This window comes from Stenotrophomonas sp. 115C5, from assembly GCF_056861055.1.
The window spans coordinates 60,191-116,383 of record NZ_JBSPUQ010000002.1 but is presented as its reverse complement, the minus strand read 5'-3'; the positions used below and the strand labels follow the sequence as shown (position 1 = coordinate 116,383).

The 56,193-nt window shown below is 67.8% G+C and carries 53 protein-coding genes and 2 pseudogenes (1 of these 55 running past the window's edge); 14 read left to right on the top strand and 41 right to left on the bottom strand.

The features are described 5' to 3' along the window. On the bottom strand, nt 1-656 hold the start of the coding sequence (gene mgtE / locus AC13FN_RS03955) for a magnesium transporter (protein WP_049435974.1). It extends 715 nt beyond the left edge of the window; only the first 656 of its 1,371 coding nucleotides appear in the window; its start codon is at nt 654-656; its stop codon lies off the left edge, out of view. Nucleotides 657-1,001: 345 nt separating this feature from the next. Here mgtE and AC13FN_RS03950 point away from each other — a divergent pair, with 345 nt between their 5' ends. Continuing rightward, nucleotides 1,002-2,780, top strand: coding sequence for a monovalent cation:proton antiporter-2 (CPA2) family protein (locus tag AC13FN_RS03950; RefSeq protein ID WP_054172802.1), 1,779 nt, complete (start codon nt 1,002-1,004; stop codon nt 2,778-2,780). 124 nt (nt 2,781-2,904) lie between these two features. On the opposite strand, the gene AC13FN_RS03945 is transcribed toward AC13FN_RS03950, so the two are convergent. The 27 genes and pseudogenes from AC13FN_RS03945 to AC13FN_RS03815 form a co-directional block, all read right to left on the bottom strand. After that, entirely contained in the window at nt 2,905-6,243 is a 3,339-nt protein-coding gene (locus tag AC13FN_RS03945; protein ID WP_482984546.1) for an ankyrin repeat domain-containing protein, read from the bottom strand. Then, on the bottom strand, nt 6,236-6,496 hold the full coding sequence (locus AC13FN_RS03940) for a YcgL domain-containing protein (protein ID WP_010482302.1): 261 nt from the start codon (nt 6,494-6,496) through the stop codon (nt 6,236-6,238). The genes AC13FN_RS03945 and AC13FN_RS03940 overlap by 8 nt, the downstream gene beginning before the upstream one ends. A 160-nt stretch (nt 6,497-6,656) precedes the next feature. Further along, entirely contained in the window at nt 6,657-7,097 is a 441-nt protein-coding gene (locus AC13FN_RS03935; protein WP_010482305.1) for a hypothetical protein, read from the bottom strand. Nucleotides 7,098-7,159: 62 nt separating this feature from the next. After that, nucleotides 7,160-8,398, bottom strand: coding sequence for a beta-ketoacyl-ACP synthase (locus AC13FN_RS03930; RefSeq protein WP_049435978.1), 1,239 nt, complete (start codon nt 8,396-8,398; stop codon nt 7,160-7,162). Further along, nucleotides 8,398-9,129 carry a 3-ketoacyl-ACP reductase FabG2 gene (locus tag AC13FN_RS03925; RefSeq protein WP_006401885.1) on the bottom strand — a complete coding sequence of 244 codons (732 nt, stop codon included), beginning with the start codon at nt 9,127-9,129 and terminating at the stop codon, nt 8,398-8,400. The genes AC13FN_RS03930 and AC13FN_RS03925 overlap by 1 nt, the downstream gene beginning before the upstream one ends. Continuing rightward, the gene (locus tag AC13FN_RS03920; protein WP_054172804.1) at nt 9,126-9,581 is read right to left on the bottom strand and encodes a hotdog family protein; all 456 of its coding nucleotides are present in this window, start codon (nt 9,579-9,581) and stop codon (nt 9,126-9,128) included. Before AC13FN_RS03920 ends, AC13FN_RS03925 begins: the two co-directional genes overlap by 4 nt. Further along, a complete protein-coding gene (locus AC13FN_RS03915) occupies nt 9,578-10,762 on the bottom strand; it encodes a beta-ketoacyl-ACP synthase (protein ID WP_482984545.1) in 1,185 nt (394 codons plus the stop codon). The genes AC13FN_RS03920 and AC13FN_RS03915 overlap by 4 nt, the downstream gene beginning before the upstream one ends. After that, nucleotides 10,759-11,316, bottom strand: coding sequence for a DUF3261 domain-containing protein (locus AC13FN_RS03910; RefSeq protein ID WP_197645411.1), 558 nt, complete (start codon nt 11,314-11,316; stop codon nt 10,759-10,761). The genes AC13FN_RS03915 and AC13FN_RS03910 overlap by 4 nt, the downstream gene beginning before the upstream one ends. Beyond that, entirely contained in the window at nt 11,304-12,554 is a 1,251-nt protein-coding gene (locus AC13FN_RS03905) for an NAD(P)/FAD-dependent oxidoreductase (protein ID WP_106549972.1), read from the bottom strand. Before AC13FN_RS03905 ends, AC13FN_RS03910 begins: the two co-directional genes overlap by 13 nt. A gap of 53 nt (nt 12,555-12,607) precedes the next feature. Beyond that, on the bottom strand, nt 12,608-14,977 hold the full coding sequence (locus AC13FN_RS03900; protein WP_238794414.1) for an MMPL family transporter: 2,370 nt from the start codon (nt 14,975-14,977) through the stop codon (nt 12,608-12,610). Beyond that, on the bottom strand, nt 14,955-15,578 hold the full coding sequence (locus AC13FN_RS03895) for an outer membrane lipoprotein carrier protein LolA (RefSeq protein WP_482984603.1): 624 nt from the start codon (nt 15,576-15,578) through the stop codon (nt 14,955-14,957). The genes AC13FN_RS03900 and AC13FN_RS03895 overlap by 23 nt, the downstream gene beginning before the upstream one ends. A gap of 2 nt (nt 15,579-15,580) precedes the next feature. Further along, complete coding sequence (locus tag AC13FN_RS03890) at nt 15,581-16,012, bottom strand: acyl-CoA thioesterase (protein ID WP_005411603.1); 432 nt, start codon at nt 16,010-16,012, stop codon at nt 15,581-15,583. Beyond that, nucleotides 15,999-17,549, bottom strand: coding sequence for an HAL/PAL/TAL family ammonia-lyase (locus tag AC13FN_RS03885; RefSeq protein WP_482984544.1), 1,551 nt, complete (start codon nt 17,547-17,549; stop codon nt 15,999-16,001). The genes AC13FN_RS03890 and AC13FN_RS03885 overlap by 14 nt, the downstream gene beginning before the upstream one ends. After that, a complete protein-coding gene (locus AC13FN_RS03880) occupies nt 17,539-18,480 on the bottom strand; it encodes an LpxL/LpxP family acyltransferase (protein ID WP_197645412.1) in 942 nt (313 codons plus the stop codon). Before AC13FN_RS03880 ends, AC13FN_RS03885 begins: the two co-directional genes overlap by 11 nt. 1 nt (nt 18,481) lies before the next feature. Next, nucleotides 18,482-19,252, bottom strand: a complete 771-nt coding sequence (locus AC13FN_RS03875; RefSeq protein WP_197645413.1) for a glycosyltransferase family 2 protein — start codon at nt 19,250-19,252, stop codon at nt 18,482-18,484. Next, a complete protein-coding gene (locus AC13FN_RS03870; RefSeq protein ID WP_197638490.1) occupies nt 19,242-20,927 on the bottom strand; it encodes an ApeI family dehydratase in 1,686 nt (561 codons plus the stop codon). Before AC13FN_RS03870 ends, AC13FN_RS03875 begins: the two co-directional genes overlap by 11 nt. Then, the gene (locus AC13FN_RS03865) at nt 20,920-21,471 is read right to left on the bottom strand and encodes a COG4648 family protein (protein WP_010482325.1); all 552 of its coding nucleotides are present in this window, start codon (nt 21,469-21,471) and stop codon (nt 20,920-20,922) included. Before AC13FN_RS03865 ends, AC13FN_RS03870 begins: the two co-directional genes overlap by 8 nt. 22 nt (nt 21,472-21,493) lie before the next feature. After that, nucleotides 21,494-21,751 carry an acyl carrier protein gene (locus AC13FN_RS03860; protein WP_006402206.1) on the bottom strand — a complete coding sequence of 86 codons (258 nt, stop codon included), beginning with the start codon at nt 21,749-21,751 and terminating at the stop codon, nt 21,494-21,496. Between the two features lie 17 nt (nt 21,752-21,768). Continuing rightward, entirely contained in the window at nt 21,769-22,026 is a 258-nt protein-coding gene (locus AC13FN_RS03855) for a phosphopantetheine-binding protein (protein ID WP_005411610.1), read from the bottom strand. Next, entirely contained in the window at nt 22,013-22,810 is a 798-nt protein-coding gene (locus AC13FN_RS03850; RefSeq protein ID WP_049435993.1) for a lysophospholipid acyltransferase family protein, read from the bottom strand. The genes AC13FN_RS03855 and AC13FN_RS03850 overlap by 14 nt, the downstream gene beginning before the upstream one ends. Continuing rightward, on the bottom strand, nt 22,803-23,546 hold the full coding sequence (locus AC13FN_RS03845; RefSeq protein ID WP_049435994.1) for a beta-ketoacyl synthase chain length factor: 744 nt from the start codon (nt 23,544-23,546) through the stop codon (nt 22,803-22,805). Before AC13FN_RS03845 ends, AC13FN_RS03850 begins: the two co-directional genes overlap by 8 nt. 217 nt (nt 23,547-23,763) lie before the next feature. Beyond that, on the bottom strand, nt 23,764-24,777 hold the full coding sequence (gene cydB, locus AC13FN_RS03840) for a cytochrome d ubiquinol oxidase subunit II (protein ID WP_010482330.1): 1,014 nt from the start codon (nt 24,775-24,777) through the stop codon (nt 23,764-23,766). A gap of 1 nt (nt 24,778) precedes the next feature. Continuing rightward, nucleotides 24,779-26,176 (bottom strand): cytochrome ubiquinol oxidase subunit I, encoded by a 1,398-nt coding sequence (locus AC13FN_RS03835; RefSeq protein WP_482984543.1) that lies wholly within the window; start codon nt 26,174-26,176, stop codon nt 24,779-24,781. A gap of 129 nt (nt 26,177-26,305) precedes the next feature. After that, entirely contained in the window at nt 26,306-27,505 is a 1,200-nt protein-coding gene (locus tag AC13FN_RS03830; protein ID WP_401740565.1) for an ABC transporter permease, read from the bottom strand. Nucleotide 27,506: 1 nt separating this feature from the next. Beyond that, nucleotides 27,507-28,805, bottom strand: coding sequence for an FtsX-like permease family protein (locus AC13FN_RS03825; RefSeq protein WP_401740562.1), 1,299 nt, complete (start codon nt 28,803-28,805; stop codon nt 27,507-27,509). A gap of 559 nt (nt 28,806-29,364) precedes the next feature. Continuing rightward, nucleotides 29,365-29,795: pseudogene (locus AC13FN_RS03820) on the bottom strand (RNA polymerase sigma factor); the annotation flags it as partial. A 37-nt stretch (nt 29,796-29,832) separates the two neighbouring features. Further along, nucleotides 29,833-30,162 (bottom strand): hypothetical protein, encoded by a 330-nt coding sequence (locus AC13FN_RS03815; protein ID WP_197645421.1) that lies wholly within the window; start codon nt 30,160-30,162, stop codon nt 29,833-29,835. Nucleotides 30,163-30,329: 167 nt separating this feature from the next. Between AC13FN_RS03815 and AC13FN_RS03810 the strand changes: the two genes are divergently transcribed. The 7 genes from AC13FN_RS03810 to AC13FN_RS03780 all read left to right on the top strand — a co-directional run bounded on the left by AC13FN_RS03810 (nt 30,330) and on the right by AC13FN_RS03780 (nt 39,184). Continuing rightward, nucleotides 30,330-32,699, top strand: coding sequence for a S9 family peptidase (locus AC13FN_RS03810; RefSeq protein ID WP_049436001.1), 2,370 nt, complete (start codon nt 30,330-30,332; stop codon nt 32,697-32,699). Then, nucleotides 32,696-33,115 carry an NUDIX hydrolase gene (locus AC13FN_RS03805; RefSeq protein WP_049480320.1) on the top strand — a complete coding sequence of 140 codons (420 nt, stop codon included), beginning with the start codon at nt 32,696-32,698 and terminating at the stop codon, nt 33,113-33,115. The genes AC13FN_RS03810 and AC13FN_RS03805 overlap by 4 nt, the downstream gene beginning before the upstream one ends. 30 nt (nt 33,116-33,145) lie before the next feature. Beyond that, nucleotides 33,146-33,706 (top strand): hypothetical protein, encoded by a 561-nt coding sequence (locus AC13FN_RS03800; protein WP_019661728.1) that lies wholly within the window; start codon nt 33,146-33,148, stop codon nt 33,704-33,706. 32 nt (nt 33,707-33,738) lie between these two features. Next, the gene (locus AC13FN_RS03795) at nt 33,739-34,881 is read left to right on the top strand and encodes a hypothetical protein (protein ID WP_482984542.1); all 1,143 of its coding nucleotides are present in this window, start codon (nt 33,739-33,741) and stop codon (nt 34,879-34,881) included. Nucleotides 34,882-34,918: 37 nt separating this feature from the next. Next, a complete protein-coding gene (locus AC13FN_RS03790; protein WP_482995100.1) occupies nt 34,919-36,631 on the top strand; it encodes a hypothetical protein in 1,713 nt (570 codons plus the stop codon). A gap of 40 nt (nt 36,632-36,671) precedes the next feature. Next, nucleotides 36,672-37,568: an oxygen-dependent coproporphyrinogen oxidase gene (gene hemF, locus AC13FN_RS03785; protein ID WP_401740547.1), complete on the top strand. Its 897-nt coding sequence runs from the start codon at nt 36,672-36,674 to the stop codon at nt 37,566-37,568. 95 nt (nt 37,569-37,663) lie between these two features. Continuing rightward, nucleotides 37,664-39,184, top strand: a complete 1,521-nt coding sequence (locus tag AC13FN_RS03780; RefSeq protein WP_482984540.1) for a hypothetical protein — start codon at nt 37,664-37,666, stop codon at nt 39,182-39,184. A 78-nt stretch (nt 39,185-39,262) separates the two neighbouring features. Here the strand turns inward: AC13FN_RS03780 and AC13FN_RS03775 are convergent, their stop codons facing one another. Both AC13FN_RS03775 and polA read right to left on the bottom strand, forming a co-directional pair. Further along, nucleotides 39,263-39,742: a DUF421 domain-containing protein gene (locus AC13FN_RS03775; RefSeq protein ID WP_032129193.1), complete on the bottom strand. Its 480-nt coding sequence runs from the start codon at nt 39,740-39,742 to the stop codon at nt 39,263-39,265. A 328-nt stretch (nt 39,743-40,070) separates the two neighbouring features. Then, nucleotides 40,071-42,845, bottom strand: coding sequence for a DNA polymerase I (gene polA, locus AC13FN_RS03770; RefSeq protein ID WP_482984539.1), 2,775 nt, complete (start codon nt 42,843-42,845; stop codon nt 40,071-40,073). 98 nt (nt 42,846-42,943) lie between these two features. On the opposite strand from polA, the gene AC13FN_RS03765 reads away from it, so the two are divergent. Beyond that, entirely contained in the window at nt 42,944-43,228 is a 285-nt protein-coding gene (locus AC13FN_RS03765) for a DUF2782 domain-containing protein (RefSeq protein WP_005411628.1), read from the top strand. A 131-nt stretch (nt 43,229-43,359) separates the two neighbouring features. Here AC13FN_RS03765 and AC13FN_RS03760 read toward each other — a convergent pair whose 3' ends face one another. Beyond that, a complete protein-coding gene (locus AC13FN_RS03760) occupies nt 43,360-43,806 on the bottom strand; it encodes a universal stress protein (RefSeq protein ID WP_005411629.1) in 447 nt (148 codons plus the stop codon). A 184-nt stretch (nt 43,807-43,990) separates the two neighbouring features. Between AC13FN_RS03760 and AC13FN_RS03755 the strand changes: the two genes are divergently transcribed. Beyond that, complete coding sequence (locus AC13FN_RS03755) at nt 43,991-44,137, top strand: hypothetical protein (RefSeq protein WP_187296445.1); 147 nt, start codon at nt 43,991-43,993, stop codon at nt 44,135-44,137. An 81-nt stretch (nt 44,138-44,218) separates the two neighbouring features. Here the strand turns inward: AC13FN_RS03755 and AC13FN_RS03750 are convergent, their stop codons facing one another. The 10 genes from AC13FN_RS03750 to AC13FN_RS03705 form a co-directional block, all read right to left on the bottom strand. Continuing rightward, a complete protein-coding gene (locus tag AC13FN_RS03750) occupies nt 44,219-44,773 on the bottom strand; it encodes a hypothetical protein (protein WP_053443736.1) in 555 nt (184 codons plus the stop codon). A 177-nt stretch (nt 44,774-44,950) separates the two neighbouring features. Continuing rightward, nucleotides 44,951-45,277 carry a low molecular weight protein tyrosine phosphatase family protein gene (locus AC13FN_RS03745; protein WP_012481619.1) on the bottom strand — a complete coding sequence of 109 codons (327 nt, stop codon included), beginning with the start codon at nt 45,275-45,277 and terminating at the stop codon, nt 44,951-44,953. A gap of 104 nt (nt 45,278-45,381) precedes the next feature. Beyond that, nucleotides 45,382-47,574 (bottom strand): DNA helicase II, encoded by a 2,193-nt coding sequence (gene uvrD / locus AC13FN_RS03740; RefSeq protein WP_049436010.1) that lies wholly within the window; start codon nt 47,572-47,574, stop codon nt 45,382-45,384. A 9-nt stretch (nt 47,575-47,583) separates the two neighbouring features. Further along, nucleotides 47,584-49,005 (bottom strand): FAD/NAD(P)-binding protein, encoded by a 1,422-nt coding sequence (locus AC13FN_RS03735; protein ID WP_482984538.1) that lies wholly within the window; start codon nt 49,003-49,005, stop codon nt 47,584-47,586. 54 nt (nt 49,006-49,059) lie between these two features. Continuing rightward, complete coding sequence (locus tag AC13FN_RS03730) at nt 49,060-49,713, bottom strand: hypothetical protein (RefSeq protein WP_478413085.1); 654 nt, start codon at nt 49,711-49,713, stop codon at nt 49,060-49,062. 36 nt (nt 49,714-49,749) lie between these two features. Beyond that, nucleotides 49,750-51,168, bottom strand: coding sequence for a cardiolipin synthase (gene cls / locus AC13FN_RS03725; RefSeq protein ID WP_482984602.1), 1,419 nt, complete (start codon nt 51,166-51,168; stop codon nt 49,750-49,752). A gap of 192 nt (nt 51,169-51,360) precedes the next feature. Continuing rightward, the gene (rpmG, locus tag AC13FN_RS03720; RefSeq protein ID WP_170272460.1) at nt 51,361-51,528 is read right to left on the bottom strand and encodes a 50S ribosomal protein L33; all 168 of its coding nucleotides are present in this window, start codon (nt 51,526-51,528) and stop codon (nt 51,361-51,363) included. A gap of 10 nt (nt 51,529-51,538) precedes the next feature. After that, nucleotides 51,539-51,775 (bottom strand): 50S ribosomal protein L28, encoded by a 237-nt coding sequence (rpmB, locus tag AC13FN_RS03715; protein WP_005411638.1) that lies wholly within the window; start codon nt 51,773-51,775, stop codon nt 51,539-51,541. A 244-nt stretch (nt 51,776-52,019) separates the two neighbouring features. Then, on the bottom strand, nt 52,020-52,529 hold the full coding sequence (gene dnaQ, locus AC13FN_RS03710) for a DNA polymerase III subunit epsilon (protein ID WP_482984537.1): 510 nt from the start codon (nt 52,527-52,529) through the stop codon (nt 52,020-52,022). Nucleotides 52,530-52,584: 55 nt separating this feature from the next. Then, nucleotides 52,585-53,478 (bottom strand): LysR substrate-binding domain-containing protein, encoded by an 894-nt coding sequence (locus tag AC13FN_RS03705; protein WP_482984536.1) that lies wholly within the window; start codon nt 53,476-53,478, stop codon nt 52,585-52,587. 108 nt (nt 53,479-53,586) lie between these two features. Between AC13FN_RS03705 and AC13FN_RS03700 the strand changes: the two genes are divergently transcribed. The 4 genes and pseudogenes from AC13FN_RS03700 to AC13FN_RS03685 all read left to right on the top strand — a co-directional run. Beyond that, on the top strand, nt 53,587-53,976 hold the full coding sequence (locus AC13FN_RS03700) for a RidA family protein (RefSeq protein WP_010482367.1): 390 nt from the start codon (nt 53,587-53,589) through the stop codon (nt 53,974-53,976). A 241-nt stretch (nt 53,977-54,217) separates the two neighbouring features. Next, complete coding sequence (locus AC13FN_RS03695) at nt 54,218-54,550, top strand: hypothetical protein (protein WP_019337929.1); 333 nt, start codon at nt 54,218-54,220, stop codon at nt 54,548-54,550. A 56-nt stretch (nt 54,551-54,606) separates the two neighbouring features. Further along, nucleotides 54,607-55,860 (top strand): TolC family protein, encoded by a 1,254-nt coding sequence (locus tag AC13FN_RS03690; RefSeq protein ID WP_482984535.1) that lies wholly within the window; start codon nt 54,607-54,609, stop codon nt 55,858-55,860. Beyond that, nucleotides 55,857-56,193 (top strand): annotated as a pseudogene (locus AC13FN_RS03685) (efflux RND transporter periplasmic adaptor subunit); the annotation flags it as partial. The gene AC13FN_RS03690 and the pseudogene AC13FN_RS03685, both read left to right, overlap by 4 nt.

Below are 56,193 nucleotides of genomic sequence, written 5' to 3'. Positions count from 1 at the left end.
TGGCGGCGGATCAGCCGCGCCACTTCTTCCTGGTCCATCAGCGCATCCACCGTCACCGGCGGATTGACCTGGGCCACGTCCAGGATCGATTCCTCGGGCAGGCCGGTGATCAGCCGGCGCATGGTCACCACCTGCTGCAGCTGCTGGCTGGCCGGGTCCAGCACGTAGATCGCGTATACCGTCTCGCGGGTGCGCTCGACCTGGCGGATGTGCTGCAGGGTCTGCGCCACGGTCCAGCTGGCGGGTACCGCCACGTACTCGGTGGTCATCAGCGCGCCAGCGGTGTTCGGCGGGTAGCTGAGCAGCTTCTGGATGGCCTGGCGGGCGTCGGTGCCCAGCAGCGGGATCAGCCGCGCGCGTTCTTCCTCGTCCAGCTCGTGGACGATGTCGGTGGCACGGTCATCGGCCATCAGACCCAGCAGGGCGGCGGCGCGTGCCGGCGGCAGCGCGGCCACCAGTTCGCCGCTGCGGTGCAGTTCCGGTGCCTCCAGCATCTTCACCGCACGCGGCAACGGCAGCGCGGCCAGCGTTTCCGCAGCGCGGGTCAGTTCCAGCGTGTTGAGGAATTCCACCGCATCGGCGGTGTTGTAGTTCGCCAATGGCGCGGCCAGTGCGGCGGCATCGGCCACCGGGCGCAGCAATTGCTTCTGGTTCATCGGGTTTGCCTTGTGGGGGTGCGACCTCGCGCAACGCCAACGCAGGCAAACCGTCCCGATGTCAGGCGGTGGCCATCGCTGGCGTCGAACGAGGTCGACTTCTACTGTCGCTGGACATGGGTTGGGGACTCCGGGATGCGTGTGCGGGCGGACGCGCCGCCAGCGGCGGGCAGTCTGGACCCGTGGGCCATGCAGGTCAACCCGGTCCCGCCGCGGCAGCACCCTGCCCCGCAGGTTGTTCTCGTGCGTACACAGACCGGCGCGCATAATGGCGCGGTGGTGTTCGCCACGCTTTCTCCACCCGAACGGACGCACAGCGGGCTCCCCCGATGACCAGGTATTCCCATGCATAGCGGTGGTCTGGAACTGGCCCTGGTGCTGCTGCTGGCGGCGGTCATCGCCGTGCCGGTGTTCAAGAAGTTCGGCTTCGGCGCGGTGCTGGGCTACCTGGCGGCCGGTGTGGTGCTGGGCCCGGACGGGCTGGGCTTCGTGCAGGACGCCGACCGCATCCTCGGTGCCGCCGAGATCGGCGTGGTGATGCTGCTGTTCGTGATCGGCCTGGAGCTGTCGCCGGCACGCCTGAAGGTGATGCGGCGCTCGGTGTTCGGCGCCGGCGCCGCACAGGTGGCGCTGTCCGGGCTGGTGCTGGGCGGCCTGCTGCTGCTTGACCATTTCCAATGGAAAAGCGCGCTGGTGGTGGGCGTGGCGCTGGCGTTGTCATCCACCGCGGTGGGCCTGCAGCTGCTGTCCGAGCACAAGGCGATCAACAGCGACCATGGCCGGCTCGGGTTCGCCATCCTGCTGTTCCAGGACCTGATCGCGATTCCGCTGCTGGCGGCCATCCCGCTGCTGGGCGGGGTGAAGAACGAGACCCTGCGCTGGGAAGACGCCGCCGTGGCCCTCGGTGCGCTGGCCGTGGTGATCCTGTGCGGGCGACCGGTGCTGCGCAAGGTGTTCAGCATCATCGCGCGCACCCGCAGCCCGGAAGTATTCACCGCCACCGCACTGCTGGTGGTGCTGGGCACCGCCTGGTTCATGCAGGAAGCCGGCCTCAGCCCCAGCCTGGGCGCGTTCCTGGCCGGCGTACTGCTGTCCGATTCGGAGTTCCGGCACGAACTGGAAGCGCAGATCGAGCCGTTCAAGGGGCTGTTGCTGGGCCTGTTCTTCATCGCGGTGGGGATGGGCATCGATCTGGACCGCATCGCCGCCGAGCCGTGGCTGATCGCTGCCGGCGTGGCGATCCTGCTGGTGGTCAAGTTCAGCCTGCTCTACGTGATCGGGCGTATCGCCAAACTCAGTCCGCGACAGTCGCTGCTGCTGGGCAGCGTACTGTGGCTGGGCGGCGAGTTCGCCTTCGTGGTGTTCAATGAAGCACAGCGCGCGCACCTGCTGGGCAACGCCAACCACGACCGGCTGGTGGCGATCGTCGGCCTGTCGATGGCGATCACGCCGCTGCTGATGATCGCGCTGCTCAAGCTGCTCGGTCAGGAGAAGGCCGCACCGCGCCAGGCCGCCGAGGCCGACAAGGTGGCGCCGGACAATCGGCCGAAGGTGCTGATCGCCGGCATGGGCCGTTTCGGCCAGGTGATCGCGCGCCTGCTGACCGCGCAGAAGGTGCCGTTCGTGGCGCTGGAAGCGAACCCGGACACCGTGGCCGACCTGCGCCGCTTCGGCAACCAGCTGTACTACGGCGACCCGACCCGGCCGGAGATGCTGCGCGCGGCGGGCGGCGAGCACATCGATGTGTTCGTGATCACCGTGGACGACCCGGAGACCAACCTGCGCGCGGTGCGCATGGTGCGCCGGCTGTACCCGGACGCGAAGGTGCTGGCGCGTGCACGCAACCGCCAGCATGCGTGGCGCCTGATGGACATGTCGGCCGAGCCGTTCCGCGAAGTGTTCGGCACCAGCCTGGAGATGAGCGGCCGCGTGCTGACCGCGCTGGGCGTGGCACCGGACGTTGCCGAACGCCATGTGCAGCGCTTCCGCGAGCACGACGAACAGCTGCTGCGCGACCAGTATCTGGTGTACGACGACGAGGCGGCGGTGATCCAGACCTCGCGCGACGCACGCAACGACCTGATGCATCTGTTCGAGGCCGACGCGGAAAGCGACGGCAAGTAGGGGGCCGACCAACGGTCGGCACCCACCACAGATTGCATAGTGCCGGCCGCTGGCCGGCAGCCTCGGGATCCCGGAGGTTTCGTAGGGTTGCCGGCCAGCGGCCGGCACTACCCTTTTCCAGGAATCAGCCGTTGTCGCGCAGGAACCGCGCCATCGACGAAACGCCCGGCACGCGCGGTTCGAACTCACCGGCCACGTCGATGAAGCCGCGCATCACCGCGATCTCGCGCGGGCTGCGGTTGAGGCTGTCGCGTACTTCCGGATCGGCACCTGCGCGCAGCAGGCGCTGCACCAGCAACGGCAGGCCATGCAGCGCAGCCAGGTGCAACGGACCGAAGCCGCGCGGGTCGCGCACGTCCAGGCTGACGTCTTCGTCCAGCAGGCGTTCCACCGCCGCCATCACCACCTGCTCGTCGCAGGCGGTACCCGGCTCGGCACGCGCACCCAGCAGCAGCAGCAGCGGCGTGACCGAACCGGCGGCGGCCTGGTCCGGTTCGGCACCGGCCAGCAGCAGGGTGTCGAGCAGGGCCAGCAGGCGCGAGCGGTCGCGAGCACTGAAACCGTACAGCGCGGCACAGTGCAGCGGGCCCAGCTGTTGCGCATCACCGGCATGCACGTCGGCACCGGCGGTGAGCAGGCGCGCGACGATGTCCGGCAGGCCCAGCGCCGAGGCCAGCATCAGCACGGTCACGCCGCCCGGCAGGCGGTGTTCCAGCTTGGCGCCGGCGTCGAGCAGGGCCGAGACGATATCCACCTGGCGCATGCTGACCGCCGCCGACAGCGGCGTAGCACCACTGGCCGCCGCGTGCTGCGGATCGGCACCGCGCGCCAGCAGCAGGTCGGTCACCGCCAGATGGCCACCACCGGCGGCGCGCAGCAGCGCGGTGCAGCCCTGCGCATCGACCGCATCGACGGCGAAGCCCAGATCGATCAGGCGGCGCACTGCATCGACATCACCGGCCATCGCAGCAGCCGGCAGATCGGCCTCGCGCAGGGTGCGGCGCGGCAACGGCCACACCCGCCAGTCCAGCCAGTCGGCCAGATCGCGGCGACCAATCGACAGCGCCACGCCCAGCGGCGTCTGGCCGTCGGCGGCACGGGCTTCCGGCGAGGCACCGTGCTGCACCAGCAGCTTCAGCGCGCCTTCGCGGGCCAATGCGGTGGCCAGATGCAATGCGGTCATGCCATGGCTGTCGCGCGCTTCGCGATCGACACCGGCCTTGAGAAGGGCCTGCTGCAGGCGCAGCCAGCCCAGGCGCACCGCCAGCGACAGCGGCGGATCACCGGCCGGCGAGGCGGCGAACGGATCGGCGCCACGTTCCAGCAGTTCCAGTGCCAGCTGTTCCAGGCCACGGGCGGCCTGGTCGTGCTGCGCACACGCGGCGAGGAAGCGCGCCAGCCCGCCCCGGCCAGCCGGCGACAGGCCACGCTGCAGCATGACCTGCAGCGCCGGCACCGCGTCGATGCCGCGCGACAACAGCGCGAACATCGGCGTGTCGGAACAGGCGTCACGCACGTAGGGATCGGCACCGTGGGCCAGCAGCCAATCGACCGCACGCGGCTCCAGCGCCAGTTCCGGATCGAGCAGCAGGCCACCCAGTTCTTCCGGCTGGCACAGCTTGGCCAGGGCGCCCATGCCTTCGGTGTTGCCGAAGCCCAGCGCTTCGCGCAGCAGGGTCAACGGCGGACGGTCCGGCAGCAGGCCACTGGCGCTGGCGGCTTCGCCGCGCTCGGCCAGGCCATCACTGACGGCGGCCGGCAACGGATAGGACGGGTCCAGCAGGGCCACGATCGCCCAGCGGCCGGCTTCGGCAGCGTAGTCCACCGCACGGCGACCGACCGGATCGGCGGCATCGGCGGCGATGCCCAGCTCGACCAGGCGCTTGATCAGCAGCGGTGAGACATCCTCTGCCATCGCCGCCAGCTGCACCGCGTTGCGGCCTTCGCCGTCCACCGCGACCAGGTCCGGCTTGTGCGGCAGCAGATGCTCGACCACGGCGGCACGACCGGCACGGGCCGCTTCCAGCCATGGCGTACGGCCCAGCGCATCGCGCGCTTCCAGATTGGCACCGGCGCCGAGCAGCACGCCGATGATCTCCACGTGGCCGGCCAGCGCCGCCTCATGCAATGCACTGCGGCGCTGGCGATCGCGGGCGTCGGCGCGCGCCTTGTGCTTGAGCAGCAGCTGCACCCCGGCCGGATCGTCATCTTCGGTGGCAGCGGCGGCCAGCAGCACCGGCGTGCCCTCGGCCGGTTCGCTGCGCGCACCGCGTTCGAGCAGGAAGCGGGCCAGGCGCCAGTTGCCGACCTGGCAGGCCACCGCCAGCGGCGACCAGCCCTCGTTGTTCAACGCATCGACTTCGGCGGCGGCATCGCGCAGCAGCGCGGCCACGCCCGGGTCTGAACTGCGCGCGGCATGGTGCAGCGGGGTATTGCCATCGCTGTCGATGGCACGCGAGTCGGCGCCGTTGGCGAGCAGGGTCATCACCGCTTCGGGGCGGCCGTGCCAGCTGTCGCGGGTGGCGGCCAGCAGCGGGGTCATGCCCCGGTGCGGCGCATTCACATCGACGCCGCGGGCGATCAGTTCGCGCAGCAGGCGCAGGTCCGGCAGCACTGCCGCCAGCACCGCCAGGCTGCGCTGGTCGCGCCAGTTCGGGTCCGGCAGCGCATACGGATCGGCACCGGCCTGCAGCAGCTGCAGGCCCCGGTCGATGCGGCCATGGCGGGCGGCTTCATACAGTGCCGGGGTCAGTTCCTGCGGTGCCATCGCCTCCAGCGGCGCGGTTTCGGCCGCGGCGGCGAACATCGGTTCGTGCTCGTTGCTGGCGGTGGCCAACGGGCTCGCGCGCAGCGACACCAGCGGTGCCGGCGCGACCCGCTGCAGCAGCAGGTGCAGCACTGGAGACAGCAGCATCACCGCCAGTGCGGCGGGCCAGCGTGCGCTTTCCGGCAGCAGGCCCGGCCAGGCCGGCAGCACCACCAGCGCGGCCAGCGCGATCACCAGCGCGGCCACGCCGAGGCCACGCCAGGCGGTCAGGTCGCGCCCGGCCAGCGCCTGCCAGTGCTGGGCCAGGCTGCCATCGAGGCGTTCGACATCGTTCCACAGCGGCCAGGTGCGCCAGGCCGCCAGCAGGCCGGCACTGACCAGCACGCTCAGGCCCAGCACCGCCGCAAGGCTGCCGCTGTCACGCAGTGCGGCCAGCGGCCAGGCCAGCAGCAGCGCCAGCAACAACGGCGCTGCCGTCCACAACGCCAGCAGCGCCGGCAGGTCCTGGCGCGCGACCACGTTCAGCGGCAGCAGCGCGCGGCTGCGCCGCCACCACGACACCGCCAGCGCGAACGCCGGCTGCGCCAGTGCAGCAAGGATGGCACCTGGAACGCCGCCCACGGCGGCGCCCAGCGCCAGCACGGCGCCCACGGCGAAGGCGATCGACAGGGCGCGCGGACGGGACGTGTCAGTCATAGTGGCGCGGCATCAGGCTGGCCACCGACGGCGGCACCTGCAGGTAGAACCCGCGCTCGCTCATTTCGCTGCGGACCTTTTCCGGATCGGCCTGGGCCAGGCGGCGCTGGGCATCCAGGGCCACGTCCAGGACGAAGGCGAGCGTCCCCAGCGAGGTGAGCAGCGGCGCAGGCAGCGCGCTGAAATCATCGCGACGGGGAACGTAGACGTAGGTGTCCGGCTTGAGTTGGCTTTTATAGACGTAGGCGTGCATGTCCGCGGGACGATAACCCGGGAAGAGCCATGATTGTGTCGGAAAGCCGACACCGGGGAAAGCCGTCAGCCGACGATGACGGCGTGATCGACGGCGTTTCCCCGGCGGGGTTCAGCAATGTGGCGGCGGCGTTCAGCCACGGCCGCCACCACGCAGGCGCTTACTTGACCTTGGCGTAGGTACCCTTCAGCGCGACGCCGGCGAGGATCGCACCGGCGTAGCATTCGTAGTTAGTGCTGCTCTTGAACTCGTTCTTCTTGTAGTAGCTGACGATGTCGACCACGGCGTTGGCGCCGCGCGACTTGGCGCCGTCCTGCAGCGCGCGCAGCGCCGACAGTGCGACCCAGCGGCAGGCCTCGGCATCGCTCTTGTTGGCGGCGTTGGTCTTCTTGTTGGTCACGTCTTCGCCCAGGCGCTGCTGCACGCTCACCGGCTGGCCGGCCAGGTAGAAGCGGACGCTGCCGTCGATGCCGGCGTCCTTGGCAGCCTGCGAACTGACCAGTTCCTGCAGGGACTGCTCCACGCGGGTATCGCGGGCAGAAGCGGTGGAGGCCAGGGCCAGCAGTGCGGTGGCCGTGGCGATCATCAGGGTGCGGCGCATCGGAACATCTCCTTGTCGAGGGTGCGGGTAGGTTGCGGGAACAGCGGCGGTGGGGCGGTGGATCACTCGCGCCAGCGACGGAACACCAGCGAGGTGTTGATGCCGCCGAAGGCGAAGTTGTTGCTCATCACGTACTCGGCCTGCAGTTCGCGGCCTTGGCCGGTGATGAAGTCGAGCTGGCCACAGCGCGGGTCGACCTCGGCCAGGTTCAGGGTGGGCGCGAACCAGCCAGCGCGCATCATCTCGATGCTCATCCAGGCCTCGAACGCACCACAGGCGCCGAGCATGTGGCCGACATAGCTCTTCAGCGAGCTGATCGGCATGCGGCTGCCGAACACCTGCGCGGTGGCCTGGGTCTCGGCGATGTCGCCGTGATCGGTGGCGGTGCCGTGGGCGTTGACGTAGTCGATCTGCGCCGGCTCCAGGCCTGCATCCTCCAGCGCCAGGCGCATGGCCTGGGCCATGGTGTCGGCACTGGGCTGGGTGACGTGCTGGCCGTCGCTGTTGGTGCCGTAGCCGACCACCTCGGCAAGAATGGTGGCACCGCGCGCCTGCGCGTGCTCCAGGTCTTCCAGGATCAGCGTACAGGCGCCCTCACCCAGCACCAGGCCATCGCGGCCGGCATCGAACGGGCGCGGCGTGGTCTGCGGCGCATCGTTGCGCACGCTGGTGGCGAACAGGGTGTCGAATACCGCCGCAGCGGTGGCATCGAGCTGCTCGGCACCGCCGGCCACCATCACCGTCTGCTTGCCGCTGCGGATCGCTTCATAGGCCGCGCCCACGCCCTGGCTGCCCGAGGTGCAGGCGCTGGAGGTGGTGTAGACGCGCCCGGACAATCCAAAGAACACACCGATGTTGACCGGCGCGGTGTGGCTCATCATCTTCAGGTAGGTGGTGGCACTGATGCCTTCGGTGGTGAATTCGTTGAGCATGCGGCCGAATTCGCCGGTGGCCTCGTGGCTACCGGACGAGGAGCCGTAGGCCACGCCAGTACGGCCGCTGCGCAGTACTGGATGCTCGTGCAGGCCGGCTTCGCGCAGCGCCACCTCGGTGGCGCGCACCGACATGATCGCGACCTTGCCCATCGAGCGGGTGGTCTTGCGGTTGTAGTTCGGCGGCAGCTCGAAGTCCTGCGCCGGCGCGGCCAGCTTGGTGTTCAGGCCGGCATAGACATCCCATTCGGGCATCGTGCGCACGGCATTGCGGCAGCTGCGCAGGTGCGCTTCGATGGTGGGCCAGTCGTGGCCAAGCGGACTGATGGCGGCAGCACCGGTAACCACCACGCGACGATCGGCGGCCATCAGAGCATGCCCCCGTTCACCGAGATCACCTGGCGGGTGATGTAGCCGGCCGGCTCGGACAGCAGGAACGCCACCGTGGCCGCCACTTCGTCGGGGCGGCCGACGCGGCCGGCGGGAATCAGCTTGAGCGCGTGCTCGATCACTTCATCGTTGAGCATTTCGGTCTCGATCAGGCCCGGGGCCACGCAGTTGACGGTGATCTGGCGGCTGGCCAGTTCGAGCGCCAGGGCCTTGGTGGCACCGATGATGCCGGCCTTGGCGGCACTGTAGTTGACCTGGCCGCGGTTGCCGGCCAGCCCGGACACCGACGACAGGGTGACGATGCGGCCCGGCTTGCGCCGACGCACCATCGGCATGATCAGCGGATGCAGCACGTTGTAGAAGCCATCCAGATTGGTGTGGATGACCTGGTCCCAATCCTCCGCCGACAGTGCCGGGAAAGCACCATCACGGGCGATGCCGGCGTTGCAGACCACGCCGTAGTACGCGCCATGCGCCTCGACATCGGCCTCCAGCGCGGCGCGTGCGGCCTCGCGGTCAGCCACGTCGAACGCCAGCACGCGGGCCTGCTGGCCCAGTGCATGGATCTCGGCCACCACGGCCTGTGCCTCTTCCAGGCGGCTGCGGCAATGCACCACCACGTCGAAGCCATCACGCGCGATGCGCAGCGCGATGGCCCGGCCGATGCCCCGGCTGGCGCCGGTCACCAGCACGCTTCGATTCCCTGTCATGCCTGTCCACTCTCCAGATAGGCCATCGCGTCGGCCGGTTCGAACACCGACACGTTGGCTGTCGCCCATTCGTCCTCACCTGCCAGGATGCGGCAGGCGAACATCCCCAATCCATTGTCACCCAACAGCTCGCAGCGCGCCTGTACGCGCAGCCGCGAACCGGCGGGGAAGCTGCTGCGCGCGCTGCTGTAGCGGCGGCTGCCGAGCAGGAAGCCCAGCTGCGGCGGCTTGCCGGCCGCACGTGCGCGGCAGCCGGCCCAGGCCGCGATGGCCTGCGCCATGTATTCGATGCCGACCCACGCCGGCACTTCGCCGTTCTCCACGAACAGGCCGGCCTCGGGCACCACCAGTTCGGCCTCGAGGGTGTCCTGGTCCCACCGGATGATGCGCTCCAGCAGGCACATGTCCTGGCGGTGCGGCACCACGTCTTCGATCGCGTACAGCGTGTTCATCGGCGCTCCAGTGCCAGCACGGCGTTGCTGCCGCCGAAAGCGAACGAATTACTCAGCACCCGTCGCGGCGGCTGCGCCAGGCGGGTGGCCGGTGCGACCAGCGGCAACACCGGCAGCGCGGGGTCGGCCACGCCGTCCCACCAGTGCGGCGGCAGCTGCTGCTGCGGGTTCTCGGCCAGCAGGATCCAGCACAGCGCGGCCTCGATCGCGCCCGAGGCACCCAGCGTGTGGCCGGTCAGCGGCTTGGTCGAACTGGCTGGCACGCTGTTGCCCAGCACCTGCGAGACCGCCAGGCTTTCCATCGCATCGTTGTGCCCGGTGGCGGTGCCATGCAGGTTCACGTAATCCACTTCGTCGGCGCCCCACCCGGCGCGCAGCAGCGCCTGCTGCAGCGCGTCGATGGCGCCCAGGCCCTGCGGGTCCGGGGCGGACATGTGGTGGGCGTCGGCCGACTCGCCCCACCCGGCCAGACACACCGGCCCAGGCTCGCGCGTGAGCAGGAACAGCGCGGCGCCTTCGCCGATGTTGATGCCGGCGCGGTGCTGCGAGAACGGGTTGCAGCGTGCCGCCGACACCGATTCCAGCGCGCTGAAGCCAGCCACGGTGAAGCGGCACAGCGAATCGGCGCCACCGGCGATCACCGCATCGACGATGCCGGCGCGCAGCATGCGCGCGGCTGACATCAGTGCCTTGGCACTGGACGAACACGCCGTGGACAGGGTCCACGCCGGTCCCTCTGCGCCGCTGCGCTGGCGCACGAACTGCGCGGCGGTGCCCATTTCCTGCTGGGCGTAATCGAAGCCCTGCGGCCACTGGCCCTGCTCGGCGTGGCTGCGCAGGGCCTGCTCGGATTCACCGATGCCCGAGGTGCTGGTGCCCAGCACCACCGCCACGCGCTCGGCACCATGGCGGGCAATCGCCGCGGCCACCGCCGGTGCGATCTGCGCCAGCGCCACGTCCAGCAGGGCGTTGTTGCGCCCGCGCAGGGCCACAGGCAGGTCTTCCAGCGCCGGCAGCGGCGTGCGGACCTCTCCCAGCGCCAGGGTGCGCCCCGGCAGCAGGCTGTCGTTGTCGCTGAGCCCGCCCGGCACATCGGCGAACATCGCCGACGCCACCGCGGCGCGGCCCTCGCCGAGCGCGCAGACCACGCCCAGGTCGTTCAGGTAGATCGGTGCACTCATCGGTCCTGCCCGGCCATGTCGATCGATTCGATGCGCAGTGCATAGCCTTCGGCGCGGTTCTCCAGCTGCACGCTGCCATCGTCCAGCCGTTGCAGCTGCAGCCACACCACGCTATCGCGCGACAGGCTGCGCTGCTGGCCGTCATCGCTGACCTGCCAGCCGGCCGGTAGCGCGGCAGCGATGGCGGCGGTCGGCCACAGCGCGAACTGCAGGTCATCCAGCACACGCTCGGCACGCACCTGCGGCGGCAACCACGGCGCGCGCTGCTGGGTCAGCTGCTGGCCGTCCCACTGCAGGCGCACGCCGGTCTGGCCCATCGCCTGCACCGCCAGCTGCACCTGCTGCGCATCGGCTTCCAGCAGCGCATCCAGGTCGCGCTCATGCGTGCCGAACCGGAAATGCAGCTGCTGCTGCAGCGCCAGCGGCGCCGGCAGGCTGGCCGGCGACAGGCGCAGCGGCGGCAGTTCCACCTGTGGCTTGGGCATGCGGCCGGCACAGGCGGCCAGCAGCAGGCACAGCAGCAGGGCCGCAGTACGGAAGATCAGGCGCTGCACAGTTCCTCCAGCACGCGCATGCGGCGGCCGCTTTCGTCGGCCACATACGGGTTGTTGGTGTCCCAGGCGTATCCGGCCAGGATGGAACTGATCATGTTGCGTACTTCCGGCTGCTGCTGCGGGTGGTAGATGATCTTCTGGAAGCCGCCCTGGTACCAGCTTTCCACGAAGCGGCGGAAGGTCTTCACGCCTGCGCGCAGCGGCCTGGAGAACTCCGCCTCCCAGTCCACGGTTTCACCGGCATAGCGGCGCTTGAGGCACTCGCTGGCCAGCTGCGCGGACTTGAAGGCGATGGTGACGCCGGACGAGAACACCGGGTCGAGGAACTCGCCGGCGTTGCCCAGCAGCGCATAGCCCGGGCCCCACAGCGAGCTGACATTGGCCGAGTAGCCGGTGATGCGGCGCACCGGCAGCACCGCCCATTCGGCATTGGCCAGCAGCCCGGTCAGGTTGGGGTCCTCGCCGACGATGGCCTGCAGCTTCTGCAGGTCGTCGCCTTCGTAGCGCTCGAAGAACGACGGCTCGGCGACCACGCCCAGCGAGCAGCAGCCGTTGGAGAACGGAATCGTCCAGTACCAGACGTCGATGTGCTCTGGGTGGGTGGTGATCAGGATCTTGTTGCGGTCGAAGTCCGCTTCGGCCGGGATGTTGTCGCGCACGTGGCAGAAGATCGCACCGCGCACCGGGAAGTTGGACGGCGACTCCAGCTGCAGCAGGCGCGGCAGCAGGCGCGCAAAGCCGGAGGCATCGAGGATGAAGTCGGCTTCGATGCGGTATTCGCTGCCATCCGGGCGGCGCACGTTCACCGCCGGCTGTTCACCGGGTTCGACCGACAGCACTTCATCACCGAAGCGCAGCGTGGTTCCCATGCGCTCGGCGCCGCGTGCCAGCACGTTGTCGAAGTCGGCGCGCTGCACCTGGTAGGTGGTGCCCCAGCCCGGCGAGAACTTCTTCCGGAAATCGAAGGCGGTACGTGCTTCACCGTGCACGAAGGCCGCGCCGTTCTTGTACTGGAAACCGGCCTCGACCACGTCCTGCAGCAGCCCTGCCGCTTCGATGTACTCCATGCTCTGCGGGAGCAGGCTTTCGCCGATGGAGAAGCGCGGGAACTGCTGGCGCTCCAGCATCAGCACCTGGCGGCCCTGCTGGCGCAGCATCGCCGCGGCGACGGAGCCGGCCGGGCCCGCGCCGATGATCAGGATTTCAGTGCGTTCGACAGCGTCCACAGCAGTACTCATCGGGGCGTCCTTGTTGCTCGATCAGAGGGAAAGAAGAAAAGCGGAAGGCGGGCTCAGGCTGGCGGCAGATCGTGCGGCGGCGGCCGGAACAGCGGCGAGATCAGCCAGACCAGGCCGATGCCGAACAGCAGGGTCAGGCCGAACGCGCGCAGCGCCGGGGTCTGCGACAGGCCCAGCAGGCCGAACGACAGCCAGGTGCTGGCCGCACCCACGCACACCGCCAGCCATGCGCTGGCATCGCCACGGTGCTCGATCAGGAAGATGCCGTAATCGATGCCCATGCCCAGCAGCAGCATCAGTGCCAGTACGTTGAACAGCTGCAGCGGCTGGCCGAACAGGCCCAGCAGCCCAAGGGTCAGCGCGCCGGCAATCAGGGTCGGGGCAAACACGCGCCAGGCCTGGCGGCGGTAGCGCAGCCACAGCGCACCGAACACCAGTGCGATGCCGACCAGCAGCAGCCCGCCCATCAGCTTGCGGTAGTGGCCCAGCAGCTTGGAGAAATCAGAGGTGCGGTCCACCCAGCGCACGCCGGGCAGGCCTTCGGCGGCACCTTCCAGCGTGGCCAGGGCATCGGCGCGCGACAGGTCATCAACCATCACCACGCTGATCATCTGCCCACCGACCTCACCCACCCACAGGTGGCGGAACGGCTGCGAGGCCGGCGAGGCCAGGAAGGCTTCGGCGGTAAGCGGCGCATCCGCGAACTGCGGTCGCTGCAGCGGCTCGCCCACGGCCTCGGACACGGCCGACAGCACCCCAGGTTCCACCTTCGCGGTCAGCGCGGCATCGGCCTGCTGGCGTGCCGGTGAGGGCAACCAGTCACTGATGGCGCGGTAGCCACCGATGCGTTTGTCATCGGCCAGTGCACGCAGGCGTTCGGTCAATGCCTCTTCGCGCTGCAGCAGCTGCGCCGCATCGGTGCCCTGCACCAGGTAGAACTGCGCCGGGCTGGGCATGCCCAGCAGCTGGCTCAGGCGGATCTGCTGGGCCATCAGCGCCGGCGGCGACGACTGCAGGCTGCGCAGGTCGTCGTTGCTTTGCAGGCGCGCGATGCCCACCGCGGACAGCGCCAGCGCGGCCACCACGAAGATCGCCACCGGACGGCGGCCGTGCAGGCGCGGGAATCGCTCCAGCGTATTGCCCAGCCACTGCGAGAAACGGGTCTGGCGGATCTCGCCGCCATCCAGCCACGGGAACCAGAAGATCACCGTGAGGAAGGCGGCGGCGAGGCCGACCACCGAGAACAATGCCATCTGGCGCAGGCCTGGGAACGGGGCCAGGCCCAGCGCCAGATAGGCCAACGCGCTGGTCAGCAGGGCCAGCCACAGGCCCGGTAGCAGATGCCGCAGCAGCTTCCAGCGGCGATCGGCCGGTTCAGCCTGGCGCGAGGCGAACCAGTGAATGCCGTAATCCTCAGCCACACCCACCAGCGACGCACCAAATACCAGGGTCAACACGTGTACCTTGCCGAACACCAGCACGGTCACCGCCAGTGCCACGCCGCAGCCGATCAGCAGCGAGGCGGCCACCAGCAGGATCGGGCGCAGCGAACGGAACGCCAGCCACACCAGCAGCAGCACCGCAGCCAGTGAACCCCAACCGATCGTGTTGATTTCCTGGTTGGCCTGCACCGCCGCCGCTTCAGCATGCAGCGGCACACCGGCATGCAGGATCTCCAGCGACGGCGCAGCCGCCTTGGCCGCCTTTCCGGCCCGCTCCAGCAGGCCATCAAGATGGCGCTCGCCATCGAGCTGGAACGCTGAACCCGGCGTATCGAACTGCAACGCCGCCCAATGCTTGCCCTCGGCTTCGAGCAGGCCGTCATCGCCCAGGCGCAGGCCCGACCCCTGCGCCTGCTGCTGCCACCACTGCGGCCACAGCGACAGCGGGTCCTGCCGCCAGTCGGTCAGGCGCGGCGCGCCCATCGGGCCATACAGCGCAGCCAGCGCCTGTTCGGCCAGCGCCCCGGTTTCGCTGTTCTGCAGCTGGTTGCGCTGGACGGGAGTCAGCAGGCGGTCGCGGTACGGCGCATAGAACGCGCGCGCCTCATCGAACCAGCCTTCGATCGAACCACTGGGCACCAGCAACGCGCTGTCGGCATCGGCAGCCATGGCCGCAGCGAACGCGGACTGCGCGCGCTTGGCGGCGGTACCGTCCTGGCTGCCAAGCAGCACCACCACCTGCCGCGAACTGCCATCGGCGATGCGGCGGGTGACATCGCTCAACAGGCGGTCATGCGCATCCTGCGGCAGCAACGCGAGGATGTCGGTGTCGATCCGGGATTGCTGGCTCCACAAATGCCACTGCTGTGCGCCCATCACCAGCAGCACCAGCAACCAGGCGATGCCCAGCCAACGCCACCAGCGCCGCAACCGGTCCGGCGCGTTCAACGCCACGGCGTCACTCAAAGCGGCGTGCCTCATCGGGGTTCAGCGTGGCCGGGGCCTCGCTCAACGCGCTGAACTGGATCTGCGTACGGTCCTTGTTGGCCTCGACGATCTCCACCTGGCGCACATAGCGGTCACCCTGCAAGGTCAGCGATTCGAAGGCCTTGGCCAGCATTGCCGACTTCGGTGTCAGGCGCAGGCGCCAGCCCTGCCCTTCGCGGCTGGCAGCAACATTGAACTGGCTGGACAGCGCCTGCACGTCGCCGCTCATCAGCGCGAACATGATCGCGTTGACCGAGCGCATCGCCGGCTGCTGCCGCGCGTCGAGCTCGACGCGGGTGCTGCCATCGCGCTGGCGGCTGAGGATGCGGTCGGCAGTGACCACCACTTCAGAAGGGAAGGGCTTGAGCGTGGTCCAGATCACGCCGTGCTGGCGCGCGACCACGAACCGGCCCTGCGAGCGCAGTGGGTTCTTGAAGCCGCTGACCTGTTTTTCCTGGCTGAACTGGCCACGCAGCACGTCGGGCCGCGCCACCGCCTGGGTGATCGCATCGACGGCGGGGTCGGCCGCCTGCACCCGCGGTGCGGCCGCCAGCAGCAGCGCGCACAGCAGCACGCTCGAAAGACGGGCAAGCATATTCACGGCGCAGGCACTCCCAGGCGTTCCCACAGCACCGGCGGGCACTGGTACAGCATTTCCTTGCTGGCCGCGTCCACCGCGACCTGGATGGTCATCGCGCGGGTCAGCACCTGGCCACTTTCCGCATCGAGGATTTCGTACTCGATCTTCAGCCGGTTCTCCCATTCCACGATGCGCGCGACCACGCGCAGGGCCTGGTTGAACAGCAGCGGGCGCACATACTTCACCCGTGCATCGACCACCGGCCACAGGTAGCCCGATTCGAGCATCTGCGGGTAGTCGTAGTCGTAGCGCCCGAGCAGCGCGCAGCGCGCGATCTCGAAGTACTTGAAGTAGTTGCCATGCCAGACCACGTTCATCGGGTCGCAGTCATGGAAAGCGGGGGTCAACGCAATCTCGCCAACCCGTTCGATGGCCTCATTCACCGGCATACAGCTCCCAACGTTGCGCGCGGATCTCCACCAGCAGTTCCCGCAGTTCGCGATCCAGCGCGCGGTCTTCTTCGACCAGGGCGATGCGCTGCCCCAGGTCGGCGTACATGTCGGCCAGACTGCCATGCAGCTGCGCGTTCATGCCAACCCGTTCGCGCAACGCCAGCCCCTGGCGAGCGGCGATCAGCATGGCCGCCACCACCTGTTCAGTCAGTTCGATCACGCGCAGGCAGTCGCGCGCGGCGATGGTGCCCATGCTGACCTTGTCCTGGTTGTGGCATTCGGTGGAGCGCGAGAACACCGAGGCCGGCATGGTCTGCTTCAGCGCTTCGGCGGTCCACGCCGAAACGCTGATCTGCAGCGCCTTCAGGCCATGGTTGATGGCCGCGCGCGGGCCGGTGGCCGCCGACAGGTTGGCCGGCAGGCCATGGTTGTAGCGGGCATCGACCACCAGTGCCAGCTGCCGGTCGAGCAGATCGGCAACATTGGCCACGGTGTTCTTCAGGGTGTCCATCGCCAACGCGATGTGGCCGCCGTAGAAGTGGCCGCCATGCAGGATGCGCTCGCCATCGGCATCGATCAGCGGATTGTCGTTGGCGCTGTTCAATTCGGTTTCGATCAGCTGGCGCAGGAACGGCAGGCTGTCCTCCAGCACACCGATCACATGCGGCGCGCAGCGCAGCGAATAGCGGTCCTGCAGGCGCTGTTCATTGCGCGGCGGACGCTCGCTGTGCAGGTCGCTGCGCAGGCGCGAAGCGATGCGGCCCTGGCCCGGGTGCGGCTTGGCCGCGAACAGGGTCTCGTCGAAGTGGTGCGCGTTGCCGTCGCTGGCCAGCACGTTGAACGCGGTCAGGCGCGTGGCCATGCGGGCCAGGTAATCGGCGCGCTGCCAGGCCAGGCAGGCCAGGCCGGTCATCACCGCGGTGCCGTTCATGATCGCCAGGCCTTCCTTCGGCCGCAGCTTCAGCGGGGTCATGCCGATCTTCGCCAGCACCTCGGCCGCCGGCTGCACGCGGCCGTCGAACAGCACCTCGCGTTCGCCGCACAGCACTGCCGCCACGTACGACAGCGGGGTCAGGTCACCACTGGCACCGACCGAGCCTTCGGCCGGAATCATCGGCAGCACGTCGTGCTGCAGCAGCGTGGCCAGGCCTTCCAGCAGCGGCACGCTGACACCGGACATGCCGCGCACCAGCGACGCCAGGCGCGCGGCCAGCACCGCACGGGTCTCGACCGGGTCCAGGTAACGACCCAGGCCGCAGCCATGGTAGGTGTAGAGGTGGTGCGGCAGTTCAGCCACCAGTGCCGGCGGGATGTTCACCGTGCACGAATCGCCATAGCCGGTGGTCACACCGTAGATCACGCCGTCCTCGCGCAGCAGGCGGTCAAGGAAGTCGGCACCGCGCTGGATGTGCGCGCGGAACGCCGGCGCGTCGCTCAGTGCGGCCTCGCACTGGCGCTGGGCCAGGGCAACCACGTCTTCGATGGTCAACGGTGCATCGCCAAAGCGGCACACGGGTACGGCGTCAGTCGTCATGCGGAGCCTGATCCCAGAAGGGGAAGAAATTGAACCAGTCCAACGGGGACTGGATGACCTGGAGTTCCAGCCAGCGCGCGAAGCGCTGTGCCTGTTCGGCCAGTGCCGCATCGCGTGAGCCACGCGGCAGCACGATGCGTTCGGCGAACTGTTCAAACGCCACGCGATAGCCTTCGCCCTGGTGCAGGCAGGCCATGGTGTAGACCGGGCAGCCCAGCGCGGCGGCGAGCACGTAGGCGCCGATCGGGAACGGCGCCCGGTGGCCGAGAAAATCGGCGGTGACGCTGCGACCGCCCTGCACCGGCGTGCGGTCGCCGACGATGGCGACGAAGCCACCGGCCGCCACGCGCTCGGCCAGCATCACCGCCGTGGCCGGGCCCATCTCGGTCACCTGCACCAGTTCCACCGCCGCCAGCGGGTCCAAGCGCTGCAGCAGGCGGTTGAAGCGCTGCGCATGTGCGGTATGCACCAGCACGGTGATGCGGAACCCCGGCACCTGTTCGGCCAGCACCTGGCACAGTTCCAGGCAGCCGATATGCGCGGTCAAGATCAGCCCACCTTCGCGGCGCGCGATCTTCTCCAGCACCAGGTCACGATGCAGGTGGATGCGTTCGGCCGGATAGCGCCCGCCCAGGCCGAGGATCTTGTCCAGCATCGTGTCGGCGAAGGCGAAGAAATGGCGCAGGCTGTCACGCCGCGTTGGCGTGCGGCCGAGCACGCCGCTGTGCGCCTGCAGCCGCTGCAGGTACTGCATCGAGGCCTGGCGCCCTACACGGTTGCCCAGCCAATGGCAGGCCACCACTGGCCACACGCACAGGCGGAACGGCCAGCGCCCGAACCAGCGGTGCACCCAGCACAGGAACAGCACGCCGGCCACCGACGTCGATTCGCCGATGTCGGCCCAGTGCGGGGCACCCTGCGCGGTCGCCATCTCAGTGCTGCCCCCGCAGGCGGCGCCACAGCAGGCGTGGTGCACGCCAGAGCATGCCGAAGAACAGGCGGGTATGCATGCGGCTGATGCGCACGTTGTCGCGCCACACATCGAAGTGCGACACGCCATCGGCGGGATAGGTCACGCGCGTGGCCAGGTGCTCGACCGGCAGCTGCCGCCAGTACAGGCGCACCATCACCTCGGTATCGAAATCCATGCGGCGGCCGATGGTCTCTTCACCGATCAGGCGCAGCACCGCCGGCAGCGGATACACGCGGAAGCCGCACATGGTGTCGCGCAGGTGCAGCGAAAGCGTGTTGATCCAGACCCAGATGTGGGTCGCGTAGCGCCCGTACAGGCGCGCCTTCGGAACACTGGCGTCGTAGGCCGGAATGCCGCAGATCACCGCCTCGGGATGGGCGCGCGCCGCTTCGATGAAGCGTGGCAGGTCAGCGGTGTCGTGCTGGCCATCGGCATCGATCTGCAGCACGTGGCTGTAGCCACGCGCACCGGCTTCGGCGAAACCGGCCAGCATTGCCCCGCCCTTGCCCTGGTTGATGTCCAGGCGCAGCAGGTCGACGCCCTGGCGCTGTGCCAGCGAGCGCAGTGCATTCGCGCACGCCTCATGCGAGCCATCATCGACCAGCAGGCACGGCAGGCCGGCGGCCTGCACGCCGTCGACCACTGCCGCGATGGCGTGCTCGTGGTCGTAGACGGGAATCACCACCAGTGGCGCGAACGCGGCACTGGCAACGGCCGGCTCAGTCCGCATCGGCGAAGACCACCTTGCCGCTGGCATGCACACCGTGGCTGGAGGTGTAGCGGAAGGCCAGCACGTTGCGTGCGGCATCCCAGTCCAGCTGCAGGGTCAGCTCATCGCCCGGGCGGGCCACATGCTGGAACTTCACCGCATCCATGCGCAGGAACGCTGCCGGCATCGCGAACATCTGGCGGCCAAAACGCACTGCCCAGTCCAGCTGCGCCACGCCGGGCAGGATCGCCGCCTGCGGGAAGTGGCCCTGGAACGGCCGCAGCGCCGGGTCGAGGGTCATGCGCAGGGTGGCGCTGGCGGCGTCGCGGCGGTCCCAGACCGGCACTGGCATCAGTGGCTGGAACAGCGCTGCCAGCGCCGCCTGGGTGACCTTGCCCTGTGCGTTGATCGGCAGCGTCGGCACCAGCCGCCAGCGGCGCGGCCGGGTGACCGCGTCATGTGCCTGTGCCAGGCGCGCGCCCAGGCGCTGGCCCAGCGCGCGGCGCGCGGCGTCACCGCCCTCCAGCAGCGCCAGGTCGGCCGGCACCACCACGGCCGCCAGCTGCTCGCGCTGGCCGGGCAGGACCAGCACGCGCACGTCGTCCACTTCGGCGTCTTCGCGCAGCGCGCGTTCGAGCGCATCCAGCGAAACGCGGCGTTCTTCGATCTTGACGATGCGGTCGGCGCGACCCAGCAGGCGGAAACGGCCATCGGCCAACGCTTCGACGCGGTCCTGGGTACGCCACCAATCCGGGGTTTCCAGATGCGCGGAGGCCACCGCCAGGCAGCCGTCCTCGATGCGCCACTGCACGCCCGGCAGCGGCTGCCACGGCGGCAGGTCGGTATCCCAGCAGCGCCAGGCGATACCGCCGGTCTCGCTGCTGCCATAGACCTCGGTCGGCGCCACGCCCAGCCACTGCCGCACCTGCCGCGCCGCGTCTTCCGGCAGCGGGCCACCGGAGGAGAACACCGCACGCAGGCGGCCATGCAGGCTGGCCCAGTCGAGCTGCTCGGGCAGGCGCTTGAGGTGAGCCGGGGTCGCCACCAGCACCGTGTCGGTACCGGCCAGCGCGCCTACCAGGTCTTCATGGAAGAACCGGCGTGGATGGATCAGGCGGCCGGCGGCCAGTGGCCACAGCACGCGGAACAGCAGGCCGTAGATGTGCTGGTGGGACACCGTGCCATGCACCTGCACGCCTTCCAGCTGCGCGCCGAACGCGGCCTGCAGCGCATCCACCTCGCGCGCCAGCTGGTCCATGCGCTTGCTGATCGCGCTCGGCTGGCCGGTACTGCCGGAGGTGAACACGCACAGTTCGCAGGCGCGCTCGTCCAGCGCCTGCAGTTCGTCGTCCAGCGCGGCGTCCAGCGCCGCCAGCGGGCGGTAATCGGCGGACAGGTCGCCTGCGAAACCGCTCACCTGCGGCTGCAGCACCTGCAGCGTGGCCGGCAGGTTGTCGGCGGCCAGGAACACCCGCTTGCCGGCATGCCAGGCGCCGAACAGCGCCGCAGCAAAGGCCACGGCATCGTCGAAATACAGGGCCCAGTCACGGCCTTCGGCGGCCGCAAAGGCCGCGCGCCAGGCCAGCACGCGCTGGCGGAAGCGAGCGTGGTCGATCACCTCGCCATCGCAGACGCCAACATTGCGCTGCGGCCGCGCCTCCAGCAGCAGCCGGTCCAGGGCAATCCACTCAGCCATGCGCGTGCGCCGCCTTCACCCGCCGCCGCACCAGCCACTCACCTGCGAACAACACGCCCATCATCACGTACGCCAACAATCCGTTGTAGAGCATCCAGACCCGGTCCGACGCGTACAGCGCGGTCAGCAGGGCCAGGCTGCCGTTGAGAACGAAGAAGCCACACCACACCTGGGTGACGCGGCGGGTATAGGCCACCGCGAACGCTGGCAGGTCCGGTTCTTGCAGCCGTGCCAGGCGTTCCACCAGCGGCGGGCCGAAACGCAGGCTGGTGCCAAACACCGCCAGCATCACTGCATTGACCAGCGCCGGGTACAGCTTCAGTGGCAGGGCCTGGTTGAGTACCGTGGCCAGCACCGCCAGCAGGCCGGTGCCCGCGGCCGCGGCCCACCACAGCGGCTGGCGCGTACTCAGCGCGCGCAGCAAGGCCAGGGTGAACAGCAGCAGCGACAGCCAGCGTGGCTCGAAACGGCCCATCGCCAGGTACACCAGTACCGGGTAGGCCAGCGAGATCGCAGCCACCACGACCGTGCGTGCGCGTGCCATGGTGGAGCCGCCGGCGCTGCGGTCAGGCGGCTGCCTGGTCCGGCAGCAGCCTGTGCACCACATCAACGATGTCCTGCACGGTACGCACGGCCTTGAACGCTTCCGGCTGCAGGTTGCGGCCGAGCAGCGGCTTGAGCTGCACGATCAGGTCCACCGCATCAATGCTGTCGATGTCCAGGTCGTCGTACAGGCGGGCCTCGGGCGTGATCCGGGCGGTTTCGATCTCGAAGCTGTCGGTCAGGATGCTGACGATGCGTTCGAACAGTTCATTCTTGGTCATGGCAGGTCCTGGCACCGTTACGACTGGCGGGCGGCGACGAACTCGCCGAGCGCGCGCACGCTGGAGAAATGGCGACGGGTTTCTTCCGAATCGGCCGAGAGGCTCACACCGTACTTCTTCTGCAGCGCCAGGCCCAGCTCCAGCGCGTCGATCGAATCCAGGCCAAGGCCCTCGACGAACAGCGGCGCGGTCGGATCGATGTCCTCCGGCGTGATGTCCTCCAGCGAAAGGGAGGAAATGATCAATTCCTTGATCTCGTGCTCAAGTGCTTGCACGGTTCGGATCTCCAGACAGGTCGAAATAACGAGAAAGGTGCTCGGTGACGCGACGGGCTGCCAAGGCATCCCCCCTTGGCGAGTCGTCTTCGGCCAGAAATGGCGCGATCGGGATATCTTCGCCGATCTGCAGCCGAACGTGAAAGCGACGTGAGGGGACACGATACCACTTCTGCCCCTTGGTCAGCGTTGGCGGGCTGCAGGTGATCCGCACCGGGGTGATGTCCAGGCGGCCGCGCACGGCGATGTTGGCCGCGCCCCGCTGCAGCCGCGGCGGCTGGCCCGGCACGCTGCGGGTGCCCTCCGGGAAGATGACCAGGGTGCCGCCGGCATGCACCGCGGCCACGCAGTCATCGACCAGGCCGGCGCCATCGTCATTGGCGATGTAGCCGGCGGCCCGCACCGGACCGCGCATGAACGGGTTGCAGGCCACGGCCCGCTTGACCACGCAGTCGGCGTTGGGAAGCAGCGAGATCAGGCAGACCACGTCGATCAGGGTCGGGTGGTTGGCCAGCACCAGCAGGCCGTCGCGCTGCAGGCGCTCTCCGCCCTCGATCTCGTAGGTCATCACCCCCAGCCCGCGCATCAGCCGCAGGTGGCTGGCGAACGCGACCTGGACCACGCGCCGGGCGCGGCGGCGGCGTGCCACCGGGTCACGCATCAGCAGCAGTACCGGCATCACCAGAACGCCGAGCAGCACCCCGCCCAGGCCAAACGCGACGAAGCTGAGGCCGGTGCCAAACACCCGCCAAGCATGGTCGAGGCGGCGCAGCAGCTCAGCCACGGCGGCTCCAGCACCACCGCTGGCCGTGGGCCACGTGTTCCAGTGCCGGCGCGCCGGACAACAGGAACCGGTGCAGGTCCAGCGCATGCGGCAGCAGGCCGGGCGCAGTGCTGGCCTGGCCGTCGGCCGGCTGCCACTGCAGCGACAGCGTCGGCCGGCCCTCTGCCGGAGCGGTCAAACGCCAGCACCACGCAAAGAACGGATCGGGTTCGTCGGCGAACGTCGCGTATATTTCAGGAAGTGGCGACTCGTAGACCACTACCCGTACCTCGCGGGCGCCATCGGCCAGCAGGCCGACGGCCTCCAGGCAGGCCGTCTCCACCGTGGCCTGGCCCGCCGCCAGCGCCAGGTAGTTGCCGCGGTGACCGCGGGCGATCGAATACAGCGCGGCGATCGCGTTGTGCACGGACAGGCCGAATCCGGTCGGCGACAACGGCTGGTCGCCGACCAGCGCGCCCAGCAGGTCCATCGAACGGGCCACGTCGCCGTGGCGGCTGGCGAACACCAGCGGCACGTCACTGTCGGCGCCCTGCCCGTCCTCGCACCAGCACGCGGCCTGGATCGCCATACGACCCAGCCGCTCGATGCGACGGCGCTGCATCGCCGGCACTTCGGCCAGCGCCGGCGTGTCCCCGCCATGCGGCAGGTACGGCGCATCGGCCCAGCCCAGCCACTGGCTGCGCTCACTCAGGCCGGGCGCCCAGGCGGCCCAGTCGACGATGGAAAATTCGATCATTTGGCGATGGTGCTTCAACGGGAGAACGATAGGCACGAGCCATTACGGCGACGCGCGGCGGCCCCCCGTTCCTGCAGCCGTGCGTCCGTCCAGGACGTCGCCGGCTGCCCCCCTGGCCGCCGGAAAGGAGCGCACGCTAGCACGTCCCGCGCGGGGTGTGCAGGTTTCACATTCCCCAACACGGGGCCCGGCAAGCGCAGGCCCCGTCTTCAATCGATCAGTGGTAACCGGTGTCGGCGTGCACCTTGCCGCGGAATACCCGGTAGGACCACGCCGTATAGCCGAGGATGACCGGCAGCAATATGACCAGCCCGACCAGCGTGAAGCCCAGCGACGACGCCGGCGCGGCGGCCTGCCACAGGGTCATCGACGGTGGCAGCAGATACGGCCACATGCCCAGCACCAGACCGAGGAAGCCGAGTACGAACAGGGCCAGGCTGAGCAGGAACGGCGGCAGGTCACGGCGCGGGTGGGTGGCACTGCGCCACAGCGCGGCGGCTACCGCCAGGGTCAGCAGCGGCACCGGCGACAGCCACCAGAAGTTGCCGTCGCTGAACCAGCGATCCATCAACCGCGAATCGAGGAACGGCAGCCAGCTGCTGACAAGGCCCATTGCCGCGATCACCGCCACCACCAGCGGCCGGGTCATCTGCCGCGCCAGCGCCTGCACGCGCCCTTCGGTCTTCAGGATCAGCCAGGTGCTGCCCAGCAGCGCATAGCCGGCCACCAGTGCGGCACCGGTCAGCATCGCGAACGGGCTGAACCAGGCGAACGGCCCGCCCTGATAGACACCGTCCACCAGCGGGATGCCCTGCACCAGGGTGCCGAGGATCACGCCCTGGGCGAAGGTCGCCAGCAGCGAACCGAGGCCGAACGCCACGCTCCACAGCCGGCGCGAACGATGCGCCTTGAAGCGGAACTCGAACGCCACGCCGCGGAACACCAGCGCCACCACCAGCAGCAGCACCGGCAGGTACAGCGCAGACAGCAGCACCGCATACGCCTTCGGGAACGCCGCCAGCAGGCCGGCGCCACCGAGCACCAGCCAGGTCTCGTTGCCGTCCCAGATCGGCGCGGCGGTGTTCATCATCAGGTCCAGCTGTTCCTCGTCCTCGGCGAACGGGGCGAGGATGCCGATGCCGAGCACGAAGCCGTCCAGCACCACGTACATCAGCACGCCGAAGCCGATCACCGCGAACCATGCCACCGGCAGCCAGGTCATCAGGTCCATGTCAGCGTTCCTCCAGCGGTTCGTCGGCGGCCGACAGCGGGCGTGCCGGGGTATGGCTGCCGTGGTCCAGCGACGGCCCCTCGGCGTACGGCTGCGGCCCATGGCGCAGGATCTTCACCAGGTACCAGATGCCCCAGCCAAACACGAAGGCATAGCCAACAACGTAGACGCCCAGCGACAGCGCGGTCATCCACGCGCTCTGCGGGCCCACTGCATCAGCGGTGCGCAGCACGCCATACACCACCCACGGCTGGCGCCCCATCTCGGTAACGAACCAACCCGACAGCAGCGCGATGAAGCCGCTGGGCAGCATCCAGTTCCAGCCGCGCAGCAGCCACGGCGAATCCAGCAGCTTCTTCCGCCACAACTGGAAGGCCGACACCCAGGCCAGCAACAGCATCAGCGTGCCCAGCCCGACCATGATGCGGAAGGCGAAGAACACCGGCGTCACCGGCGGCCGCTCGCTGGCGGGTACCGAGGTGAGAGGATCGAAAGTGCCATCCAGGCTGTGGGTGAGGATCACGCTGCCCAGCTTCGGGATGGCAACCTCGAAATCGTTGCGCTCTTCCTTCTCGTTCGGCAGCGCGAACACCACCAGCGGCACGCCCTCGCCTTCCTTGGTTTCATGCCAGTGCGCTTCCATCGCCGCGATCTTCATCGGCTGGTGCTTGAGCGTGTTCAGGCCATGCATGTCGCCGACGAAGATCTGCACCGGCACGGTCAGTGCGGCGAACGCCACCGCCGCGATCAGCATGCGCCGACCCGCTTCCACGTGCGTGCCCTTGCGCAGGTACCACGCGCCCACACCACCGATCACGAAACAGGTAGTGATGAACGAGCCCAGCGCCATGTGCGCCAGGCGATAGGGGAACGAGGGGTTGAACACCACTTGCCACCAATCGACTGGATGCACGATGCCGTTGACCATCTCGTAGCCGGCCGGTGTATGCAGCCAGCTGTTGGACGACAGGATCCAGAACGTGGAGAACAGCGTGCCCAGCGCCACCATGCAGGTGGACAGGAAATGCAGGCGCGGTGAGACCCGGCCCCATCCGAACATCATCACGCCGAGGAAGCTGGCTTCCAGGAAGAACGCGGTCAACACCTCATAGGTCAGCAGAGGGCCGATGACCGTGCCAGCCACCTCGCTCAGCCGCGGCCAGTTGGTACCGAACTGGAAGGCCATGACGATGCCGCTGACCACGCCCATGCCGAAAGACACCGCGAAGATCTTCTGCCAGAAGAAATACAGCTCGCGCCACACGGGCAACTTCGTGCGCAGCCAGCGCCATTCGATGAAGGCCAGCCAGCTGGCCGTGCCAATGGTGAAGGCGGGGAACAGCACGTGGAAACTGATGACGAATCCGAACTGGATCCGGGACAACAACAACGCGTCCAAGGGACGCCTCCTGCCTGTGACCGGTGGGATACCGGACCACTTTAGGAGGATTTCGTTAAGGTGGGATGCGACCGGGTGACGCGCTGCTTCACTTTGTCGCAGGTGGAGCTGGGCTCACGGGCGAACGAATCAGAACGGCTTCAACAACGCCAATGGCTCCTCCCGCACCGTTCGCCATGCACGGGGCAGCAGGGCGGCAAGACTCGACACCATCACCAGCATGAACGCCATCAACCCTGTCGGCCACGACCATATCGAGATTCCGTCCTCGGGCGACCAGAACAGGTACAGCGAACACGCGCCCAGCACGGCGCCAGGAATGGTGAAGATGCTGACTTCGAAGATGATCTCCGCGAAGATCACCGATGCGCGCGCCCCCAACGTTCGACGGATACCGATGGAGCGCCGCCTGCGCTCCAGCCATGCGCCTACCACGCCGGACACGCCCGCCATCAGCACACCCAGTACCACCGCTGCCATGAAAGCGAGCATGGCCGTCGTGAAGCGATCTGCACGAAGGTAGGCATCGCGATATCCGGCCAACGTGTCAACGCCTGTCGGATTCACGACGCGATAGGGCTGCCGCAGCGCCTCGACGGTGCGGTCAAGCAACACGCGATCCACCTCCGAGTGGGATCCGATCAGGTAATAGCGGCTCGCACCGCTTGGAAAACCGGGAAACAGCGCCCACTGCGAGTCCCGATCGTTTCCACCTGGCGCAGGCCCGACGATGGACGAGAACACACCCACGATCACCCTGCTGCTCCCCGGCCCGAAGTACAGCTGCCGACCCACGGCGCTGTCCGAGCCAAACAGATGGACGGCCAATGCCTCGCTGATCAGCACGACAGGCGCGCCGCCGGTCGCCTCATGGTCTGCCGGCAAACGCCCCGTCACCACCTGTGCCCCCAGCATCGTCAACAGGCCTGGGCTGGCGGTTATCACGGGAATGCGATCACAGCCTGCCACGTCGCTGCTGCCAGCCGCCATGGCGTGTGCCATGGCGGCATCGCTGGTGCATGCACCGTAATGATGAGCCCTGCCTCCGAACGGAACCGAATCGCTGGCGACCGCCTGCCGGACGCCAGGTAGTTGGATGGCGGAGAGGTCCGATCGCACCACCGACGGCGCCACCCTCTCTTCGATATCGGAGACCCGGATGACACCGATCGCCTGTGCTCCCTCGATGCCCCGCGTGTTCAATCGTGAGAAACCATCTGCGGCAGACTGCAGGGCAAAGGCACAGGCCAGGCTGGCCAGTGCGGCCTGTACAAACAGCAGCGACGCGCGGCCCAGGTGGTTGCGGACTTCCTGCATTGAATCCAGCATTTCACGCCGCTCCCTTTGCAAACAACCGCGACAGCGATCCGCTCCGGCAGACTTCCAGCGCGGGGATGAGCGCGCACAACAGCGCTGTCGCGAACCCAACCCCGGCTGCCATCAGTACGGACGCCGGGTCCAGCGTAGTGATGGCCGACGGAAGCACCTCCCCTGTCGCCACCAGCCGCATACCCACCGCATACGCAATGGCTGCCAATGCGGCACTGGCCAATCCCGACGATGCGGATTCCCACATGAGCTGGGCAAAAACATCCCCCCGCCGGGCACCCAGCGCGCGACGTATCGCAAGCTCGCGACGGCGCGCGCCCAGGCTGAATCCCAGCAGCGCGGCTGCATTGACGATGCAGACCACCAGCAGAAGCAGTGCCAGATGAAGCTGGGTCCGGGTGCGCTCAGGGACCAGGCCCTGTCGGTCCAGCCACGCCATCAGCGGCCAGAGCCCGACCTGATCGCTATCCGGGTCAACCTGCAGATCCCGGGCTTGCGCGTACGCGTTCAGCATCGCGCGGTATCCAGACACGTCATCCACTGTCGGTAGCCATGCCCACAGTTGCAGCCAGGACGCCTGCGGGCCAGCAAGTTCCACTCCCTCCCCACCGCCCCAGACCGCCACGCCGTCGACCACGGTCAATCCGTCCGCAATGGCAGTTTCAACCGGTAGATAGATCTGATCGGGTTCCACGAAAGGACGACGTGTCACGTCTCCCTGGAACATCGGCACCGGATGCCAGTCCTCCGCCACGCCGACAACCGTGTATGTGCGCCCGCTCAGTTCCAGCGGATGACCGATGCATCCGGCCGGGCACTCGACCGCTGCGAGTGCCCGTGACAGCACAGCGATCCGACTTCCGGCCTGCCCTTCCTCCGCCGTCCACGATCGCCCTTGCACCAGCGTGATCCCGAGCACGCTGAACACTCCTGACGTTGCGTATCTGGCACGCAGCCGGGCGCTTGATTGCCAGGGTTTCAGCAGGGTCACGGCACCACCGGCCATGGCCGCCTGATTCCAGGCATACCCTTGGTCCAGCAGGGCTTTGGCATCAGGCCAGGTCAATCCCTGCCCAGGATCAGGTGCCGCCGCGTGCTGTGCTCCCGGGCGCACGTCCAGGTGTGGACGGAAGAGCGACCCGCTGCGTCCCGGGACCGGATCGGAGGATGCCTGCAGCACAATGGACAGCATCACCATGGCGGTTCCCACTCCCGCACCCAGCATGAGAGCGACGGCAATGTGCGTCCGGAGGCGCTGCCGAAAGCGCTTCAGAGACAGAGAAACGTAATAGAAGATCACACACCCTCCATGGAGTTGGCCCTGCGCCTAGACAGACGCGATCGGCATCCCACGCAGGAGCAGATCCCTGCTTCTCACCGGATCGCCAAGGGTGGCCAGATACGGGCTGAATGCACGGGCAGCACAGACTTGTCGATCTTCGACATGACTCATCTCCGTTGAAGTTGATGGAACGCGAACAGGTCCAAGCCTGCCCGGCTATGACCTGCGTCAGCGATTGCCGACGACCGAGAGTTCCCCAGGACGCACATGAACCTCAATAGCGGAATGGAACTCTGCAACTATCCTCAAGATGGTTGAGAGCTCAGAATCAGTGTTGGCAACATCAGCCTACGATTGGCCGCGCGATCACGACTCGTCATGGCGCTAATCACCACATTCTGATGAAGCTCGCGAATTTCACGAGTCCTCATTCCAGGTCATTGGTCCTGCAGACCACGCAGAATGCGTCTAACGCATCACCACGTCCTGTCAGCGCCAGAAGTACCAGACAGCCCCTGCCACCAACGCCCCCAGCAACACCACCTGCACCACCACATAGCCCACGCCACTGTCGCGCGCTCAGTTCAGCCGGCCCCGGCCCTTCATCGCCAATACCCAGTTCCTCGGGTACTTCCACCGCCACCATCCATTGCGCCTCCAGCCGTCGCCTGCGCAGGTGTTGCAACGCGCTGGTGTAGGCGACCCGGGAAACCCAGGTACGCAACGAGGATTCAAAGCGGAAACGGTGCAACTGGCGGAACACCGCCAGGAAGGTCTCCTGCAGCAGGTCGGCCCCTGGTCGCGGTCGCCGACCATCCGCCCGATCACATGCGCGCAGGTGCGTTGATGGGTCTCCACCAGCTGCGAAAACGCCGCCTGCGAGCTGTCGATGATGGCCCGCACCAAGGCTTGGTCCGCATCCAGCGGTGCAGCGGGTGCCGCCGTCGCCGCTGCATCGTGGCGGCGACGGCCCCGCAGTGCCGACAGCGCTTCGCCGAGCAGGCTCATGCGCGGGGCGCCTCCTGTGCCCGTGGCATGTCCTGGCTCAGCCCTTGCGTGCGGCAGGACGGGTGAAGTGCCAGGCCAGCAGCTGGCCGAGGCCGGCACTGCCGACCATCGCGGCGGCGGCGCCGAAGGTCAGTTCGCGTGCACCGATCGCCTCCAGCAGGGCCATGGCCACGGCCAGGCTGACCAGGCTGATGCCCCAGCGCAGCGCGCCCTGGCGGCGGCGTTCTTCTTCCAGCACGGCCAATGAGCGGATCACTTCCTCCGGCACGTGCGGAGCCACCAGCTTGCTGCGCGCGCGCGCATCGGCGATGGCATGGATCGCGTAGGCGATGCAGATGAAGAGGGTGATCGGGATCAGTTCCTGCATGGTCGGGCTCCTGTTCGGTGGATGATGCGGGTTCAGGAGATTGGATGCGCGACCCCGGCAACCGGTTGCAGCATTTTGCCAATCCCGCTGCCATGACCTGTGGCCCCTGCCCCGGGCCCTTGCGGCTGCTACGCTTGCCCGGTTTCCTCTTCTGGTGCCGTCCGCCCATGTCCCGAGTGCTGCCCCTGTCCCTCCTGCTGTCGGCCGTGCTGGCCGCACCGGCTGCGCATGCCGCGCCGACGCCGATCACCATCGAACAGGCCATGGCCGACCCGGACTGGATCGGTCCGCCGGTCGAGAAGGCCTGGTGGTCGTGGAACAGCCAGCAGGTGGAGTACCAGCTCAAGCGCAACGGCAGCCCGGTGCGCGATACCTTCCGCCAGCCGCTGGCCGGTGGCGTGGCCGCGCAGGTGGCCGATGACCAGCGCGGCACCCTGGACGTGGCCGAGCCGGTCTACGACCGCAGCCGCAGCCGCAGCGCCTTCGTGCGCAATGGCGACGTGTTCGTGCGCGACCTGCGCAGCGGCGCGCTGACCCAGCTGACCCGCAGCAACGAGCGCGCGGGCAACGTGAACTTCGCCGCCGACAACGGCGTGATCTGGCGGGTCGGCCAGAACTGGTTCCACTGGACCGCCGCCAGCGGCGTGCAGCAGGTGGTCAGCCTGAAGGCCGAGAAGGACCCGCGTACGGCACCGAAGGCCGACGTGCTGCGCGACCAGCAGCTGCGCACGCTGGAAACCCTGCGCCGCGACCGTGACCAGCGCGAAGCACTGAAGGACCAGGACCAGCGCTGGCGCCAGGCCGACCCGACCCGCGCGCCGGGCCCGGTGTACCTGGGCGCCGACGTGGAGATCGCCGACAGCGTGCTGTCGCCGGACCTGACCCACCTGATCGTGGTGACCAAGCCGAAGGACTTCGATGACGGCCGTGGCGGCAAGATGCCGCTGTACGTGACCGAGTCGGGATACGAGGAAACCGAGGACACCCGCACCCGCGTCGGCCGCAACGGCTTCGAGCCGCACACGCTGTGGTACGTGAACGTGCGCACCGGCAAGGCCGAGAAGGTCTCGCTGGCTGGCCTGCCGGGCATCAGCACCGATCCGCTGGCCGAGCTGCGCCGCAAGGCCGGCAAGGACGCGCTGAAGGGCGAGCGCAGCCTGCAGGTGATGAGCGACTTCATGGGCGGTGGCATCCGCTGGAGCGCCGACGGCCAGCAGGCTGCGGTGATGCTGCGTGCCAACGACAACAAGGACCGCTGGATCATCAGCGTCAACGCCGCCGACGGCCGCGTGCAGAACCGCCACCGCCTGACCGACAACGCCTGGATCAACTGGGGCTTCAACGATTTCGGCTGGATGGCCGATGGCCGCACGCTGTGGCTGCTGTCCGAGGAATCCGGCTTCTCGCACCTGTACACCCAGGCCGGCACCGCCAAGCCGCAGGCGTTGACCAGCGGCAAGTGGGAAACCTCGGCGCCGGTGCCGTCGGCTGATGGCAAGGGCTTCTACTTCCTGTGCAACCAGCAGGCGCCGCATGACTACGAAGTCTGCGCGGTCGATACCGGCAGCCGCCAGGTGCGCGAGCTGACCAGCCTCAACGGCGTGGAAGACTTCTCGCTGTCGCCGGACGGCCAGCAGCTGCTGGTGCGCTACTCCGGCGCCTACCTGCCGCCGCAGCTGGCCGTGCTGCCCAGTGCCGGTGGCCAGGCCCGCGTGCTGACCGACACCCGCACCGCCGACTACAAGGCGCGCCAGTGGATCCAGCCGAAGCTGGTGGCAGTGCCGTCCAAGCACGGTGCCGGCGTGGTCTGGGCCAAGTACTACGAACCGGAAAACAAGGAACCGGGGAAGAAGTACCCGATCGTGATGTTCGTGCACGGCGCCGGCTACCTGCAGAACGTGCACCAGCGCTACCCGGCCTACTTCCGCGAGCAGATGTTCCACAACCTGCTGGTGCAGAAGGGCTACATCGTGCTGGACATGGATTACCGCGGCAGCGAGGGCTACGGCCGCGACTGGCGCACGGCGATCTACCGCAACATGGGCCACCCGGAACTGGAAGACTACAAGGACGGCCTGGACTGGCTGGTCGATACCCAGCAGGGTGACCGCGACCACGCCGGCATCTACGGCGGTTCCTACGGCGGCTTCATGACCTTCATGGCGCTGTTCCGCTCGCCGGGCACCTTCAAGGCCGGCGCCGCGCTGCGCCCTGTGGTCGACTGGCACCAGTACAACCACGGCTACACCAGCAACATCCTCAACACCCCGGACATCGATCCGGAGGCGTACCGCGTGTCCTCGCCGATCGAATACGCGCAGAACCTGCAGGACAACCTGCTGATCGCCCACGGCATGATGGATGACAACGTGTTCTTCCAGGACTCGGTGAACCTCACCCAGCGCCTGATCGAACTGCACAAGGACAACTGGTCGATCGCACCTTACCCGCTGGAACGCCACGGCTACACCCGTGCCGATTCCTGGCTGGACCAGTACAAGCGCATCCTCAAGCTGTTCGAGCAGAACCTGAAGTGAGCAACGCCGCGGCCACGATCCACATCGTGGCCGCGGTCATCCTGGATGACCGCGGCCAGGCGCTGGTGGTGCGCAAGCAGGGCGCCAGCCGCTTCATCCAGCCGGGCGGCAAGCCCGAACCCGGCGAAGCACCGCTGCAGGCACTGGCCCGCGAACTGGACGAGGAACTCGGTGTGCAGCTGCGCGCCGGGACCGCCAACGCGCTGGGCACGTTCGAGGACTGGGCGGTGAATGAGCCCGGCCACCGCGTACAGGCACAGGCCTGGTGGGTACAGGTGGACGGCACGCCACAGGCGCGCGCCGAGATCGCCGAACTGGCCTGGGTACCGCTGCAGCCGCCGCATGGCCTGCCCTTGGCACCGTTGAGCGAACACCATATCCTGCCGGCCGTCGCCACCCGGGTGACGGCCCGCTGACCGCGTGGGCACCGATTGCAAGGACACCGGATGTCAATGTCGATCCCGCCGATTCCTTCGCTGGTCCAGCCGGCCTATCACGCCTGGGTGCGCCCGATCGCACAGGCATCGTTCTGGCTGTCACTGCTGCTCACGGTCTACTTCGTGATGCAGGGACTGCTGCTGTGGCCGCTGCACAACCTTCCGATCTGGCATCTGGTTGAGAGGGAAGTGCAAGACCAGCACCTGCACAGCCTGATCTGGCTTTTGGCGCATCCGGTGGCCGCGTCGTTGATCGTCGCGCTGCTGTGCCTGGCCTCGACCCTGGCCAGCTGGGGCCTGCTGCGCGAGCGCAGCTGGGGCCTGTGGAGCTTTGTGGTGATCCTGCTGCTGAGCGCAGTGACCAACTTTGCGATCGCCGGCTGGTTGGATGTGTTCATGCGTGACGTCATCCCGTTTCTCTCCGACGACGCCCTCCTGCAGCAGGAACTCCATCTGAAACGCTGGTTGATCACGCTGACCGTGGTGGCCATGTCATTTGTGTTCCTCGGCCTGCAGGGCTGGCTGGCCTGGCGCCTGCTGCGGCCGGACATCCGCTCACGTTTCCACTGAGCCCCCCTTTTCCGCACGACAAGGACCGTCGCATGCGCTTGCAGGCTCTTCTCCCCGCACTGCTGCTGTTCGCCGCGCTGCCAGCCGGCGCCGACGCGTTGCAGTGTGGCGAATACCGCAGCGCCGATGGCGGCATGGCGCTGGTGTTCACCACCCCCAGCAGCGGCTACCACCACGCTGACGGCAGCGAGCCGCAGCCGCTGTGGGTTGATCGCAGTGCGGCGCAGACGCGCCTGGTCATGCTCGACGATGGCGTGGCGGAGCCGATCCGGATCAGTGCCGATGGCCAGCGCATCGAGGACGACGGGGTGGTGACCTACACGCTGCGCCAGTCCCGTGCCTGCACCGTCGAGCCCAGCACGATGGACGGCAGCTGTCGCGCCGCCGGCAGCCACTGCATTGCGCAGCTGCCCACGGCCTCTCCCGGCCAGGCCCAGCGCGCGTGCGGCGAAGGCGTTGGCGCGGGCTGCTCGGCGCTGTTGCGACAACTGCGCGATGGCAACGCCGCAGCCGCTGGTGAGACCGGCGCCGCCCTCTTCGAACGACCGTCCGCCTGCCGCGAACACACGCCCGGGCATAACCCGCAGGCCTGCGAGGCGCTGACCGGTGATGCGCTGGCCGCCGCGATGCACCGGGTGGGTGAACGCCTGCAACAGGAAGACGAAGACACACTGGATTCACCGCTTCCGGCCGCTGCACGCGACCGTCTGCAGCAACTGTGTCTGCAGCACCGCAGTGGTCGCTTCTGCGTCGAAGTGGCCGAACAGCAGTTGATCGCACTGGAACCTGCATTGGCGGTGCAGGCCCTGCAGGTGGTCTGCGATGCAGGCCGCGTCAGCGCCTGCGAACGTATCGCACCGCTGCGCGATCTCGGCGCGGATCTGCGCCTGGTGCCGGCCCTGCAGGTGCCCTGCGGCCGCTATCAGGCCGACGGTGGCAGCCTGGACACACTCACGTTCGACGATGCCGGGCAGGCCAGGGTCGATACGCAGTACGTGCGCGCGCTGCTGCTGGACGGCACCCTTCACATACGCCACGACAATGGCGCCGATTACGTGCTGGGCCTGCTGGCCAATGGTGATCTGCTGGGGCTGGACGCGTTTACCGGGTACCAGCGTTACCGACGCCCGCCGGGCGCCCCGCAGTTTTGTCGCGAACGACCTGCCCGGCGCTGAAGCCGCGACGGCAGGTCCTGCGTTCCGGCGGGATTGATTGCAGATCGAGTCAGGCTGGCTATCGTGGCCCGCGTCTTTCTGCCCTGGCCTCGAAATGTCTGCATTCACCCCGCGCACCCTGCTTCCGCGCTGCATCGTGTTGCTGTCCATGCTGTTCTGCGCCCAACAGGCCGCCGCATCCGGCCTGCCACGCTGCGGCGTTTTCGAGGCCGAAGGCGGCGGCAACCAGCTGCGCGTGGATGGGCCTGACCGCGGAGTCGAGAAGGGCAGCTACATCTCCGATCGGCCCTTCGTTGTCCAGCGCAGCGAAGGCAGCCTCAATCTGGTTGATCTCACCTTCGGCCTCGTCTCTGAACTGGAGGTCCAGCGCGATGGTCGCGCCCTGCATAGGGACGGCAAACGCTACCGCCTGATCCAGCCGGCCGCGTGCCTGCCCCCGGTCGAACATACGCCCGGCAGCTGCCTGGCCGACGCCCGGCAGTGCCTCTATAACCACCATGAGCTGAGCCTTCCGGCACTGGAATCGGGCTGCGCCGAAGGCGTTCCGCAACTCTGCCAGCGCCTGCCCGATCGCTATCGCAAGGCCGACCAGGCCCCCGGCAGCGATACGCCGACCGAAGCACAGATCGCGGTGATACAGGCCACCATGGAAAAGGCGATGGCCGAGATGGATTTCCCCCCCCAGTGCCGCGACGATGACCCTGCTGCCGACGCCGAGGCCTGCATGGTCATTCTGGAAGAGCGGCCCGAGCTCGTCGAGGCTATCGACACCGCCATTCGCACGGCCTCGATGGCGGCCAGCATGGTTGAAGTGTTCTCGCCTGCAGTCAAGCCCGCACTGTCTGACGCGCGGCTGCAGCGCCTGCAGGGGCTGTGCACGCAGGTCCGCGAAAGTGGCTTCTGCATGGAGGTCGCCATGCTGCAGTGGGACGCCGGCAATCTGAGGGAAGGTCGGACGGCCTTGCAGGCGGCCTGCGACGGCGGCGACGAGCGATCGTGCCGTCAGGCGTCCGCGTTGCTGCAGCTGGGCGAAGCGCTGGTGCAGCACCCCACCGCCGCCGTGCCCTGTGGCCACTATGCGGCCTCCGGCGGGCTGATGGACGAACTGACTTTCGGCGAAGGTGGCATGGTGGAGGTTGGCTTCGGCTCGCGAGTACGCGCGCGCGTACAGGACGGTCAGATCCGCATGCGCCACGAGCGTGGGGCTGACTATGTACTGCAGCCGTTGGCCAACGGCGACTTGCTGGGGCTGGACGATTCGACGCGTTTCCAGCGGTTCCAGCGGTTCCAGCGGCAGCCGGACAATGCACAGTGCAGCGCGCCACTGGTGTTCGACGAAACTCCGTTCCCGCAGGATTGCCCGCGCGCGCCCATCGACGGTGAAGCCGAAGCCTGCTGCGCCGCCGGCAGGATGCAGGGCTGCCACGTGCTGGGCAGTCGCGCCGCGCTGAACGGGAAGTGGGTGGAGGCCAGCCAGCATTACCAGAAGGTCTGCCAGGCCGGTATCCGCGAGGGCTGTGAGAACCTGGTCAGCGTGATGGAGAACAGCAGCAGGGTAGACGTCCGCCCCATGCTTGAGGCCATCTGCGAGGCCGATGGCAGTGGCCGCCATGTAGCCTGCGACGTGCTGGCGACGCGTAACTGGGGGTTGCTGGAGTTCGGCCAGGCTCTGGACCGCGCGGTCCAGGAACAGTCCGCGCACGAGGATCGGACCAGACCGGCCCCACGCACCCCCAACCACAAGCAGTAAGGGAGCTTGCCTGGCCGGGCCCTGCGGTAAAGTACGCGCCATGAACGAATTCGAGCGCGTGCGCGCCTACCTCACCGACCTGCAGGACCGCATCTGTGCGGCGATCGAGGCCGTCGATGGCCAGGCCCGCTTCCAGGAAGACCTGTGGCAGCGTGCCGAGGGCGGTGGCGGGCGTACCCGCGTGCTGCGTGACGGTGCGGTGTTCGAGCAGGCCGGCATCGGCTTCTCCGACGTAGCCGGCAGCCGCCTGCCGCCGTCGGCCTCGGCCAACCGCCCGGAACTGGCCGGCGCCTCGTGGCGCGCCACGGGCGTGTCGCTGGTGTTCCACCCGCTCAACCCCTACGTGCCGACCACCCATGCCAACGTGCGCTTCTTCCAGGCGCAGCGCGACGGCGAGGTGGTGGCCAGCTGGTTCGGCGGCGGTTTCGACCTGACCCCGTTCTATCCGTTCGACGAAGATGTGCAGCACTGGCACCGCGTCGCACGCGACCTGTGCGCGCCGTTCGGCGACGAACGCTATGCCGCACACAAGCGCTGGTGCGACGAGTACTTCTTCCTGCGCCACCGCAATGAAACGCGCGGTGTCGGCGGTCTGTTCTTCGACGACCTGCACGGCGACTTCGAGCGCGATTTCGACTACCTGCGCGCCGTGGGCGATGGCTTCCTTCAGGCCTACCTGCCGATCGTGCAGCAGCGCAAGGACGCCGCCCATGGCGAGCGCGAGCGCGAGTTCCAGCTGTACCGTCGCGGCCGCTATGTGGAATTCAACCTGGTCTATGACCGCGGCACGCTGTTCGGTCTGCAGAGCGGTGGCCGCAGCGAAAGCATCCTGATGAGCCTGCCGCCGCGGGTGCGCTGGGAATACGGCTTCAGCCCGGAAGCCGGCAGCGCCGAGGCGCGCTTGGCCGACTACCTGGTGCCGCGCGACTGGCTCTGATCTTCCGACGCCACGCCTGACGCGTGGCGCCTTCCCTGCCTGTGGTGCGCCCCGCACCGGACGGGCCCTGCCCCACTTCTTTCAAGGATGACCCCATGCCTGCTGCTGTTTCCCTTCGCCCCCGCGCCGCGGGTTGGCGCTCCCTGCTGTTGCTTGCATTGGCCTCGGCCAGCCTGCCGGCCGCCGCGCAGTCGATGGCCTGCGGCACCTACAAGGACAGCAGCGGCAACACCACGCTGACTCTCGAGAGCGAAGGCCACGGCTTCCTGTCCGGCCCCTACCAGGCCACCGAGGAGCTGCGCATCGCCCGCCAGGAGGACGTGCTGGGTACCGGCAACCTGTCCACGGGCCAGCTGGAAAATTGGTACTTCTCGGACAACGACCGCACGATCAGCACGCCCTATCGCGAGTTCACCCGTGAGCACGCCGCCACCTGCAAGACGATGCCGGAGCCCATCGAAGACGGTTGCGTGATGAACACCTCCGAGTGCCTGGAGGCGCTGCCGGAGGCCGCACCCGTGAAACTGCACGCCTGGTGTGCCGAGGGCGTGGGCGCAGCCTGCATGCGGTTGCTGGAGACCTACCAGCAGCAGGCCAAGGACGCAGCCCCGGCGCCTGCACGAGCCGAACCGCCGAAGCCGGAGATCTGCAAGGAGGATTCCGCGTCCTTCAACGCCGAGGGCTGCCGGGCGATCGCCGAGGTGATCGGGCTGGAGATGATCGGCAAGTCCCTGCTCGGGCTGCAGCATGCGGTCGACCCTGCGTTGCCGTCGGCGCAGCTCGATGAGCTGGCCGCACTGTGCCGGCAGCAGCACGGCGAGACCTTCTGCGCCGACGTTGCCGAGGTGCTGTGGAGTGGTGGACGCCTTTCGCAGGCCCACGAAGCACTGCAGCTGTCGTGCGCGCAGCGCGCGGACGGCGTGGCCTGCGGCCGCGCCAAGGCACTTGCCAGCCTGGCCACCGCACCGGCCGCTGCACTGGCCCCGGTGCCGGCCACCGCACTGCCCTGTGGCAGCTTTGAAGCCGAATACGGCGTGCTCTCGCAGCTGCGCTTCCTCGATGGCGGCCTGGTTGAGGCCGAGGGTCGCGACCAGCGCCTGCGCGCGCGCCTGCAGGACGGCCGTATCTTCATCCGTCGCGATGTCGGCAGCGACTTCGTTCTGCAGCTGCTGCAGAACGGCAACCTGGCCAGCATCGATAGCGGCGACCGTTTTGCCTATTACGAGCGCAAGCCGACCACAGGCAGCGCCAGCTGCAAGCCGCCCGTGGCCTTCGTGGAGATCCCGCTGCCGCTGGATTGCCCGACCCTGGCACGCAAGGACGGCGCCAAGGCCTGCTGTACCGATGGCAAGCTGCTGGGCTGCAAGGTTGCCGGCGAAGCGCTGTTCGAGTCCGAAAAATGGGCCGCGTCGCTGCCCTACTTCGAGACGCTGTGCGGAGCGGGCGTGCGCGAAGGGTGCCTGGCATTGGCAGCGGTGTATTCGCACACCGCAGACCCGAAGATCCCGCAAGCCATGGCTGCGATCTGCGCCAAGGATGGCAAAGGCACGCACGTGGCCTGTGATGTGGACGCCACCCGCAACTGGCCGGCACTGAAGGCCGAAGCGGCGCCCTGAGGCTCATGCACCTGTAGAGCCGAGCCCATGCTCGGCTCCGGACGCAAGGCAGCCGGGCATGGGCTCGGCTCTACAAGGTCAGGTGCTCTTCCTCGGAATGATGGTGATGTGCCCGTTGATTTCCAGCAGGGCCAGCTCGACATCCTCCACGCCCAGGCAGCCCTGCTGGCGCATGGCGGCCTCGAAATCGGCACGGGTGACCTGCTCGCGGCGCAGAACGGCGTCGAACAGGCGCCCATCACGCGCGATCACCACGGGTTCTCCTTCCACCAGTCGCTCGATCCGCCGGCTGCGGGTACTCACCCAGCCTACCCCATAGTTGAGCAGGATCAGGGTCGCCGCCAGCAGCAGGCCGCCGCCCAGCGAGGTGTCGGTGCCCAGCAGTGCGTTCTGCACCGCATTGCCCAGCAGCACCACCAGCAGCACGTCGAACGGGGTGATCTGCCCCAGCGGGCGTTTGCCGCTGAGCCGGACCATGCCCAGCACCACCACGTAGACCACCACCGCGCGCAGGATGAACTCCCACCACGGCATTGCCAGTGCGAACAGGTCGGGCATTGTCTTCCCCTGCGGAGCGGTGGCCCAGCGTGGCGCAGGCCATGGCGTCTGGCAACGGCACAAATAAAAAGCCCCGCTGACCAGGGGGAGGTCAACGGGGCCGGGGAACGGGCACTTGGGGAGGAGTCCCCGTTCCGAGATCTGCTCCAGGGGATGGGAGAGATCCACAACAGGCGTTGCGCCTGTCGAGAGTTATAGAAGCACTCCGAACACTAACGGTTCGTGAAGGGGCCCAATTTAATGAACCTCGATCAGGGCAACATTCATGATCGAGTCAGAAACCTCTGACGAATGAACGAATTCACGTCGTTTTCGGCCTGAAACACCCTCAGTGCGCTTCGTCCCAGTTGTTGCCGATGCCGGTATCGACCACCAGCGGCACCCGCAGTTTGGCCGCTTGCGACATGCGCTCGACCACCTGCAAACGCAACTCCTCGACGAAACTGCTTTCGGTTTCGAACACCAGTTCATCGTGTACCTGCAGGATCATCCGCGCCGGTGCACCGCTGTCACGCAGCCACTGGTCCACGTCCACCATCGCGCGCTTGATGATATCGGCGGCGGTGCCCTGCATCGGCGCGTTGATCGCAGCACGCTCGGCACCGGCGCGCAGGCCCTGGTTACGTGCATGAATGTCGTTCAGGTACAGGCGGCGGCCGAACAGGGTCTCTACATAGCCCTGGTCGCGGGCCTGCTGGCGCATCCGCTCCATGAAGTCGCGCACGCCCGGGTAGCGGCTGAAGTACAGCGCCACGTAGTCCTGCGCCTGGCCGCGGTCGATGCCCAGGTTGCGGGCCAGGCCGAAGGCGCTCATGCCGTACATCAGGCCGAAGTTGATCGCCTTGGCAGCGCGGCGCTCGTTCGGGGTCACCTCTTCCAGCGCACGCCCGAACACCTCGGCGGCGGTGGCACGGTGCACGTCGGCGCCCTGCTCGAAGGCACGCACCAGGCCCGGGTCCTCGGACAGGTGGGCCATGATCCGCAGCTCGATCTGCGAGTAGTCGGCGGCCAGCAGCTGGAAGCCCTCCGGGGCGATGAACGCGCGGCGGATGCGGCGGCCATCTTCGGTGCGGATCGGGATGTTCTGCAGGTTGGGGTCCGACGAGGACAGGCGGCCGGTGGCGGCGCCGGACTGGTGGTAGCTGGTGTGCACGCGGCCGGTGTCCGGGTTGACCATCTCCGGCAGCTTGTCGGTGTAGGTGCTGCGCAGCTTGGCCAGCCCGCGGTACTCCAGGATCACGCGCGGCAGCTCGTGCTGGTCGGCAATCGCCTCCAGTGCCTCTTCATTGGTGCTGGGCTGGCCCTTTGGGGTCTTCACCACCGCCGGCAGCTTCAGCTCGTCGAACAGCACCGCCTGCAGCTGCTTGGGCGAATCCAGGTTGAAGCTGCGGCCGGCCAGCTCGGTGGCCTTCTGCTGCGCGGCCAGCATGCGCGAGGACAGGTCCTGGCTCTGCCGGCGCAGTTCGTCGGTGTCGACCCGCACGCCGTTGGCTTCGATGCTGGTCAGCACCGGCACCAGCGGCATCTCGATGTCGCGGTACACGCTGTCCAGTGCCGGTTCGGCCAGCAGCTGCGGTTGCAGCGCGCGGTGCAGGCGCAGGGTGATGTCGGCGTCCTCGGCCGCATAGCGGCTGGCTTCGTCGATGCCCACCTGCGAGAACGGAATCTGCTTGGCGCCCTTGCCGGCCACGTCCTCGAACTTGATGGTGTTGTAGCCCAGATAGCGCAGGGCCAGCGAATCCATGTCGTGGCGGGTGGCGGTGGAGTTGAGCACGAAGCTCTCGAGCATGGTGTCGTCGTGGTAGCCCTGCACCTGCACGCCGTGACGGCGCAGCACGTGCAGGTCGTACTTGCCGTGCTGGCCCAGCTTCTTCTTCGCCGGGTCCTGCAGCACCGGGCGCAGCGCATCCAGCACCTGCTGCATCGGCAGCTGGGCCGGCGCCCCCGGGTAATCGTGGCCAACCGGAATGTAGGCGGCCTTGCCCGGCTCGACCGCCAGGCTGATACCCACCAGGCGCGCACGCATCGCGTCCAGCGCATCGGTTTCGGTATCGAAACTGATCAGGTCAGCCTGCTGCAGGCGCTCGACCCAGGCCTGCAGCTGCTCGGCGGTCAGCACGGTCTCGTATTCACCTGGCGCGGCCAGCGCCGGATCCAGCGTGCCGGCAGCGGGCGCCTCGGCACTGCCACGCGCGAAGCCGGCCGCAGTGCCGCGCAGGCTCGGGGTCGCCTCACTGGCGGCCACCGGTGCCGGCAGCGGCGCGCCCAGCTCCTTCAGCGCCTGGGTGAAGCCGTAGCGCGCATACAGCTCGGTCAGCTCCGGCACGTCCTGCTCGCGCAGGGCCAGCGTGGTCGGGCTGGCGTCCAGCTCCACGTCGGTGCGGATGGTCACCAGCTCGCGGTTCAGCGGCAGCCGCTCCAGCGCGGCGCGCAGGTTCTCGCCGATCTTGCCCTTCATGGTCGGCGCGGCCGCCATCACCCCATCCAGGTGCTGATACTCGGCCAGCCACTTGGCGGCGGTCTTCGGCCCGCACTTCTCCACGCCCGGCACGTTGTCGACGGTGTCACCCATCAGCGCCAGCAGGTCGATGATCTGGTCGGCGCGCACGCCGAACTTCTCCATCACCGCCGCGTCCGAATCCATGCGGCTGCCGGTCATGGTGTTGACCAGCTCGATGCCCGGGCGCACCAGCTGCGCAAAGTCCTTGTCGCCGGTGGAGATGGTCACCTTCAGATCCTGCGCCACGCCCTGCAGGGCCAGCGTGCCGATCACATCGTCGGCTTCCACGCCGGGGATGCGCAGGATGCTGATGCCCAGCGCCTCGACGATGCGGCACATCGGCTCGACCTGGCTGCGCAGCTCATCGGGCATCGGCGGGCGGTTGGCCTTGTACTGGTCGTACAGGTCATCGCGGAAGGTCTTGCCGGGCGCATCGACCACGAACGCCACGTAGGCCGGGCGCTCCTTCAGTGTCGAGCGCAGCATGTTGACCACGCCGAACAGCGCACCGGTGGGTTCGCCCTGTGCATTGGACAGGGGCGGCAGCGCGTGGAACGCGCGGTACAGGTAACTGGACCCGTCGATCAGGACTAATCTGCTCATGGGTCGATTCTACGCGCCCGTGCCTGCATCGCGGCGACACGGCAGGCGCCCGGCGATGGGGCATAATCAAGGCTCTTTCCAGGCAAAGGCCCCCGCCGATGAAGACCCTGATGCTGGCTTCCCTGCTCCTGCTCGCTGGCTGCGCCAGCATGGGTGGCGCAGGCGCTCCCCCGGTGGACGTCAAGGGCGCGGACGTGTCCAAGCGCACCATGGACAACGGCGATGTCATCGAGGAATACCGCGTGTCCGGCCAGCTGCGCATGGTCAAGGTGACTCCGTCGCGCGGTGCTCCGTTCTACATGTACGACAAGAACGGCGACGGCCGTTTCGACAACGACAAGGATGGCGTGTCGCCGGTGTACTGGAAGCTGTACAGCTGGTGAGGTGCCCGGGGTCGGATCCCTGCGATCCAGTGGATCCACGCCATGCGTGGATTCACCCCCGGCCCCACAAAAAACAACGCCGGCGCGCATCCTGCGGCCGGCGTCGGGTCCCCTCCCCGGGAACGCTTGAATCAGCGGATGACCAGCACCGGCAACGTGCTGCGTGCCAGCACCTCAGCGGTCTGGCTGCCCAGCAGCACGCGGGTCACGCCACGGCGGCCATGCGAGGTCATCACGATCAAATCACTGTTGCGCTCGCCCGCCGTCTCGATGATGCCGTCGGCCGCATAGCGGTCCAGCACATGCACCGGATTGGCGGTAATGCCCTGCTCGGCGGCCTTGGCCAGCGCCGGCTGCAGCACCTTCTGCGCGCCTTCCTCGCGGTCGGCCTTGTACTCGGGGCTGTTCATGTAGCCCACGCTCCAGCCCATGGCGTCGTACATGCCGACGGCCCACGGCTCGGACACAGTCACGATATCGACCTCGGCATTGAGGTCCTTGGCCAGCTCCAGGCCCTTGGCCAGGCCCTTGTCGGCCAGCTCGGACCCGTCGGTGGCAATCAGGATGCGCTTGTACATGGTGGGGCTCCGTGGCGATCTGCCAGATGGGAACGACACCATTACACACCGGATGTGCAGGCCACGCCTTGAGCAGGATCAATCCGGCGCCACGCAGTGGCGTGTGCGCACCGCCGGCTTGCGCGCCCCCTTGCCCCGGCGCATGCTGGGCTGGCGGCAGCGTGCCGCGCCCCGGAGAACGCACGTGCAGGACAGCAAGCCCCCGGTCTGGAGCTCACAGAAGTCCATCCTGGTCGCGGTGATCGTCGCCTTGGCGGTACTTTTCGGCGGCTACCAGATCGGCAAGGACATGGCGCTGCGAGACAACGCCCGCCAGGCAGCAGGCAGGTAACCTGCTTCTGTAGAGCCGAGCCCATGCTCGGCTGCGGATGAAGGAGCCGAGCACGGGCTCGGCTCTACATCAGGCCCGCCCTCAGGCGATCTGCACCACGCGTGCGTTCTGGCACAGCGGATAGCTGGCCACGAATTCGGCAATCGCATCACGCATCGCCTCGAACGATTCGCCGTACATGTACAGCGCGGTTTCGGTCGGGCCCTGCCACCAGCTGCAGATCTCGCCCAGGCCGTCGATGTTCTCCGACAGTTGTTCGAATACGTGGTTGGAATCGCACTGTTCGTAGACTTCGTCTGGCAGATTCAGGCCATCCAGGTAGATGCCCAGGCCCTCGGTCACGCCGAAGCTGCGATCGGCCTCGCCAGCCCCCTGCAGCTGCGAACCCTTCGGCGCGCCCAGCTGTTCCAGCAGGTCGATCAGCTTCGGTACGCCATCCGCACCGACCAGTGCCACTTCGATATCGCCGTATTCGACCTCACCCAGATCCGACATCGCGGTGCCGCCGCCGGTGAGCTCGCCCACCTGGGCCGCCTGCAGCAGCGCGTCGAGCGGATCCTCGAACAGCTCGTGGCGATGCTCCGGCTGCAGCCGGGCGTTCAACTTCACAGTGACGTGCAGCGTGGGTTCGGTCATGGGGCGTTCCTGGAAGAAGTGCCGCTTATTGTAGAGCCGAAGGTAGCGGCAGGAGCCGCTGCCAACGTCGCTTGCGACGGCCCGAAGGGTGCCGGTCAGGACGACCGGCATCGCCATGCTCAGCTGCTTCTGGTGGGAAAGAGCAGCCGAGCATGGGCTCGGCTCTACAACAGCCCGTCAGCGCAGGAACGGCGTCACCTTGCGTTTCAGCAACTCCACCAGCACCGGGTCCATGTAGTCGTAGTCATCCGGGATATCCAGGCAGATCACCCGCTTGCCGTTCAACCAGGCCTTGTAGCGGCTGGACAGCCGGTTGCGGTGGGCGCGTTCCATCACGAACACCAGGTCGGCCCACTGCAGCAGCTCGGGGCTGAGCACTTCCTCAGCGTCGGCCAGCAGCCCGGCCGAGGCGGTCTCGATGCCCGGCCAATCGGCAAACACCTGCTCGGCGGTCGGGCTGCGCAGGCGGTTCTGGCTGCAGAGGAAGAGCACGTTGCGGGTCATGCGTACTCGCCTATGTAGAGCCGAGCGATGCTCGGCTGGTTTTCTCCGCCAAAAGCAGCCGAGCATGGCTCGGCTCTACAGGAGTTCCCGCCCCTCGACGGTGATCAGATCACCGTCAGATTCGCATACGCCATCACCAGCCACTTGCTGCCGGCGTCGGCGAATTCGACCTGGACGCGGGCGTGCGCGCCGCTGCCCTCGTAGTCAGTCACCATGCCTTCGCCGAACTTGGGGTGGGTGACCAGCGCACCGAGCTTGACCGGCGGTGCCTCGATCGAGGCATGGCCCATCACCCGGCTGGCGCCCATCGAGGCCGGCCGCGAGACCTGCACCTTCGGGCGCACTTCGTGCAGCAGCTCGCGCGGAATCTCGCGCAGGAAGCGCGACGGCAGGCTGTAGTTGTCCTGGCCGTGGATACGGCGCGATTCGGCATAGCTCAGCACCAGCTTCTGGCGCGCGCGGGTGATGCCGACGTAGGCCAGGCGGCGCTCTTCTTCCAGCCGCCCGCTTTCCTCCAGCGAACGTGCGCTGGGGAACAGGCCTTCCTCCAAGCCGGCCAGGAACACCAGCGGGAATTCCAGGCCCTTGGCCGAGTGCAGGGTCATCAGCTGCACGCCGTCCTCGCCCGCCTGCGCCTGGCCCTCGCCGGCCTCCAGCGCGGCATAGGCCAGGAACGCGATCAGCTCGTCCATGTCCTCGCCCACTTCCTCGATGTCGTCGGCGCGGCGCACGAAGCGCGAGGCCACCGAGACCAGTTCGTCGAGGTTGTCGGTGCGCGATTCCGAGTCCAGCGCGTTGCGGCTTTCCTTGCTCCAGTGCTCGCGCAGCTGCGAGCGGGCCAGCACGTGGTCGACGCGCTCGGCCAGGGTCATGTGCAGGGTCTGCGCCTGCAGCTCGTTGACCAGCACCAGGAAGCCGGCCAGCGCATTGCGCGCACGTGCGGCCAGCGCGCTGCCCTGGGTGACCAGCATGGTCGCTTCCCACAGCGAAATACCCTGAGCGCGCGCTTCGCGGCGCACTTCGTCCAGCGTGCGGTCGCCGATGCCACGGGTGGGCGTATTGACCGCGCGCTCGAAGGCGGCGTCATCGTTGCGGTTGGACAGCAGGCGCAGGTAGGCCAGCGCGTCCTTGATTTCGGCACGCTCGAAAAAGCGCATGCCGCCGTACACGCGGTACGGCACCTGTTCGCTCAGCAGCGCCTCTTCCAGCGCGCGCGACTGCGCGTTGCTGCGGTAGAGCACGGCCACTTCAGTGTAGCTGCCACCGTCGCGCACCCACTGGCGCGCACGCTCGACGATGTAGCGCGCCTCGTCCATTTCGTTGTAAGCGGCGTACAGGTCGATCGGCTCACCGTCACCACTGTCGGTCCACAGCTGCTTGCCGATGCGGTCGGGGTTGTGCGCGATCACCGCGTTGGCGGCGCCGAGGATGTTGGCGGTGGAGCGGTAGTTCTGCTCCAGGCGGATGGTCTGCGCGCCGGGGAAATCGCGCAGGAAGCCCTGCACGTTCTCGACCTTGGCACCGCGCCAACCGTAGATGGCCTGGTCATCGTCGCCGACCACGAACACGTGGCCGGAATCGCCGGCCAGCACGCGCACGAAAGCGTACTGGATGGCATTGGTGTCCTGGAACTCGTCCACCAGGATCTCGCGGAAACGGGCGCGGTAATGCGACAGCAGCGCGGGGTTGTCGCGCAGCAGTTCGTGCGCACGCAGCAGCAGCTCGGCGAAGTCGACCAGGCCGGCGCGGTCGCAGCGCGCCTGGTATTCGATGTAGGCCTGGCGCATGGTTTCCAGCCACGCATCGTGCGGCTCGGGCTGGATGTGCTGCGGGCGACGGCCCTCGTCCTTCTGTGCGTTGATCCACCACGCAATCTGCTTGGCCGGGTACTTGCCGTCGTCCAGTTCCAGCGCCTGCACCACGCGCTTGACCAACCGCAGCTGGTCATCCGAATCCATCACCTGGAAACCTTCGGGCAGCTTGGCGTCCTGCCAGTGCAGGCGCAGCAGGCGGTTGGCCAGGCCGTGGAAGGTACCGATCCACATGCCGCGGCTGCCATGGGGCAGCTGGGCGTCGATGCGGTGGCGCATCTCGCCGGCCGCCTTGTTGGTGAAGGTCACCGCGAAAATGCCGTGGGTCGGCACGCCATCGACTTCATGCAGCCAGGCGATGCGGTGGGTGAGTACGCGGGTCTTGCCGGAACCGGCACCGGCCAGCACCAGGTGGTGGCCGGGGGGAGCGGAGACGGCTTCGCGCTGGGCCGGGTTCAGGCCATCAAGCAGGTGGGAGACATCCATGCCCCCATTTTACGGCATCGCCGTCGCGGCTCCTGCGATCACTTCGGTGGCGAGCGCCTGCGCCTGCTGACGCAGTTCAGGCACCGCCAGGCTTTCCCACAGGCTGCCGATGCGCAGGCTGCCGAGCACGCCCAGCCGCGCCTGCGGCTGGCCACCGGCGGCGCGCAGGCGGCCGCCCGGCACCGTGCTGTCCAGGCCCAGCCCATGCGGGCCGGGGCGGGCCAGCCGATCGGCCTGCAGCTGCTGCAGCAACGGATTGCGCAGCGCACTGGCGCGGGTTTCGACGCCGGTGGCGTTGATCACCCCGCTGATCGTCCACTGCTGTTCATTGCCGGAGGCATCGCTGCCCGACAACTGCAGCGCATCGCCTTCGCGCCAGACGCGCTGCAGGCGCGACCGGTGGATACGCAGCTGGCCGCTGTCCTGCAGGGTCTGCAGCTGCGCGTCCACCTCTTCGGCGATGCGGTGGCGATGCACGTCCCAGTAACGCACCACGTGCCGCAGGAAGCGGCGCTGGTCGGCCTCATCGAGGCTGCACCACAGCGCCTGGCCGTGCGGGCGGATGCGGTCCATCACGCCCTGCCACGGCAGACCATCGGCCTGCGCCTGAAGGGCGAAGCCGCGCAGCGCACGCAGGCGCTGGCGCAGGTTCATCGGCAGCAGCACCGCCGGATCGAAGCTGGGCAGGCCGCCGTGCGCGTGCGGCAGCGGCAGCAGGCCATGGCGCGAGATCACATGCAGCGGGCCGGTATGACCGGCGGCGACCAGCGCCAGCACGGTGTCGGCCATGCTCAGGCCGGAGCCGACAATGGCCACGGCCTGTTCGCCGGCCAGGGTACGCACACCGTCGTAGTCCCAGGCCTCGATCACATCATCGGCGGGCAGCGCGTCGGCACCGGCCACGGGCAACGGGCGCATGCTGTTGCCGGTGGCCAGCACCGCCTGCGCAGCGTGCAGCGTGCTGCCATCGCCGAGTGTCAGCTGGTAGCCGTGGTCATCCGGCTGCAGGCCCAGTACCGGCTGCGTGATCACCTGCAGCTGTGCGGGGCTGGCGGCCACGGCCTCCTGCAGGCGCTGCTGCAGGTAGGCAGCAAAGTAATGGCGACACACGTAACGCTCGCCCAGCACCTCGCGCGCCTCGCCCGGGTAGGCGTTGGCGGCCACCAGATAGTCGAGGAAATCGCCGGGCTGGTCGGCAAACGCACTCATCTTTGCCGCCGGTACGTTCAGCAGGTGCTCCGGCCATGGCGTGGCATAGGCGATGCCCTGGGCCAGCTGCGAGGCGGGCTCGAAGATGGCCAGCGCCAGCGGCGCGTGGGCCTGGCGCAGTACCTGGATCGCCACCAGCACCCCGGCTGCACCACCACCGATGATCGCCAGGTCCAGTTCGCCATTACGCGGTGAATCAGTCATGTGCCGATTGTAGGTCATCGGCGATGACAGGCCGGATTGCCGAAGTGGGCGGGATGGGCGCTTCTTCTTGTTTCAGATCGATCCTGATGAAGGATCTACCTGGCCAAGTGCCTTCAATTGGCGAATTCGATTACTGAACATCGCTGTCAGTAGACGCTTGCTGACTGAATCTATGTCGTCAGCGATCTCGTTGAGATCGGAAACTGAGTAACCCTCCGAAACCGCCGCGGCGAAGCTCGTGGCAACTTCAATTGCAGCCGCTGCAGGGGCGTTCATCCTTTCTACGTCTAGAAGCTTCAGGGCCAAAGCGAGGTACTGGTCAGAATGCACTCTATAGAGCCGATCGCTATCGGTTGCCTTTCGCGCCCAAACGTCGTGCTGAACTCGGTTCCGAGCATCCCGAACCTTATCCAGTGCACCCAGCAGCTCAACTACATCTTGAAGAGCTGCGCCATCAAGGGTCTCTGTAGCAATCTTCCGTGCCGCTTCGGAAGCCGACTTTGCCGAACGATGCTTTTTGAGAGAACTCTTCACCCGCTCCGGCGTTGTATTGATAAGTACGGCGAGTAGACAGAAAAGATTCACCTCGGCTTGAGCCCAAGCTGTGGCGATGGAGCCTATTGCAGCGCCAAATTCGGGGCGATCCACCACAACATGCGGCCCGACCTCGACCAAAGAGCTTCCGCTCTCATCGAACACCTGCAACCCATGCTTGCCCTTTCCCATAAGCTCCCCGCATTCAGCTACTTTCGATTCGATTTCTCACATCAACGCATCGGCCAAGCGTGCGATGCCTTCGCGGCTGCGCCGCCAGGTGGGGCGGCTGCGCCACTGCTGCAGATCCAGCTGCCGCGACTCACGCAGGTAGCCGTCCTCGATCCCGCACAACTGCTTCACCAGCGCGTGGTCGTAGCAGATCAGGCCGATCTCGGCATTCAGCGCGAACGAACGGATATCCATGTTGATCGAGCCGAGCACGGCGATGTCCTCGTCCACGCTCATGTGCTTGGCGTGCAGGAACTGCGGTTCGTACAGGGCGATGCGCACGCCGCAACGCAGCAGTTCGTCGTAGTACGCCTCCTGCGCCCACGAGGTCAGCCGCTGGTTGTTGCTGGCAGAGAGGATCAGCTGCACCTGCACGCCGGACAATGCGGCGATACGCAGCGCGCTCAACGTGGCCTCGTCGGGCACGAAATACGGGGTCACCATCACCAGCCGGCGCCGCGCCAGATGAATCAGCGCCGCAACCGCATCGCGCGCGTTGCTGTACGGGTAGGCCGGGCCGCTGGGCAGCAGCTGGGTAGCGATGTCATCACTGCACTCGGGCACGTCGGCAATCACGTCCAGGCGCTGGCCGGTTTCCATGTACCAGTCACTGGCGAACACCGCCTCCAGGTGCGCCACCGCCGGGCCACGCACGCGCGCCACCAGCTCGCGGTTCGGGTGGCCGGGCACGAACTGCGGGCCGGCCAGGTTCTGCGAACCGACATAGGCCACTTCGTTGTCGATCACCGCGATCTTGCGGTGGTTGCGCAGGTCCATGCGCCCGCTGCGGCGCCAGCGCAGGCCACCGGGCAGCATTGCGCGCACTTCGATGTCGCGCGCTTCCAGGCGCTTGCGGTAGGCGCGCAGGCCGCGCTTGGCGCCCACCGCATCGAGCAGCACGCGGCACTGCACGCCACGCGCAGCCGCACGTTGCAGCGCCTCGACGATGGCCTCACCGACCGCATCGTCGAACATCAGGTAGTACAGCAGGTGCACGCGGTCTTCGGCCTGGTCGATGTCGGCGATCAGCGTGTGCAGCGATTCGTCGTAGTCGGTCAGCAGGTCGACCGCGTTGCCGTGCACCGGCATGAAGTCGCCCTGGCGCTGCACCAGCGGCACGATCTCGGCGCAGGCGGTGTCCGGCTGCGGGGTCCAGCGCAGGCGATGCTGCAGTGCCTGTTCTTCGCGGATGACCTGCGAGGCCTCGGCCTGGCGGCGGATGCGCTCGCGCGACAGCCACGGGTGGCCGAACAGCAGGTACAGCGGCAGGCCCAGCAGCGGCACGAAGCCGACCAGCAGCAGCCAGCTGCGCGCCGCACCCGGCGTGGTGCGGGTGGGAATCCAGCACAGCGCGACCAGCCGGATGAGCCAGTCGATCAGCAGCAGGTAGGAACCCAGCAACCACTCGAACAGCATCGCGTCGCCCGTCGGGAGGTGATGGGCCATTCTGCCCAGCAGGGTGTGTAGAGTCGAGCCGCGCTCGACTGCGTTGAACCAGCGTGTCGACCAAGGTCGACACCCACAGGCACCCACCGGCCCCACCGTCGGGCATGAAAAAACCCGCCACGAGGGCGGGTTTCTTCGGAAGCGACCAGCAATCCTTGCGGATTACTTGATCTTGCCTTCCTTGTACGGGACGTGCTTGCGCACGACCGGATCGTACTTGGAGAATTCCATCTTCCCCGGGGTGTTCTTCTTGTTCTTGTCGGTCGTGTAGAAGTGACCGGTACCAGCGGTCGAAATCATACGGACCTTATCGCGCTTGCCTGCCATGATCGTCTACTCCTCAGACCTTTTCGCCGCGCGCACGCAGCTCAGCCAGAACGGAATCGATACCGTTCTTGTCGATGGTGCGCAGTGCATGCGCGGAAACACGAAGCTTCACCCAGCGGTTTTCGCTGGCAACCCAGAAGCGGCGTTCGTGCAGATTCGGCAGGAAACGACGACGGGTCTTGTTGTTGGCGTGCGAGACGTTGTTACCCGTCTGCACTCGCTTGCCGGAAACCTGGCATACGCGGGACATTGCGCACCTCGATAGTAAGTTGTGTCAGCCCGTAGCCCGGGAGACGGCGGCCTCGATGGTTGCCCACCACACGTCAAGAGAATCAAAGGGTTACGCTGGCGTTGGGCGGCCGGGGACATGCTCCCGGGGGCGCCGCCCGGTAGAAAACCGGACACAGCGAGCCGCGCATTATGCACGGGTTCAAGCACTTGCGCAAGTTACCCACAGGCCGGGGCTGAACACGACGGCCCCCTGTAGCGCCAGCTCAACGCAGGTGCGGAATCACCTGGGCCAGCAGATGGGCATCCTTCAACGCGCCATGCAGACCACGGTTGCCCGGGATGCGCAGGCGCTGCAGCACATCGTCCAGCTTGTTGCCCTGGCCGGGCCAGCGCCCCCGCGCCAGCTTCAGGCTGCAGGTGATGCGGCAATGCTGGGCCAGCGTGCCGGGGATGCCAGCCAGGCGCAGCTCGTTGTCCAGGAAGCCCACGTCGAAGGTGGCGTTGTGCGCGACCATCTCGCTGCCGCGCAGGAATTCCAGCAGTTCGGCGGCCTTGCTGGAGAACAGCGGCTTGCCCACCAGCATCGCATCGCTGATGCCATGCACGCGCTGTGCGCCCCAATCGACCCTGCGCTGCGGCTGCAGGTAGGTGTGGAACTGGCGACCGGTGAGCTGGCCATCGATCAGTTCGACGGCACCGATTTCGATGACCCGGTGCCCCAGGCGGTGGGAGATGCCGGTGGTTTCGGTATCCAGTGCGACGATGCGACTCATGCGTGAGGCTGTTTCCTGTTGCGTGCTGTGGTGATTTTCGCACGCCCGGTGTGTGTCACCCCAGCGCTTCCATCACCCAATCAATGAACACCCGCAGCCGCTGGCTCATGTGCCGGTTCGGCGGGAACATCACGTGCATAGGCATCGGCGGCAGCTGCCAGTCCTGCAGCAGCGGCAGCAGTTCGCCACGCGCCACATGAGGCTTGGCCATGTAGCTGGGCAACGTGACCACGCCGAGCCCCGCCAACGCAGCGGCCAGATAGGCATTGCCGTCATCGAAGCCAACCGTATAGCGGCCCCGCACTTGTACGCGCTCCTCGCCGCGCTGCGCGCTGAACACTCTCGCCCGGCCACTACGCGGGCTGAGGAAGCCGACCATGTGATGATCAGGCCCTTCCAGCGCGCGCGGGTCGGCCGGCATGCCGAAGCGCTGCACATAGCCTGGACTGGCGTGGAAGCCAATCGGCAGCGCAGCCAACGGCCGCGCCACCAGCGCCGGATCGGCCGGGATGCCGCCACGGATCACGCAGTCGACGTTGTCGGCGATGACATCGACCTCACGGTCGCTGACGCCGATATCCAGCTGGATCTCCGGGTAGCGCGCATGGAACTCCGGCAGCGCCGGCACCAGCCGCAACCGCGCGTACGGCCCGGGCACATCCACGCGCAGGCGTCCGCGCGGCTGGGCGGCCGCGTCGCCCAGCCCGCCTTCCACCTCGTCCAGTTCGGCCAGGAGCCGGGCGATGCGCGGGTAATAGGCCGCACCGTCGGCGGTAACGCTGACCCGCCGGGTGGTGCGGTTGAGCAGGCGCAGCCGCAGGTGCGCCTCCAGCTGCTGCACCAGCTGGGTGACCGTGGTGCGGCTGACCTGCAGGGTGTGCGCGGCGCGGGTGAAGCTGCCGGTTTCCACCACCCGGGCAAAGGCCCGCATCGCCTCGAAACGGTCCATGGCTGGCCGTGATTGTTTGTGATTGGCAATCAATCTAGGCCGATCATCGCGGTTTATCCAGACAGCGCCGGCGGGGAGCATGGCGTTCTCTCCCACGGGATCTTCCCCATGTCACAGCGTGATGTCGTTTTCCCCGCCGGACGCCAAGCCCTCTACGAGCGCAACCGCTATTCGCCGGCGATCCGGTCCGATGGCTTCCTGTTCGTTTCCGGCCAGGTCGGCAGCCGCGAGGACGGTTCGCCCGAGCCGGACTTCGAGACGCAGGTGCGCCGCGCCTTCGAGAATCTCAATGCGGTGTTGGCCGCCGCAGGCTGCACGTTCGATGACGTGATCGACGTGACCGTGTTCCTGGTCGACCCGGAAACCAACTTCGAGAAGGCCTGGGCGATCGTGCCCGAGTACTGGGGCGAGGCGCCGCACCCGACCCTGACCGGTATCGGCGTGACCTGGCTGTATGGGTTCCAGTTCGAGATCAAGGTGATCGCGAAGCTGCCGTGACCGCTACTGTAGAGCCGAGCCCATGCTCGGCTGGTCGTGCGAAAGCAGCCGAGCGTAGGCTCGGCTCTACAGACGCGCAGCCGGTGTCCGACCCCACGGGCCGAAAAGCGTGCCGACCCAGGTCGGCGCCCATCAGGGCAGAAGGCCCCCAGGCCGCCCACCTGAACGGGAGATTCCGACGTATTCCCGAAGCGGCCATTGATATTGTATCCGGCGAAAACCGCTTGCTAGCCTCCCCTTCATGCGCTGGATCACCCGCCACCTCCGTTCGACCCTGCTGATGCTGCTGATGGCGGCATTCGTGGTCGTGCCGGTGGCCGATGCCCTGGCGTGCACGGTGGAACCGCATGCCAGCACGGTGCATGTGGAATCCGCACCGGATGCCGATGGCGATACCGACGGCAAGCATGTCGGTGCCTGTGGCCACAACCACTGCCACCACTCCAACCTGAGCCTGCCGGCGCACACGATCGCCGCCTTCGGGGCGCCACTGCCGGCGCGCTGGATGAGTGCGGGCGATGCGGCGACCTATGCGGTCGCCCAGGATGAATTGACGCGTCCACCCCGGGCGTGAGTTGAGCGCGTCCCGCGATTGCGGGCTCCCGTTTCACTCACAACCGGAATCCCCCTATGTCGATCCTGACACCTCGGTCGCCGCGTGCGGCCGGGCTGGTCGTCGCCGTGTTGCTGGGCCTGGCCCCGGCGGCATCGGTGATGGCGCAAGCCGCCCCCTCCTACGACACCCTGCTTGAACGCCTGGACCAGCTGCCCGGCACCCGTGTGGGTACGGCACTGGCCGAGGCCGCCGATGCGCGCGCCGACCAGGCGCGTGCGTTGCCCAATCCCTCCCTTTCCTGGTCGGCCGAAAATGCCTGGGGCTCCGGCACCTACCGTGGCATGGGCAAGGCCGACACCGTGCTCACCCTGTCCCAGCCGCTGGAGGTCTGGGGCCAGCGTGGCGCGCGCGTCCGTGCGGCCCGCGCCGAAGCACAGGCCGCCAACCTGCGTGGTGCCCAAAGCCGCAGCGACGTGGCCAGCCAGCTGGCGGTGGTCTATGCACAGGCGGAAAGTGCACTGCGCCGCTACACCCTGGCCGAGGAAGCACTGTCACTGACCCGCGATGACGCCAACGCCGTCAACGCCATGGTCAAGCAGGGCCGCGAACCACAGCTGCGCGCGGTGCAAGCGCAGAGCGAAGTAGCCAATGCCATGGCGTCGCTGGATGAAGCACAGGCGTTCCGCGATGCCGCGCTGGCCCGCCTGGCCGGCACCGCGCTGCTGGATGCGCCGGTGCAGTCGATCGACAACAGCCTGCTCGACCGCACACCGCCGCTGCCGCGCGGTGCCACCGATACCGCACTGGCGGTGCGCATCGCCGAAGCCGAAGCCGATGCGGCGGGCAAGCTGGTCGACGTGGAGCGCAAGCGCGCCCTGCCCGACCTCAGCGTCACCGCCGCGCAGACCCGCTTCCGCGAAGGCGGCGAGCGTGCCTACAACCTCGGGGTCAGCCTCAGCATCCCACTGTTCGACCGCAACCGCGGTGGCATCCGCGCCGCCAATGCCGACCAGCGCGCGGCCGAAGCACGCCTGGACCAGCAACGCCGCGACAGCGAGGCCGCACGCCTGTCCGCCGTCGCCGGACTGAAAGCCGCCAGCAGCCGTACCCGCGCCGCCGATGAGAGCGTCGTCGCCGCCGAAGAGGCGTATCGCCTGGCCCGCGTCGGCTTCGATGCCGGACGCATCTCGCAGCTGGAACTGCGCAGCACGCGCAGCGCCCTCATCGCCGCCCGCGGCACCGCCGTGGATGCGCGCCTGTCGCGCGTCGCCGCGGAAATCGATCTTGCCCGCCTTGAAGGGCGCGCACCTTTTGTGGAGGCCCCATGACTCTCTCCCGTACTTTCCCGCTGATCGGCGGCGTGCTGCTGACCGTGCTGCTGGCCGGCTGCGCTGGCAACGCGCAGACACCTGCAAATGAAGACCCCGCCACGGCCAAGGCGAGCACCGACGATGGCCACGGCCACGCGACCGACAGCAAGGAAGCCAAGGCGGAAGCCGCCAAGGCGCCGGCTGACGCCGATGAAGGCGTGGTGCCGCTGACCCCGGAGCAGATCAAGGCGTCCGGTATCGAGGTGGTCGCCATCGGCCGCGGTGGCGGTGGGGGGGCGCCGCGGTACCGCCCCCGCCGGCCCGCGGGGGGGGCCCGGGGCGCCGGGGGGT

What these genes read in the sequence shown, in the direction of transcription:
- AC13FN_RS03950 (WP_054172802.1), top strand. Translation starts at nt 1,002, where the DNA reads ATGCATAGCGGTGGTCTGGAACTGGCCCTGGTGCTGCTGCTGGCGGCG.
- AC13FN_RS03945 (WP_482984546.1), bottom strand. Translation starts at nt 6,243, where the DNA reads ATGACTGACACGTCCCGTCCGCGCGCCCTGTCGATCGCCTTCGCCGTG.
- AC13FN_RS03940 (WP_010482302.1), bottom strand. Translation starts at nt 6,496, where the DNA reads ATGCACGCCTACGTCTATAAAAGCCAACTCAAGCCGGACACCTACGTC.
- AC13FN_RS03935 (WP_010482305.1), bottom strand. Translation starts at nt 7,097, where the DNA reads ATGCGCCGCACCCTGATGATCGCCACGGCCACCGCACTGCTGGCCCTG.
- AC13FN_RS03930 (WP_049435978.1), bottom strand. Translation starts at nt 8,398, where the DNA reads ATGGCCGCCGATCGTCGCGTGGTGGTTACCGGTGCTGCCGCCATCAGT.
- AC13FN_RS03925 (WP_006401885.1), bottom strand. Translation starts at nt 9,129, where the DNA reads ATGACAGGGAATCGAAGCGTGCTGGTGACCGGCGCCAGCCGGGGCATC.
- AC13FN_RS03920 (WP_054172804.1), bottom strand. Translation starts at nt 9,581, where the DNA reads ATGAACACGCTGTACGCGATCGAAGACGTGGTGCCGCACCGCCAGGAC.
- AC13FN_RS03915 (WP_482984545.1), bottom strand. Translation starts at nt 10,762, where the DNA reads ATGAGTGCACCGATCTACCTGAACGACCTGGGCGTGGTCTGCGCGCTC.
- AC13FN_RS03905 (WP_106549972.1), bottom strand. Translation starts at nt 12,554, where the DNA reads ATGAGTACTGCTGTGGACGCTGTCGAACGCACTGAAATCCTGATCATC.
- AC13FN_RS03900 (WP_238794414.1), bottom strand. Translation starts at nt 14,977, where the DNA reads ATGAGGCACGCCGCTTTGAGTGACGCCGTGGCGTTGAACGCGCCGGAC.
- AC13FN_RS03895 (WP_482984603.1), bottom strand. Translation starts at nt 15,578, where the DNA reads ATGCTTGCCCGTCTTTCGAGCGTGCTGCTGTGCGCGCTGCTGCTGGCG.
- AC13FN_RS03890 (WP_005411603.1), bottom strand. Translation starts at nt 16,012, where the DNA reads ATGCCGGTGAATGAGGCCATCGAACGGGTTGGCGAGATTGCGTTGACC.
- AC13FN_RS03885 (WP_482984544.1), bottom strand. Translation starts at nt 17,549, where the DNA reads ATGACGACTGACGCCGTACCCGTGTGCCGCTTTGGCGATGCACCGTTG.
- AC13FN_RS03880 (WP_197645412.1), bottom strand. Translation starts at nt 18,480, where the DNA reads ATGGCGACCGCGCAGGGTGCCCCGCACTGGGCCGACATCGGCGAATCG.
- AC13FN_RS03875 (WP_197645413.1), bottom strand. Translation starts at nt 19,252, where the DNA reads ATGCGGACTGAGCCGGCCGTTGCCAGTGCCGCGTTCGCGCCACTGGTG.
- AC13FN_RS03870 (WP_197638490.1), bottom strand. Translation starts at nt 20,927, where the DNA reads ATGGCTGAGTGGATTGCCCTGGACCGGCTGCTGCTGGAGGCGCGGCCG.
- AC13FN_RS03865 (WP_010482325.1), bottom strand. Translation starts at nt 21,471, where the DNA reads ATGGCACGCGCACGCACGGTCGTGGTGGCTGCGATCTCGCTGGCCTAC.
- AC13FN_RS03860 (WP_006402206.1), bottom strand. Translation starts at nt 21,751, where the DNA reads ATGACCAAGAATGAACTGTTCGAACGCATCGTCAGCATCCTGACCGAC.
- AC13FN_RS03845 (WP_049435994.1), bottom strand. Translation starts at nt 23,546, where the DNA reads ATGATCGAATTTTCCATCGTCGACTGGGCCGCCTGGGCGCCCGGCCTG.
- cydB (WP_010482330.1), bottom strand. Translation starts at nt 24,777, where the DNA reads ATGGACCTGATGACCTGGCTGCCGGTGGCATGGTTCGCGGTGATCGGC.
- AC13FN_RS03830 (WP_401740565.1), bottom strand. Translation starts at nt 27,505, where the DNA reads ATGCTGGATTCAATGCAGGAAGTCCGCAACCACCTGGGCCGCGCGTCG.
- AC13FN_RS03815 (WP_197645421.1), bottom strand. Translation starts at nt 30,162, where the DNA reads ATGCAGGAACTGATCCCGATCACCCTCTTCATCTGCATCGCCTACGCG.
- AC13FN_RS03810 (WP_049436001.1), top strand. Translation starts at nt 30,330, where the DNA reads ATGTCCCGAGTGCTGCCCCTGTCCCTCCTGCTGTCGGCCGTGCTGGCC.
- AC13FN_RS03800 (WP_019661728.1), top strand. Translation starts at nt 33,146, where the DNA reads ATGTCAATGTCGATCCCGCCGATTCCTTCGCTGGTCCAGCCGGCCTAT.
- AC13FN_RS03795 (WP_482984542.1), top strand. Translation starts at nt 33,739, where the DNA reads ATGCGCTTGCAGGCTCTTCTCCCCGCACTGCTGCTGTTCGCCGCGCTG.
- hemF (WP_401740547.1), top strand. Translation starts at nt 36,672, where the DNA reads ATGAACGAATTCGAGCGCGTGCGCGCCTACCTCACCGACCTGCAGGAC.
- AC13FN_RS03780 (WP_482984540.1), top strand. Translation starts at nt 37,664, where the DNA reads ATGCCTGCTGCTGTTTCCCTTCGCCCCCGCGCCGCGGGTTGGCGCTCC.
- AC13FN_RS03775 (WP_032129193.1), bottom strand. Translation starts at nt 39,742, where the DNA reads ATGCCCGACCTGTTCGCACTGGCAATGCCGTGGTGGGAGTTCATCCTG.
- polA (WP_482984539.1), bottom strand. Translation starts at nt 42,845, where the DNA reads ATGAGCAGATTAGTCCTGATCGACGGGTCCAGTTACCTGTACCGCGCG.
- AC13FN_RS03765 (WP_005411628.1), top strand. Translation starts at nt 42,944, where the DNA reads ATGAAGACCCTGATGCTGGCTTCCCTGCTCCTGCTCGCTGGCTGCGCC.
- AC13FN_RS03760 (WP_005411629.1), bottom strand. Translation starts at nt 43,806, where the DNA reads ATGTACAAGCGCATCCTGATTGCCACCGACGGGTCCGAGCTGGCCGAC.
- AC13FN_RS03750 (WP_053443736.1), bottom strand. Translation starts at nt 44,773, where the DNA reads ATGACCGAACCCACGCTGCACGTCACTGTGAAGTTGAACGCCCGGCTG.
- AC13FN_RS03745 (WP_012481619.1), bottom strand. Translation starts at nt 45,277, where the DNA reads ATGACCCGCAACGTGCTCTTCCTCTGCAGCCAGAACCGCCTGCGCAGC.
- uvrD (WP_049436010.1), bottom strand. Translation starts at nt 47,574, where the DNA reads ATGGATGTCTCCCACCTGCTTGATGGCCTGAACCCGGCCCAGCGCGAA.
- AC13FN_RS03735 (WP_482984538.1), bottom strand. Translation starts at nt 49,005, where the DNA reads ATGACCTACAATCGGCACATGACTGATTCACCGCGTAATGGCGAACTG.
- AC13FN_RS03730 (WP_478413085.1), bottom strand. Translation starts at nt 49,713, where the DNA reads ATGGGAAAGGGCAAGCATGGGTTGCAGGTGTTCGATGAGAGCGGAAGC.
- cls (WP_482984602.1), bottom strand. Translation starts at nt 51,168, where the DNA reads ATGCTGTTCGAGTGGTTGCTGGGTTCCTACCTGCTGCTGATCGACTGG.
- rpmB (WP_005411638.1), bottom strand. Translation starts at nt 51,775, where the DNA reads ATGTCCCGCGTATGCCAGGTTTCCGGCAAGCGAGTGCAGACGGGTAAC.
- dnaQ (WP_482984537.1), bottom strand. Translation starts at nt 52,529, where the DNA reads ATGAGTCGCATCGTCGCACTGGATACCGAAACCACCGGCATCTCCCAC.
- AC13FN_RS03705 (WP_482984536.1), bottom strand. Translation starts at nt 53,478, where the DNA reads ATGGACCGTTTCGAGGCGATGCGGGCCTTTGCCCGGGTGGTGGAAACC.
- AC13FN_RS03700 (WP_010482367.1), top strand. Translation starts at nt 53,587, where the DNA reads ATGTCACAGCGTGATGTCGTTTTCCCCGCCGGACGCCAAGCCCTCTAC.
- AC13FN_RS03695 (WP_019337929.1), top strand. Translation starts at nt 54,218, where the DNA reads ATGCGCTGGATCACCCGCCACCTCCGTTCGACCCTGCTGATGCTGCTG.
- AC13FN_RS03690 (WP_482984535.1), top strand. Translation starts at nt 54,607, where the DNA reads ATGTCGATCCTGACACCTCGGTCGCCGCGTGCGGCCGGGCTGGTCGTC.